Annotated in this window: 53 protein-coding genes and 1 pseudogene (2 of these 54 only partly in view); 16 read left to right on the plus strand and 38 right to left on the minus strand. The window is 66.7% G+C overall.

Annotation, left to right across the window (positions count from 1 at the left end; all coding sequences use genetic code 11):
- From KX816_03285 to KX816_03300, 4 genes are all read right to left on the minus strand, one after another.
- On the minus strand, positions 1-2,080 hold the 5' portion of the coding sequence (locus KX816_03285; protein ID QXQ07092.1) for an AAA family ATPase. The gene continues 1,931 nt to the left of window position 1, outside the view; the window shows 2,080 of its 4,011 coding nt (coding positions 1-2,080); it begins with the start codon at positions 2,078-2,080; the stop codon falls past the left edge of the window.
- 5 nt (positions 2,081-2,085) lie between these two features.
- The gene (locus tag KX816_03290; protein ID QXQ07093.1) at positions 2,086-4,233 is read right to left on the minus strand and encodes an NAD(P)-binding protein; all 2,148 of its coding nucleotides are present in this window, start codon (positions 4,231-4,233) and stop codon (positions 2,086-2,088) included.
- 134 nt (positions 4,234-4,367) lie between these two features.
- Positions 4,368-6,872 (minus strand): TonB-dependent receptor, encoded by a 2,505-nt coding sequence (locus KX816_03295; protein ID QXQ07094.1) that lies wholly within the window; start codon positions 6,870-6,872, stop codon positions 4,368-4,370.
- A 164-nt stretch (positions 6,873-7,036) separates the two neighbouring features.
- Positions 7,037-7,717: a TetR/AcrR family transcriptional regulator gene (locus KX816_03300; protein QXQ07095.1), complete on the minus strand. Its 681-nt coding sequence runs from the start codon at positions 7,715-7,717 to the stop codon at positions 7,037-7,039.
- 106 nt (positions 7,718-7,823) lie between these two features.
- Between KX816_03300 and KX816_03305 the strand changes: the two genes are divergently transcribed.
- Genes KX816_03305 through KX816_03315 form a run of 3 tightly spaced genes read left to right on the plus strand, consistent with a single transcriptional unit; the run spans position 7,824 to position 11,134 of the window.
- Positions 7,824-9,203: an aromatic ring-hydroxylating dioxygenase subunit alpha gene (locus KX816_03305; GenBank protein ID QXQ07096.1), complete on the plus strand. Its 1,380-nt coding sequence runs from the start codon at positions 7,824-7,826 to the stop codon at positions 9,201-9,203.
- Positions 9,200-9,739 carry a nuclear transport factor 2 family protein gene (locus KX816_03310; GenBank protein QXQ07097.1) on the plus strand — a complete coding sequence of 180 codons (540 nt, stop codon included), beginning with the start codon at positions 9,200-9,202 and terminating at the stop codon, positions 9,737-9,739. The genes KX816_03305 and KX816_03310 overlap by 4 nt, the downstream gene beginning before the upstream one ends.
- A 51-nt stretch (positions 9,740-9,790) precedes the next feature.
- Positions 9,791-11,134, plus strand: a complete 1,344-nt coding sequence (locus tag KX816_03315; protein ID QXQ07098.1) for an aromatic ring-hydroxylating dioxygenase subunit alpha — start codon at positions 9,791-9,793, stop codon at positions 11,132-11,134.
- A 42-nt stretch (positions 11,135-11,176) separates the two neighbouring features.
- Here the strand turns inward: KX816_03315 and KX816_03320 are convergent, their stop codons facing one another.
- The 10 genes and pseudogenes from KX816_03320 to KX816_03365 all read right to left on the minus strand — a co-directional run bounded on the left by KX816_03320 (position 11,177) and on the right by KX816_03365 (position 21,885).
- Positions 11,177-12,607 carry an MFS transporter gene (locus tag KX816_03320; GenBank protein QXQ07099.1) on the minus strand — a complete coding sequence of 477 codons (1,431 nt, stop codon included), beginning with the start codon at positions 12,605-12,607 and terminating at the stop codon, positions 11,177-11,179.
- Between the two features lie 70 nt (positions 12,608-12,677).
- A complete protein-coding gene (locus tag KX816_03325; GenBank protein QXQ07100.1) occupies positions 12,678-13,433 on the minus strand; it encodes an SDR family oxidoreductase in 756 nt (251 codons plus the stop codon).
- A gap of 44 nt (positions 13,434-13,477) precedes the next feature.
- Positions 13,478-13,978: a VOC family protein gene (locus KX816_03330; GenBank protein ID QXQ08376.1), complete on the minus strand. Its 501-nt coding sequence runs from the start codon at positions 13,976-13,978 to the stop codon at positions 13,478-13,480.
- A 47-nt stretch (positions 13,979-14,025) separates the two neighbouring features.
- On the minus strand, positions 14,026-14,823 hold the full coding sequence (locus KX816_03335) for an SDR family oxidoreductase (protein QXQ08377.1): 798 nt from the start codon (positions 14,821-14,823) through the stop codon (positions 14,026-14,028).
- 22 nt (positions 14,824-14,845) lie between these two features.
- Positions 14,846-16,342: pseudogene (locus KX816_03340) on the minus strand (AMP-binding protein).
- A gap of 48 nt (positions 16,343-16,390) precedes the next feature.
- Positions 16,391-17,815, minus strand: a complete 1,425-nt coding sequence (locus KX816_03345) for an MFS transporter (protein ID QXQ07101.1) — start codon at positions 17,813-17,815, stop codon at positions 16,391-16,393.
- Positions 17,816-17,936: 121 nt separating this feature from the next.
- A complete protein-coding gene (locus KX816_03350; protein QXQ07102.1) occupies positions 17,937-19,373 on the minus strand; it encodes an aromatic ring-hydroxylating dioxygenase subunit alpha in 1,437 nt (478 codons plus the stop codon).
- A 212-nt stretch (positions 19,374-19,585) separates the two neighbouring features.
- Complete coding sequence (locus tag KX816_03355) at positions 19,586-20,524, minus strand: NmrA family NAD(P)-binding protein (GenBank protein ID QXQ07103.1); 939 nt, start codon at positions 20,522-20,524, stop codon at positions 19,586-19,588.
- A 30-nt stretch (positions 20,525-20,554) separates the two neighbouring features.
- On the minus strand, positions 20,555-20,872 hold the full coding sequence (locus tag KX816_03360) for a hypothetical protein (protein QXQ07104.1): 318 nt from the start codon (positions 20,870-20,872) through the stop codon (positions 20,555-20,557).
- Complete coding sequence (locus KX816_03365; protein ID QXQ07105.1) at positions 20,869-21,885, minus strand: NADP-dependent oxidoreductase; 1,017 nt, start codon at positions 21,883-21,885, stop codon at positions 20,869-20,871. The genes KX816_03360 and KX816_03365 overlap by 4 nt, the downstream gene beginning before the upstream one ends.
- Before the next feature lie 190 nt (positions 21,886-22,075).
- On the opposite strand from KX816_03365, the gene KX816_03370 reads away from it, so the two are divergent.
- The 3 genes from KX816_03370 to KX816_03380 are packed head-to-tail and all read left to right on the plus strand — an operon-like array spanning position 22,076 to position 24,905.
- Positions 22,076-22,885 (plus strand): sugar phosphate isomerase/epimerase, encoded by an 810-nt coding sequence (locus KX816_03370; GenBank protein QXQ07106.1) that lies wholly within the window; start codon positions 22,076-22,078, stop codon positions 22,883-22,885.
- Positions 22,882-24,498: a GMC family oxidoreductase gene (locus KX816_03375; GenBank protein ID QXQ07107.1), complete on the plus strand. Its 1,617-nt coding sequence runs from the start codon at positions 22,882-22,884 to the stop codon at positions 24,496-24,498. The genes KX816_03370 and KX816_03375 overlap by 4 nt, the downstream gene beginning before the upstream one ends.
- The gene (locus KX816_03380; protein QXQ07108.1) at positions 24,495-24,905 is read left to right on the plus strand and encodes a hypothetical protein; all 411 of its coding nucleotides are present in this window, start codon (positions 24,495-24,497) and stop codon (positions 24,903-24,905) included. Before KX816_03375 ends, KX816_03380 begins: the two co-directional genes overlap by 4 nt.
- 4 nt (positions 24,906-24,909) lie before the next feature.
- Here the strand turns inward: KX816_03380 and KX816_03385 are convergent, their stop codons facing one another.
- A complete protein-coding gene (locus KX816_03385) occupies positions 24,910-25,317 on the minus strand; it encodes a nuclear transport factor 2 family protein (GenBank protein ID QXQ07109.1) in 408 nt (135 codons plus the stop codon).
- A complete protein-coding gene (locus KX816_03390; protein QXQ07110.1) occupies positions 25,314-25,670 on the minus strand; it encodes an antibiotic biosynthesis monooxygenase in 357 nt (118 codons plus the stop codon). Before KX816_03390 ends, KX816_03385 begins: the two co-directional genes overlap by 4 nt.
- A gap of 160 nt (positions 25,671-25,830) precedes the next feature.
- Between KX816_03390 and KX816_03395 the strand changes: the two genes are divergently transcribed.
- The gene (locus KX816_03395) at positions 25,831-26,544 is read left to right on the plus strand and encodes an SDR family oxidoreductase (protein ID QXQ07111.1); all 714 of its coding nucleotides are present in this window, start codon (positions 25,831-25,833) and stop codon (positions 26,542-26,544) included.
- A 9-nt stretch (positions 26,545-26,553) separates the two neighbouring features.
- On the opposite strand, the gene KX816_03400 is transcribed toward KX816_03395, so the two are convergent.
- Both KX816_03400 and KX816_03405 read right to left on the minus strand, forming a co-directional pair.
- The gene (locus tag KX816_03400; GenBank protein ID QXQ07112.1) at positions 26,554-27,831 is read right to left on the minus strand and encodes an aromatic ring-hydroxylating dioxygenase subunit alpha; all 1,278 of its coding nucleotides are present in this window, start codon (positions 27,829-27,831) and stop codon (positions 26,554-26,556) included.
- Between the two features lie 23 nt (positions 27,832-27,854).
- Positions 27,855-29,069: an aromatic ring-hydroxylating dioxygenase subunit alpha gene (locus tag KX816_03405; protein QXQ07113.1), complete on the minus strand. Its 1,215-nt coding sequence runs from the start codon at positions 29,067-29,069 to the stop codon at positions 27,855-27,857.
- A 316-nt stretch (positions 29,070-29,385) separates the two neighbouring features.
- Here KX816_03405 and KX816_03410 point away from each other — a divergent pair, with 316 nt between their 5' ends.
- Entirely contained in the window at positions 29,386-31,632 is a 2,247-nt protein-coding gene (locus KX816_03410; protein QXQ07114.1) for a TonB-dependent receptor, read from the plus strand.
- An 11-nt stretch (positions 31,633-31,643) separates the two neighbouring features.
- Entirely contained in the window at positions 31,644-32,183 is a 540-nt protein-coding gene (locus tag KX816_03415) for a VOC family protein (GenBank protein QXQ07115.1), read from the plus strand.
- Between the two features lie 12 nt (positions 32,184-32,195).
- On the opposite strand, the gene KX816_03420 is transcribed toward KX816_03415, so the two are convergent.
- Positions 32,196-33,326, minus strand: coding sequence for an acyl-CoA dehydrogenase family protein (locus tag KX816_03420; protein ID QXQ07116.1), 1,131 nt, complete (start codon positions 33,324-33,326; stop codon positions 32,196-32,198).
- Between the two features lie 75 nt (positions 33,327-33,401).
- Here KX816_03420 and KX816_03425 point away from each other — a divergent pair, with 75 nt between their 5' ends.
- Complete coding sequence (locus KX816_03425; GenBank protein ID QXQ07117.1) at positions 33,402-34,286, plus strand: TetR/AcrR family transcriptional regulator; 885 nt, start codon at positions 33,402-33,404, stop codon at positions 34,284-34,286.
- Positions 34,287-34,308: 22 nt separating this feature from the next.
- Here KX816_03425 and KX816_03430 read toward each other — a convergent pair whose 3' ends face one another.
- The 6 genes from KX816_03430 to KX816_03455 are packed head-to-tail and all read right to left on the minus strand — an operon-like array spanning position 34,309 to position 39,468.
- Positions 34,309-34,539: a lipoyl domain-containing protein gene (locus tag KX816_03430; protein ID QXQ07118.1), complete on the minus strand. Its 231-nt coding sequence runs from the start codon at positions 34,537-34,539 to the stop codon at positions 34,309-34,311.
- Complete coding sequence (locus tag KX816_03435) at positions 34,536-35,582, minus strand: alpha-ketoacid dehydrogenase subunit beta (GenBank protein QXQ07119.1); 1,047 nt, start codon at positions 35,580-35,582, stop codon at positions 34,536-34,538. Before KX816_03435 ends, KX816_03430 begins: the two co-directional genes overlap by 4 nt.
- A complete protein-coding gene (locus tag KX816_03440) occupies positions 35,579-36,601 on the minus strand; it encodes a thiamine pyrophosphate-dependent dehydrogenase E1 component subunit alpha (GenBank protein ID QXQ07120.1) in 1,023 nt (340 codons plus the stop codon). The genes KX816_03435 and KX816_03440 overlap by 4 nt, the downstream gene beginning before the upstream one ends.
- A gap of 45 nt (positions 36,602-36,646) precedes the next feature.
- Positions 36,647-37,789, minus strand: a complete 1,143-nt coding sequence (locus KX816_03445) for a thiolase family protein (protein QXQ07121.1) — start codon at positions 37,787-37,789, stop codon at positions 36,647-36,649.
- Complete coding sequence (locus KX816_03450) at positions 37,786-38,211, minus strand: OB-fold domain-containing protein (GenBank protein ID QXQ07122.1); 426 nt, start codon at positions 38,209-38,211, stop codon at positions 37,786-37,788. The genes KX816_03445 and KX816_03450 overlap by 4 nt, the downstream gene beginning before the upstream one ends.
- Before the next feature lie 48 nt (positions 38,212-38,259).
- Entirely contained in the window at positions 38,260-39,468 is a 1,209-nt protein-coding gene (locus KX816_03455) for an acyl-CoA dehydrogenase family protein (protein QXQ07123.1), read from the minus strand.
- An 82-nt stretch (positions 39,469-39,550) separates the two neighbouring features.
- On the opposite strand from KX816_03455, the gene KX816_03460 reads away from it, so the two are divergent.
- The 6 genes from KX816_03460 (at position 39,551) to KX816_03485 (ending at position 43,392) form a co-directional block, all read left to right on the plus strand.
- Positions 39,551-40,555, plus strand: coding sequence for an NADP-dependent oxidoreductase (locus KX816_03460; protein QXQ07124.1), 1,005 nt, complete (start codon positions 39,551-39,553; stop codon positions 40,553-40,555).
- Between the two features lie 19 nt (positions 40,556-40,574).
- Positions 40,575-40,886 carry a 2Fe-2S iron-sulfur cluster binding domain-containing protein gene (locus KX816_03465; protein QXQ07125.1) on the plus strand — a complete coding sequence of 104 codons (312 nt, stop codon included), beginning with the start codon at positions 40,575-40,577 and terminating at the stop codon, positions 40,884-40,886.
- Between the two features lie 111 nt (positions 40,887-40,997).
- Positions 40,998-41,519, plus strand: a complete 522-nt coding sequence (locus tag KX816_03470) for a nuclear transport factor 2 family protein (protein QXQ07126.1) — start codon at positions 40,998-41,000, stop codon at positions 41,517-41,519.
- Positions 41,516-42,025, plus strand: a complete 510-nt coding sequence (locus tag KX816_03475) for a nuclear transport factor 2 family protein (GenBank protein ID QXQ07127.1) — start codon at positions 41,516-41,518, stop codon at positions 42,023-42,025. Before KX816_03470 ends, KX816_03475 begins: the two co-directional genes overlap by 4 nt.
- 4 nt (positions 42,026-42,029) lie before the next feature.
- Positions 42,030-42,692, plus strand: a complete 663-nt coding sequence (locus KX816_03480; protein ID QXQ07128.1) for a hypothetical protein — start codon at positions 42,030-42,032, stop codon at positions 42,690-42,692.
- A gap of 88 nt (positions 42,693-42,780) precedes the next feature.
- Positions 42,781-43,392, plus strand: a complete 612-nt coding sequence (locus KX816_03485; GenBank protein QXQ07129.1) for a glutathione S-transferase N-terminal domain-containing protein — start codon at positions 42,781-42,783, stop codon at positions 43,390-43,392.
- A gap of 6 nt (positions 43,393-43,398) precedes the next feature.
- Here the strand turns inward: KX816_03485 and KX816_03490 are convergent, their stop codons facing one another.
- The 13 genes from KX816_03490 to KX816_03550 form a co-directional block, all read right to left on the minus strand.
- On the minus strand, positions 43,399-44,145 hold the full coding sequence (locus tag KX816_03490; protein ID QXQ08378.1) for a helix-turn-helix transcriptional regulator: 747 nt from the start codon (positions 44,143-44,145) through the stop codon (positions 43,399-43,401).
- Between the two features lie 178 nt (positions 44,146-44,323).
- Positions 44,324-45,064, minus strand: coding sequence for a ThuA domain-containing protein (locus KX816_03495; protein ID QXQ07130.1), 741 nt, complete (start codon positions 45,062-45,064; stop codon positions 44,324-44,326).
- Positions 45,061-45,822: a glucose 1-dehydrogenase gene (locus tag KX816_03500; protein QXQ07131.1), complete on the minus strand. Its 762-nt coding sequence runs from the start codon at positions 45,820-45,822 to the stop codon at positions 45,061-45,063. Before KX816_03500 ends, KX816_03495 begins: the two co-directional genes overlap by 4 nt.
- A gap of 2 nt (positions 45,823-45,824) precedes the next feature.
- Complete coding sequence (locus KX816_03505) at positions 45,825-47,066, minus strand: cytochrome P450 (protein ID QXQ08379.1); 1,242 nt, start codon at positions 47,064-47,066, stop codon at positions 45,825-45,827.
- Between the two features lie 84 nt (positions 47,067-47,150).
- Positions 47,151-47,849 carry an SDR family oxidoreductase gene (locus tag KX816_03510; protein QXQ07132.1) on the minus strand — a complete coding sequence of 233 codons (699 nt, stop codon included), beginning with the start codon at positions 47,847-47,849 and terminating at the stop codon, positions 47,151-47,153.
- On the minus strand, positions 47,846-48,862 hold the full coding sequence (locus KX816_03515; GenBank protein ID QXQ07133.1) for an NADP-dependent oxidoreductase: 1,017 nt from the start codon (positions 48,860-48,862) through the stop codon (positions 47,846-47,848). Before KX816_03515 ends, KX816_03510 begins: the two co-directional genes overlap by 4 nt.
- The gene (locus KX816_03520) at positions 48,859-49,617 is read right to left on the minus strand and encodes an SDR family oxidoreductase (protein ID QXQ07134.1); all 759 of its coding nucleotides are present in this window, start codon (positions 49,615-49,617) and stop codon (positions 48,859-48,861) included. The genes KX816_03515 and KX816_03520 overlap by 4 nt, the downstream gene beginning before the upstream one ends.
- Positions 49,617-50,345 (minus strand): SDR family oxidoreductase, encoded by a 729-nt coding sequence (locus KX816_03525; protein ID QXQ07135.1) that lies wholly within the window; start codon positions 50,343-50,345, stop codon positions 49,617-49,619. Before KX816_03525 ends, KX816_03520 begins: the two co-directional genes overlap by 1 nt.
- Before the next feature lie 198 nt (positions 50,346-50,543).
- Complete coding sequence (locus KX816_03530) at positions 50,544-52,862, minus strand: TonB-dependent receptor (protein QXQ07136.1); 2,319 nt, start codon at positions 52,860-52,862, stop codon at positions 50,544-50,546.
- Between the two features lie 294 nt (positions 52,863-53,156).
- The gene (locus tag KX816_03535; protein ID QXQ08380.1) at positions 53,157-54,077 is read right to left on the minus strand and encodes a rhodanese-related sulfurtransferase; all 921 of its coding nucleotides are present in this window, start codon (positions 54,075-54,077) and stop codon (positions 53,157-53,159) included.
- An 80-nt stretch (positions 54,078-54,157) separates the two neighbouring features.
- Complete coding sequence (locus KX816_03540; protein ID QXQ07137.1) at positions 54,158-55,081, minus strand: transglutaminase family protein; 924 nt, start codon at positions 55,079-55,081, stop codon at positions 54,158-54,160.
- Positions 55,078-57,612, minus strand: coding sequence for a circularly permuted type 2 ATP-grasp protein (locus KX816_03545; GenBank protein QXQ07138.1), 2,535 nt, complete (start codon positions 57,610-57,612; stop codon positions 55,078-55,080). Before KX816_03545 ends, KX816_03540 begins: the two co-directional genes overlap by 4 nt.
- Positions 57,602-57,671: the end of a transglutaminase family protein gene (locus KX816_03550; protein QXQ08381.1), read on the minus strand. It continues 3,191 nt past the right edge of the window; the window shows 70 of its 3,261 coding nt (coding positions 3,192-3,261); the start codon falls outside the window, past its right edge; the stop codon is at positions 57,602-57,604. Before KX816_03550 ends, KX816_03545 begins: the two co-directional genes overlap by 11 nt.

Below are 57,671 nucleotides of genomic sequence, written 5' to 3' on the forward strand. Positions count from 1 at the left end.
CGCCCGGCGTTGCCAGACCCGCACCGACCAGCTCGGGGGGCAGGGCGCTCAACAGCTCGCGCGAGAACAACGGATTGCCCCGGGCGCGGGCTTGGACCCAGTCGACCAGCGGGTGGAGGTCGTCGATCGGACCGAGTAGCCCGGCGGCAAGCTCGGCGGTCCCGCGCCGATCGAGCGAGTCGATGGTGTAGCGCGCGATGCTGGCGGGCCCGTCGGCGGCAGCGAGCAATTGTGGCGGCGTCTTGAGCGGGGTGCGCCCGACGAGCACGACCCGGACGTTCGGGTGGGCGTCGAGGACGTCGGCGGCAAGCTGCGCGGAGGCATCGTCGAGCCAGTGCGCGTCGTCGATGACGACCAGCCGTCCGCCCGGAGCCAGCAACTCCGCGAGGACCGCGCTCTGCAGGCGGCGGGCGAGGCGGGGCCGCCCCTCCGGGTCGCCGAGCAGACGCTCGTCCGCCTTGCGCGCCGCGTCATGGCCGAACAGCGGGTCGAGCAGCGGTGCCAGCCCGCGGTCCTCGCCGACGGTTTCAAGCACCGATGCCTGCGCCTCGCCGACGCTGACATTGTGGCGGCGGGCCCAGTCACGGAGCAGCGACGCTGCCGGGTTACGCCACGCGAACAGGGGAGTGTGGCCGCTCAGCGGCCCGGCGCGGCAGACCAGCAGGGCATCCCCACGCCGCGCCGCGATGGTCGAGGCGTGCGCCGCCAGCCGCGATTTGCCGACCCCGACCTCGCCCTCCAGCATCAGCAGCCGCGCGCCGGTCGGGGCGTCGAGGAAGGCCTCGATATAGGCAACGTCGCGCTCGCGACCGGCCAGCGGCGTCGTGTCGGACAGGGCCGCGATTTCATGGCGGCGGCGGATGTTGCCGACCCCGAAGATCGCGACGCTGGCGTCGAAGCCCTTGAGTGCGTGGCCCTCGGGCGCGAAGAACTCGAACTGGTCTCCGCCCAGCCGGCGCGTCGCGGTGTCGACCAGAATCTCGTCGCGGCAGGCCTGCATGCAACGCGCCGCGAGGTTGGCGGCACCGCCGTAGATCGTTGTGTAGACCTCCGGATGCGCCCCGCCGATGCCGGCGCGGACCTTGCCCGTGGCGACCCCGATGGCGACATCGACGCCGCGGTCGCCGAGGTGCCGGCGCAGCTCGATGGCGGTGATCAGCGCGCGCGGCGCGGCGTCGGCGATCGGGGTCGGCGGCAGGCCGAAGGCAACGACCGCGGCGATGCCTTTCTCGTCGGCGTGGACGCGGTCGAGCTGGCCGCCGTTGGCGATGGTCGCGGCCTGCACCAGCGCTACGCGGGTGTTGACGTGAGCGGGGGTAGCATCGGCAAGCTCCTCGGCGCGGAACAGGCGGACGAACAGGATCGACGCCGAGCGCAGTTCAGCCGCCCAGGCTGCGGCTCCGTTTTCGGCGACAATCGGCCTCGGGCCACTGAGGGCACGCGCTGTGATCCCCGTCCGCGCGCCAATCAATTCCCAGCTGCCGCCGCGAAGTTGCCGGCCCTCGAACAATCCCTCGAATTGCCCCCAGGCATCACGGTGCACAGCCACCGCCCCGACCGCGGCGTGGGTCGTCGTCACCGCGGCATCGAGCAGTGCCGGGCCCCAGACGAACGGGCTCCAGTCGTCCAGATACCCGCCGATCGGGGCAAGTGTCAGGGTGCCAGCGCCGATGCCGACGCGCGCCGACAGTCGGTCCTCGTGGCCGCCCGTGCGTCCGTCCTGCATCGCCTTCGCGATGTGCGCGGTCATCGCGAGCGCCGCGCGCCCGGCGCTTTCGGCTGCGGCTCCGTCCGCAAACTCGACTGGCCACAGCGCCTGCACCGAGTCCCCGACGACATCGAACACCGTGCCGCCCTCGGCCTCCACCAGCGTCGCGAAGGTTCCGAGCAGCCGGTCCATCAGCCCGGCCAGCCGGTCGGCGGCGCGCGGCCCGTGATCGGCCTCGAGCGCGACCGACAGCGCCGTCGAGCCCGAGACATCGACGACGAGCACGACCGCGTCGATGACCCGCGCCGCGCCGGGTGCGTCGCTGCCCGCGTCTTCGGAGGGATCGCTTGCCGAGGGGGACGCGCTCGGCACCGCGCTCAGCTCGCCAGCGGGACCAGTGTCCCCGCGACAGCCTGCGCGCAGCGGGCACCGCTGATCGCCGCACCCTCCGCGCAGCCGGAGTTGAGGCCGTTCAAGGTCCAGTCTCCCGCGAGAAACAGGTTGGCAAAGCCCGACTGGTTGGCGTCCATGCGGGTGAAGACGCTGTTTGCCGGCGACTGGACGTAGAGGTCCGACGGCGCGGTGTTGGCGCGGATGTACTGGCGCGTCAGCACGTCGCCGGGTGCGCCGGGCGCGGGGTCGTAGATCAGTTTCGGGTCGAGGCCGTAGTGGCTGGTCGGCGAAGTCGCGCGCGGCCAGAAGATCCGACTGCTGGTCGACAGCCAGGTGACGGCGGCGTCGTAAGCCTTCTGGTTGGCTGGCGCGCCGTCCTGCGGTCCTTGGATCTGCCCGCAGAAATAGGCGATGCTCAGCGGCCGCACCTCACCCTTCCAGGTCTCGCGCGACAGCAGGTGCGACATGTCCGACCACGCGCTGTACGGCTGGTCGGAGCCCGCCAGCGTGCGGTTCGAGCCCTTGCACCCCAGGTCGTCCATCGTCCGCGTCATCCACAGCTGCATCGCGCAGGTCCGGGTCAGCGTCAGTGCGCCGAACATCGGCCCCCAGTTGGACTGCGGCAGCCGCGCCGGGAAGCTGGCGCAAACCTGCTTCAGCCCGCCGACCGAGATGCCGAGCACGACGAGGTCGAAGTCGGTGCCGAGCACGAGTCGTGCCGGAACGTCACCGGCACCGGGCAGGCCCATGTGGTCGGCCTCGAAATCGCGGTGCGCGGCCCGAAGCGCCTCGCCGTCCTTCAACTGGGGCCACAGCGGTTCGGCAGGCCAGCCCTCGAGCGGCATGTCGACCGGCCAGCCCGGGATCGGTACCTCGATCAGCGGCTGGTAAGGCGTCGCCGGATCGGCCAGCGCCACCTGCCGGACATAGTCGATCGAGGCGATCTGCGCGGTGTGCGGATCAGGGTTGAGCGCGGTGATGCGGCTGAAGAACTCGAAACTCACGCCGCGTTTCTTCAGCGCGAGGTAAAGCGGCGCGATCACGACGTCGCCCATCGCGCCGCGCATCTTCCAGAAGAAGTGCCCCTTGTAGCCCAGCACCAGCAGCAGGAACGAGTGCAGCGCCGTGCCGGCGGCGAACGTGCGCTTACTGGTGTCGCCGCCGTCGCCGAAGCCGAACACGTAATCGTAGGACGACTGGATCGGCGCCCAGTCGATGAGCTGCTTGGCGCGGGTCTCGGGGTCGCCCCACTCCGGGAAGGCCTTCGCCACTGCCAATGCGTTCTGGTACAGCCAGTCACTGAACTCGTAGATGTCGATCGAGTTGTAGCCCTTGAGGATGACGTCATCGACGGCGACGCCGCGGATTATCGTCTGGACCAGGAACGCCGAAAGCAGGAAGCGCTCGACCGGCACCAGCGCGTTGGTCTTGGTGGTCATGTCGCGGATCGACTTGGCGTGCTCGTTGATCATCTTGATCATCTGGTGGAGGACGATCTCGGTGGTGACCTTGGCGACCTCGTCCTCGACCGCCTGCTCGACGCTCTCGACGGTGCCGGTCAGGAACGCCTTGAAGTGCTGGAACGCGGTGCCGAGTGGCGTCTCGGGCGGGGTCGCCGGGCCAATCGCGGAATGGTGCACGTTGTGCGAGCCGGGCGAATAGTGGATCAGCAGCGCGACGAGGCCGGTGATCATCTCCTCGACCGCAGGCTGCCTGAGGTCGTCGCCGGGAAGTTCGTTATTCGCCGGCATGTTGACGAACCATAGGTCGTTCGGATTGTTCGGGTCGGAATTGTCGACCAGCGTGACCTCGTCCTCGGGGGTGAACGCGTCCCAGACGCCCTGGTTGGGGTGGCCATCGGGGCGGTCGAGCGCATCGTAGGCGCGGCGCAGCAGGTCGAACGCCTGGTAGTAGAAGCCCCCGAAGATGTGCAGGCCGTGCTCGTAGATGCGGTGGCCATAGCCCTCGCGCATGTCGTGGCCGCTGGCGCACTTGCCGCCGAGCCGCCAGCCCTGCTGATAGACCGTGATCTCGTACCTGTCGGCCCAGCCCGGCTGTTCGGTGATGTAGAATGCGGCCGACAGCGCGCCCACGCCGCCGCCGAGCACGGCGATCTTCTGCTTCGTCCCCATGGTGCCCGCCTTGTTGGCCCGCGTTAATACGGAACCTTATCGACTTTTCAGTCGCAAAACGAGAACTGTTGCAGCGGGCAGTCGGGCGAGTTCCGACGGGCAGCCCGGGGCGCAGGCGCCCCGGGCTCGCGTTCTCAATACTTGACGGTCAGCTGCAGCTTCACCGTGCGGGGCAGCGTGCCGTAGCCGGTCTGGTCGGCGCCGATGCCGCTCGGGGTGCCGGTGCCGCTGCCGGTCAGCGGCGCGTCACCACCACCGGTGAAGTAAAAGTGGTCGGTCAGGTTCTTGGCGATCAGCGCAAGCTCCCAGCGGCCATCGTCGCGACCGACCCGGACGCTGGTGTCGAGCACCGCATAGCTGTGCACGCCGGTCGCCGGGTTGCCGAAGCTGGAGGCGGTGTAGTTGTCGCTGTAGCGCCCGTCGACGTTGATGCCGAACTTGAGCGTCGCCGACACCGGCCGCTCGTAGGAGAAGCCGAGCGTGCCGGTCCACTCCGGGGCAACCGCGGTCGGCTGGCCGCTGAGCGACTGGAACGGCGCGTTCGACGGCCCGACCAGGGTGCAGCCGGCGCTCGGCAGCTGGCCCGAATAGCAGGGCGCGAGGAAGTCCTTATAGCGGGCGCGGTTGTAGTTGACGGTGCCGTGGATCGACAGGCCCTCGATCGACTGCGGCGCGTATTCGGCCTCGATCTCGACACCCTTGGTCCGCGCGGTACCGGCGTTGTAGGTCTGATAGGCGAAGATCTGCGAGTTGAAATAGTCGACCTGCAGGTTGCTGTACTTGTAGGTGTAGATGCCGACGTTCAGGCGCAGCTGGTTGTCCAGCAGGGTCGTCTTGACGCCGCCCTCGAACCCGGCGCCCTTTTCAGGACGGAAGGTAAGGTCGCCGACCGGGTTCGGCGACTGCGCCGAGTTGATCGCGCTGTTGGAGAAGCCGCCCGACTTGTACGCCGTCTTGTACGCACCGTAGATAAGCACGTCGCGGACCGGCTTGTAGCTGATCGTCGCTTCGGGCGACCAGTTGTTGAAGACCTGCTTCGCCGCAAGGATGCCGCTCGGGGCACTCTCCGGGGTGAAGATCGAGGCGATCGCCGGGTTCACGTACGGCTGGAAGAAGGCGCTGTCCTTGGTCTCGTGGATATAGCGGACGCCGGCGGTGGCCTCGACCTTGGGCAGGATTTTCCACGACACCTGGCCGAACCCCGACAGGGTTTCACCATTGGTGTACGACTGCTTGGAGTAGGCGACGTAGCGGTTCGCCGGAGTGGCGGCCGAATTCTCGACGCCGGCGAACATCACCGCCTGGAAGAAGTCGCGGCGCGTGTTCTGGTAGTAACCGCCGACCATCAGGTTGATCGGTGAATCGAAGTCGGTCTGGGCGCGGAATTCCTCGCTGAAGGCGTGAAAGCTGGAGTTCTCCGTCGCCCACACTGCGCCCGACAGGAAGTCGCAGTCGCAGGCGAAACGGTTGTCGTTGTGGTTGTAGTTGGTGATCGACGTCAGAGTGACATTGTCGAGCTTGTAGTTGATCGTACCGGTGCCCTGGTACGACTTGTAGGTGTTGTACAGCGCGCCGTCCTTCTTGGCGTACGGATAGACGGCAGCGATGTCGACCGGCAAGTTGTTCTGGTGGATGACGAAATGGTTTTCGCAGGTGTAGTTCGGGGCGATCGCCGTCTTGCCGCCCGGGCAGTTGACGGCAACGTAGTTCCAGCCGTTGCCGTCGACGTGATTATAGTCGACTGACCCCTTCAGGGTGACGCTCAACCGGTCGGTCGGGTCCCACTTCAAGGTGACGCGGCCGATCAGTTCCTTCTCCTGCGGCTCGTCCTTGGTCGCGGGCAGGCCGGTGTGAGCGTTCAAGCTGCCGGTGGCGACGTCGAAGGTGCTGTACGGCGTGTCGATCGCCTCGTTCTTGTAGTAGCCGCCGAACATGTTGGAGGCGCGCACCGCAACGCGGATGCCGAGCGTGTCGGTCAGCGGGGTCGACACGATCGCCTCGCCGCTCAGTTGCTGGGAGCCGAACTCATAGCCGACGCGGCCGATGTATTCGGCCTTGTCGCCGGGGTCGGCGGTGGTCAGCGAAACGACGCCGGCGGTGGCGTTCTTGCCGAAGAACAACGCCTGCGGGCCCTTCAGGATTTCGACGCGCGCCAGGTCGAAGAAGCCTTCGTTGATGACGCGACCCTGGCCGTAATAGACGCCGTCGACGACGATCGCGACCGACTGCTCGACGCCGATCGAGGTTGCCGACGAGCCGATGCCGCGCAGCGTGAGCTGGGCGCCGGCACCGTTCGAGGCGCGTCCGACGGTGAACTGCGGAGTCGAAGCGGCGATCTTCTCGAGGCTGGTCAGGTCCTTCGCCTGGATCTGGGCGGCGCTGATCGCGGTGACGGAAACCGGAATGTCCTGCGCGCTCTCGACCTTGCGGCGTGCGGTGACGACGATGTCCTCGAGACCGCCGGCCTGCGCGGTGACGACCGAACTCCGGGCCGGGGCGGTCGGCGTGCCGGCTGGAACCGAGCCCGGATCGTTGGTCGCCGGCAGGGTCTGGGCCGCCACCGGGGCAACGGCGAGCGCGGTCGCGAAAAGCGCGACGCCGGTCATCAGCTGCGCACGACGTGAAAAACTCTGGCGCATGGCCAACTCCCCAAGGACTTTATTATGAACAGCGATGTAGGTGGAGCGGTCGGGTGCCGCTCTTGCTTGACGTACGGAACGCTATGAGATTCTGCGCACCCCAGCAAGATTGATTTTGATAGGGGTCGGGAACGAGGGAGCGGCCCTGCTCCTGGCGTAGGCGGTCAGGCTTGGCCCGTCACCAGGCGGCGCGCGGCCTCCGTCGACAGTCGCGCTGCGGCTCGTCGGGGCCGGACGACGCGCTCCCCGACGACAGCATCGCCGGGGGCTTGCCAGATCGCCAGCAGCGCGAGTTCGAGAGCGCGGCGGACGGCGACCCGGCGCTCCGTGGCGGGAGCGGGCAGGGGCTGCAGGAAGAGCCAGTCCTCGACCAGTTGCGCGAGATCGCGAGCCGCGGCGAAGTTCGGCTGCTGGGCGACACCCGGCAGGTCGAAGATGGTGTCGACCAGGCGCGCCTTCTCGATTTCGATCTCCTCGACCGACTGCGCGATGGCGTCGTGGAGTGCGGGGACAGTGCGCGCCGCCACGGTAAGCTCCATGCGGGCCGTGCGAAACCGGTCGAGCCGGGCATCGCCGATCAACGACACCGCGAAGATGATCGCGCTGGTTCCGGCCGGGCGATCGGCGATCGCATCGACATGGCTCTGCCACATCGCGCGGCCGATATAGCCCGCGAGCGCCAGTGTCAGCGCCTCCAGCGAGGCGAAATAATAGCGCAGGCAGCCGCGCGTCACGCCGGCTTTCTCGGTCACCCGGGTCAGTGTCAGGGCGTGGAAACCCGACTCGTTGAGGCAGTCGATGCCCGCCTCAAGGATCGCGCGGCGCGTCCTGTCGCGTTTCTTCACTGGACCCCTTCCACGAAATTGACACGGCAAGCAGAAAGCGGAATAGTCATCAGCGAATAAAAAGCTCAGGTCAACTATGGCCGGGCGATCGCCCGGGGAGTGACGGATGAAGGTGGAAGAATTTTCCGCGCTCGCACCTGGTGGTCATCGCTGCCCCGGACCGAGCACGCGCGACATCATCCTTTCCGATGGCTGGGCGGTGCCGCCGGCGCTGACTGCCGAGGCCTATGACTTCATGGGCGACGCCGACATTGCTTTCGACCGGTACACCTCGCCCGAGTTCTTCGAGCGCGAGATGCGCGACCTGTGGCCCAAGGTCTGGCAGTGGGCCTGCCGCGAGGAGCATCTGCCCGAGACCGGCGACTACATCACCTACGACGTCGGCCGCTACTCGATCCTGATCACCCGCGTCTCGCCGACCGAGATCAAGGCCTACCATAACGTCTGTCTCCACCGCGGCACCCAGCTCCGCCCGTCGGAGAGCAGCGGCACCGCCACCGACTTCCGTTGCCCGTTTCATGGCTGGAGCTGGAACCTCGACGGCTCGCTGAAGAACATCCCGTGCCGCTGGGACTTCCCCCACGTTACCGACGCCAACACCCGGCTCCCCGAGGTCAAGGTCGAGCTGTGGGGCGGCTTCGTATTCATCAACATGGACCCGGAGGCGGCACCGCTCAGCCGCCAGCTCGGCGCACTCGCCGACCATTTTACAGGACGCTGGGACCTGTCGAAGCGCCGCGTCGCGCTGCACCTGCAGAAGGAGCTGCCGACCAATTGGAAGGCCGCGACGGAGGCGTTCCTCGAGGCCTATCACGTCTACGAGACCCACTCGCAGGGCCTCGCGACCGCGGGCGATGCCAACGCCCAGTACGACGTCTTCGACGAGCACGTGACGCGCTTCGTGCACACCATCGGCTTCCCGAGCCCGCACTACACGACGCCGCAGACCCAGCAGCAAATCTTCGACAAGATGCGCGGCACCGGCGGCGCGGTCGTGCCGGAGGGACGCACCGCGCGCTCGGTCGCCGCGGCCCTCGCCCGCGACGAGATCGGTGCGCAGTCCGGGGTCGACCTGTCCGAATATTCCGACAGCGAGATGCTCGACTCGATCGAGTATCACTTCTTCCCGAACATGTGCCTGTTCCCGGGCGTGTCGCTGCCGATGATCTACCGCTTTCGGCCGATCGGCAACGACACCGGCCGCACCATGTTCGACCTTATGTTCCTGAAGCTGGTGCCCGAGGGTGCGCCCGAGGAATTCCCGCCCGACCCGATCCCGGTCACGGTCGAGCAGAGCTACGCCGACGCACCGGGCATGAACCCCGGCCTCGGCGCGGTCTATGACCAGGACACCGACAATCTGGCGATGCAGTACCGGGGCTTCCAGGCGTCCTTCAAGAAGGGCCAGACCCTGGGCAACTACCAGGAAGTCCGTGTCCGCCGATTCCACGCGACCCTCGACAAATATCTTGGAGCTGCCGCATGACGAGCCAAGCGAACCTCGATGCCTTCCTCGACAAGCAGGTGCTGACCGAGCTCGTCTACAAGCTGGCGCGCTCGATCGACCGCTGCGATGCGGTGCTGCTGAAGTCGCTGTTCCACCCCGACGCGACCGACGACCACGGCAGCTTCGTCGGCACCGCCGCGGACTTCATCCCCTGGGTGATGGACGTCCTCGCCACCATGCGCCGCACCCAGCACATCATCGGTAACGTGCTGATCGAGCTCGACGGCGACACCGCCTACGGAGAGTCTTACTTTGTCGCCCACCACGTCATAGACAAGGCTGGCAGCGACATCCTGATGATCGCCGCGGGCCGCTACCTCGACCGCTTCGAGCGTCGCGCCGGCGAGTGGAAGTTCGCGCATCGCCACGCGATCTACGACTGGAGCCGGACCGAGCCCGCCACCGACATCTGGGACCGCGACAACCCCGGCGCGACCGTCTTCGGCGCGCGCGGGCATGACGACGCCTCGTACGCCAACCGCCCCAACCCGACTCAGCTCGAACACGCCGCCTAGCCCCTTTCGACCGGCGTCGACGCGCCGGCCCCGCACCAGCAGGAGACAGCAATGGCCACTATCCTCGACCGCGACGACGCCGCCGAGCGCCCGCGCGCCGACATGTCGAAGTTCCCCGACCCGAACTTCCGCAACACCCCGATCAACCCCGACCGCTATTACTCGAAGGCCTTCGCCGACCAGGAGTGGGAGAAGATCTGGACCAAGACCTGGCAGATCGGCGGCGTCATCGCGCAGGTCGCCAAGAAGGGCGATTACCTGACCGCGGACCTCGGTCCCGAGACCATCGTCTGTATCCGCGGCGACGACGACAAGGTCCGCGCCTTCTACAACGTCTGCCAGCATCGCGGCATGCCCGTCGTCAGCGGCGAGCAGGGCAACGTCAAGCGCATGGTCTGCCCGTACCACGGCTGGGCCTACGACCTTCGCGGCACGCTCAAGACCGTCCCCGACGAGGCCGATTTCGTCCAGGGCAGCCCGTGCGGCAAGCTCAACATGGTCGAGATCAAGTGCGAGGTCTGGGCCGGCTTCGTGTGGTTCAACATGGACGACAACTGCCAGCCACTGCGCGACTTTCTCGGCCCGATCGTGCCGCAGATCGAATCCTATCCGATGGACCGGATGGTCCGCACGCACTGGGTGACGATCGAGGCGGACTTCAACTGGAAGCTTATCCAGGACAATTTCAACGAGAGCTACCACGTCCCGTTCGTGCATCCGCAGACCAAGTTCGTGATGGAATATTCGCATCACCACTGCCAGTTCGACCTGTATCCGGAAGGCCATGCCCGCATGTTCATGCCCGGTGCCGGGCCGACCAAGATGCTGCGCGGCGGCGAGAACGAGACGCTGTCGATGCTCGCCGAGGAGCTCAAGTTCTGGGGCCTCGACCCGGAGAAATATCGCGGCGGCCGCACCGGCGAAATCCGCCTCGACCTGCAGAAAGCGAAGCGCGCGCACGGCCAGGACAAGGGCTTCGACTTCACCACGTATCACGACGACCAGCTGACCGATCACTGGCACTACACGATCTTCCCGAACACCTCGTTCAGCCTCAAGCCCGACGGCAACATCTGGCTGCGCGGCCGGCCGCACGAGACCGATCCGGAAAAATGCTACTTCGACATGTGGTACATGACCCTCTTCCCCGAGGGCACCGACCGCTATTACTCGCAGAGCATGAGCGAGTGGGTCGATGTCGCCGTGCCCGCACCGCACGTCGTCGGCAAGGTCAACGAGGTCTCTATGGGGCCCGGCATCGACCAGGACGTGTCGATCTGGGGCCACCAGCAGCGCGGCCTGCACTCACGCGGCTACAAGCGCGATTATCTCGCGTGGCAGGAGCGGCGGGTGCGGTATTTCCACGAGAATATCGACAAGTGGGTGGCTGGCTGAGCCGGCGGTCGACCGTCATCCCCGCGAAGGCGGGGATGACGGTTACGCAATAGCGACCGCCCGCCGCCCCGGAATCCCCACCAGCGCAACGGCAACCGCAATCCCCAGCGCCGCCGCGAACGCCACGAACGCCACCCGGAAATCCGCCGCGCTAACGGTCGCCGTGTGGTTGTCGATCAGCGTCATGCCGATCGACGCCCCGAGTGCGACCCCGAGCTGCTGGCAAGTGAACAACAGTGCCGTGCCGACACCCTGCTCGGCGGGGCGGAGGCCGTCGGTCGCCGCGCCCATGATCACGATGAAGGCGGTGACGCTGCCGAGCGCGGAGATCGCCATGCCGGGCGCGATGCTGAACGCATAGGCCTCGCCGACCGTCGCCGCGAGGATCAGCAGCCCGGTGGCGTTGAGCAGCATCGCCCCGATCACCAACTGCCGGACCTGAAACCGCCCGAGCAGGCGCGGCGCGAGGTTGCCGGCGATCAGCACGGCCGCCGCGTAGGGCATGGTGCCGAGCCCCGACATCGCGGCGCTGTAACCGAGCACGCGCTGCATATAGACCTGTGACAGCACCAGCAGCCCGCCGACACCGAGCAGGACCAGCAGCGAAATCGCTGCGGCCGCCTTGAACGCCGGGCGCCCGAAAATGCCGGGCGGCACCAGTGGGGCGGCGACCCGCCGTTCGATCGCGGCGAAAATGCCGAGCATCGCGACCGCGCCGCCGATCAGCCCGATCGTGCGCGGCGCGCCTGGGCCGAACTCGCCGATCGCCGAAATGCCGGTCACCAGCAGCACGATGGCGAGTGTGATGGTCGCCGCGCCGCCGAAGTCGATCGGCTCCTTCACGGCGACCGCGCGCTTGGGCAGGTAGCGCAGCGTCAGCCACAGCGCGACCGCGATCAGCGGCAGGTTGATGAAGAACACGCCGCGCCAGCCGAGCGCCGAGACGATGCCGCCGCCAAGCAACAGCCCGAGGATCAGCGAGACGCCTTGCGTCATGCCGAACACCCCAAGCGCGCGGTGGCGGTCGGGGCCTTCGGGGATGAAGGCGGGGATGAGGGCGAAGGCTCCCGGCGAGATCAGGGCGACCGCCGCGCCCTGCAACGCCCGCGCTGCGAGCAACCAGTAGATGCTTGGGGCCAGCCCGGCGACGACGGAGCCGGCGGCGAACACCACCAGCCCGATTGTCAGCACGCTGCGATGCCCGATGCGGTCGATCATCCGCCCGCCGATCATCAGCAGGCTGGCGAGCGCCAGCGCACTCGCGACGACGACCCACGACAGCAATGCCGGCGGGGCAGCGAAGGCGCGCCCGATCGACGGCAGCGCGACGCTGACGATCGAGAAGTCGGTGGTGCAGACGACCTGGATCAGCGCCATCAGGGTGACGACGGGGGCGAAGGCGACGTGCGGGGCGGGGGCACTGACCCCGGCCGCCGTGGCGGGGGCAGGGGCGTCGGCTACGGACTCGCGCATCGTCTTCGCTCCTGCCGTTTCGGGAAGGGTCGGGACAGCGCCCGAAGGCGACCGTCCCGGCCGGTTTCGCCTAGAACTGCACGCGCTTGGTGTAGCCGCCGTCGATGATGACGTTGGTTCCGGTCGTGTAGGACGACGCCGGGCTCGACAGGAACACGACGGTGCGCGCGACTTCCTCGGCGTTGCCGAAGCGGCCCATTGCCATCTGTCCCTCGGTCATCTTGTAGAAGTCGGGCATGCCTTCCTTGATCTTCGACCAGTTGCCGCCCGGGAACACGATCGGCCCCGGCGACACGATGTTGACGCGGATGCCCTTGGGACCCCAAGCTTGGCTCAGCTGCTTGCCGTAGGTGATCAGCGCCGCCTTGAGCGCATTGAAGGCAGCGGGCTGGATGAAGGTCTCGACCGCGGCGGTGCTCGACATCAGGATCACCGAACCGGCCTCGGACTTCTCCAGCCATGGCAGCAACGCGGTGCAGCCGTCGACCGCGCCCATGATGTCGTAGCGGTAGGTCATGTCCCAGTCGCCGGTGCCGCCGGCGCCCGACGAACTGACGTTGTGAATGAAGATGTCGCAGCCACCGAGGTCGGTCGCGGCCTTTTCGAGCCACGCCGTGTAGCCCTCGTTGGCCATGTCGAAGACTTCGCCGATGACCTTGCCGCCGTGCTTCTCGAGCGACGCCTTGGTCTCGGCGACCTGCTCGGCGTTGCGCGAGAAGAACGCGACGTCCGCACCTTCACCGGCGAACAGCTCGAGCGCGGCACGGCCAAGGCCGCGGCTGCCTCCCGTGATGATGACTTTCTTGCCCTTGAGTCCCAGTTCCATGTCAGTCTCCCGCTAATTGATGGTGGTGTCGTGACGTTGGGAAGTCAGCCGCGACCGCGTATCGGGTCGCTGCCGTCCCAGTCCTGGTGCGCGGCTCGCATCATGGCGAAGCCGGCATGGCCCGCCGCGCCGATCTGCAGATACTCGATGACCGTGCCCGGTCCGCCGCCGGTGTCGACGTAGATCACCGCCCCCGCTCCGCCGGGCAGCTCGCCCTCCTGGACAACCGTCGCTCCGGCCAGGGCAACGCGGCGCCGCGTGTCGGCGATGTCGTCGACCAGGACGCACATGTGCTGTACGCCCTCGCGGCCCGCCGCGCGCCACTCGGTGTACATCGACGGAGCGTCGTTGTGCTGGCGGATCAGCTCGATCTGGATGTTGCCATAATAGCCGAGCGCCATCGAGAAATCGATGTCGCTGGGCTGGCCGTTGAAGCGGATGTTCTCGAGCTGGACGTGGTGCATCTCGAAGAACGGACCCGCCCCCAGCCCAAGCCAGTGGGCCAGCGCGGCGTCATAGTCCGCCGGGCAATAGGATAATTGCATCACCGGCCCGAGCTGTGCGAGGCTGTCGGCAGGAGCGGGCGCGCCGCTCACTGCGCGGCCATCGCCGCCATGACCGAGGCGGTGATCTCGCTCTTCCACGGGTTGCGGCGCAGCGTCAGGCCGCCGTTCACCTGGAGGTTCTGCCCGGTCATGAAGCACTCGTCCGACGACAGCCAGATCGCGGCGGCGGCGATGTCCTCCGAGGTGCCGATGCGGCCCAGCGGATAGGCCGGCAGGAACGCCTCGTGCAGCCCCGGGGTGGCCATGCCGGCGGCGGTCATCGGGGTGTCGGTCAGGCCCGGGGAAATCGAGTTGGCACGGATGCCGCGGTCGCCGAACTCGTTGGCGATGCAGCGCATGACATGGTCGGTCCCGGCTTTGGTGCCCATGTAGGCGGCATGGTCGTTGAGCATGATCGTCGCCGTCGCCGACGAGATCTGGATCAGCGAGCCGCCGTCCTTCATCGCGCCGATCATCGACTGGAAGAACAGGAAAGGGCCCTTGAACTGCAGGTCGCTGATCTGCTGGATTTCCTCGGCCGTGGTCTCGAGGAACGGCTTCAGCAAGCCCCAGCCGGTGGCATTGATGGCGATGTCGACACCGCCCATCTCCTTGGTCGCGAACGCGGCGAGCGCATCGGTCTGCGCCTTGTCGGTGATATCGCAGGTGGTCGCGAAGGCTTTGCCGGGGTGCTCGGCGACGAAGCTGTCAAGGAACTCACGCTTGCGGCCCGCGACGACGACCTTGGCGCCCTCGAGCGTCAGGTGGTGGGCGATGACCTGCCCCATATTGTGCTTGCCGGCGGCGCCGAGCACGACGGCACGCTTGCCTTCCAGTCTCATGATCTCTCTCCCAAGTAAGTCGTTGTCAGCCGCCGATGGTTCGATCGGACGGCCAGTAGGGCTTGCGCAGTTCGCGCTTGTTGACCTTGCCCATGGCGTTGCGCCCAACGTCGGGGACGATCTCATAGCTGCGCGGCGACTTGTAGCCGGCCATGCGCTCGCGGCAGTACCGCGCGATCGCCTCGATGTCGGGGGTGATGCCGGGAGCGGCGACGAGCAGCGCCTTGACCGCCTCGCCCATCTCCTTGTCGGGCACGCCGATCACCGCGACGTCCTCGATGGAAGGGTGCTCGATCAGGACCTGCTCGATCTCGGCCGGGTAGATGTTGACCCCGCCCGAGACGATCATGTCCGAGCTGCGATCGGTGATGTAGACATAGCCTTCGGGGTCGACGTAGCCGACCTCGCCGAGCGTGAAGACGCCGGGCTCGAGGTGGGCTTCGGCGGTCTTCACCGGGTCGTTGTGATAGACGATGCCGCGCCCGCTCGGGTCGCGGAAGTACAGCTGGCCGACTTCGCCGGTGCCGAGCCGCGAACCGTCCTCGGCGATGACGACCATCTCGAACGGCGGCACTGCCTTGCCCACCGAACCCGGCTTGCGCAGCCACTCCTCGGAGCCGATCATGTTGGTCGTGCCGGCCTCGGTGGCGCCGTAGGCCTCGACCAGCACCGGGCCCCACCACTCGATCATGGCGCGCTTGACGTCCATCGGGCAGGCCGCGCCGGTGTGCGAGACAAGGCGCAGGCTCGACACGTCGTAGCGCTTGCGGACGTCCTCGGGGAGCGCGAGCAGGCGCTGGAAATGAGTCGGTACCATGACCGAAGTCGCGGCACCCCAGCGCTCGATCGCGGCGAGGATCGCCTCCGCGTCGAACTTCGGGACGATGACCAGCGGCCGGCCGCCGGCAAGCTGCCGGACCGAGCCGAGCGGGCCGGTATGATAAAACGGCCCGACGAGGATGGCGGGACCGGCGACACTGGCGGTTACAGCGGTCCGCAGCGCGTCGAACAGTGCGGCGACGCTGGGCGTTCGCGGGAACATGTTGGGCGGGGTCTCGGCACCCTTGGGACGCCCGGTGGTGCCCGAGGTGTAGTGGAGGTGGGGCAGCGAAGGCATGTCGGTCGGCGGCTCGGCGGGGCTGGCGGCGGCAAGCCAGGCGTCCCAGGACTCGACGCCTTCGACACCGTCGCAGCGCCAGCCGACAACATGGTCGATGCCCGCCTGCCGGGCCGCCTTGACCCCGGCGACCGCGGTCTCGGGGCCGACGAAGACGATGCGAGCGCCGCTGTCCTTGAGGATATAGGCGACCTCGTCCGCGGTCAGGTGGAAGTTGACGGGTACACTCGAAACCCCGGCGTGGAGCGCGCACAGATACGCGAGGCCGGTCTCGACCGAATTGTTGGCGAACACGGCAGCGCGCGGCGGCGTGCCGAGAGACATCGCGAGCAGGGCGTTAGTGCCGCGGTTGACGATGCCGTCGAGCGTCGCCCAGTCGAGCTGGTGCTGGTCGTCGACCAGCGCGAACGCAGTCGGGTCGGTGTGCAGATGTTCAGCGGCAGCCAGTGACACTCAGTGGGCCCTCACGATTGGTTGGTCGTCGCGCCATTTCTCGGAATTGAGCAAAGCGGCGCGGAAATGGGGGAGGCTGCGCCACACAAAGAAGGCGCCCAGCGGATAGTTGACCACCGCCATCAGCGCGAGCGTCGAGCCGAGCGACTTGCCGTCGAAGACCTGGTCGCTGATCAGCCCACCGAGCAACGGCCCGAGCGAATAACTGAGGAAGTTCACGACCACGAGGTAGAGTGCGATGATCCTGCCGCGTAGTTCGTTCGGGACGATGAACTGGAGTGCTGCGGTGCCGAGGCCGGTCGGCCAGCCCATGAAGAACATCGCCACCGCGAACAGGCCCATCGCCGGCCAGAAGCCGCTGACCAGCGGCGCCGCGATGCCGACCGGGATCAGCAGCAGCGCCGCCGCCAGCACCAGGCGCAGCGTCGCGTCGGGACGACCGGCGCGCATCATCCGGCCGGACAGGATGCCTGAGATGATGCTGCCGATGGTGCCGAAGACAAGTGCGATGGTGCCGAAGGTGAGGCCGGTTTCGGCGCGCGTCGCGCCGTGCTCGCGGATGAAGAACTCGACGACCCAGTAGAACAATGCCCAGCCCTGCACCGCGAGTGCGGTGTAGGCGATGAAATGGTAGGTCAGGAAGCGCCCGCGCGAGCGGAGCAGGGCCATGATCGCCGCCCGGTCGATGGTCGCGGGAGCGCCAGCGGCTGCGGCCAGCGCCATTCCGCGCCGCGCTGGCTCGCGGATCGTCAGCGTCAGCAGCGCGAGCACGATTCCCGGCGTGCCGACGATGATGAACATTGCCTGCCATGAGCGCACCGTGCCGATGAGCGGCAGGTTGATGACGTCGAGCGCCTCGAGGTGCTGGACGACGCTGCCCCCAAGGATGTTCGCGAGCCCGACCCCGACGAACGGCGAGGCCGAGAAAATGCCGAGCGCCAGGGGCAGCTTGGCCCGGTCGAAATAGTCGGACATCAGCGAGATCGCGGCCGGCTGCAGCGTCGCCTCGCCAACGCCCACGCACATCCGCGCGAAGAACAACTGGCCGAAGCGGCTCGCCAATCCGCAGCCGATGGTCGCGAGGCTCCAGAAAAAGATGCCCCAGCCGATGATCCGGCGGCGCGAACTCTGGTCGGCCAGCCACGCCATCGGCAGCGTCAGGAAGGTGTAGAACAGCGTGAACGCAAGGCCGCCGAGTAGCCCCATCATGGTGTCGCTGACGCCGAGGTCGCGCTTCACCGGGCCAATCATCAGTGCGAGGATCTGGCGGTCGACGATCGACACCGTCGCAGCGACGGTCAGGAAGGCGACGACGTACCAGAGATAGGCATCACTGCTTTTCACGGCCGGAACCACCGGCGAGACGACGATACCGGGAGCCCCGGCGGCGACCGACCCGCGCTTGATGATCGTCTCCCCGCCCACGTGCTCAGGTTTTCCTATCCGGCGGTTGCATCGGTCCGCGCCGGGCCTGGCGAGCGCGGCGGAACCTGTCGTTGACGGAGAAGCGCGACCGATGCCGGGAAGGGCATCGGCCGCGCCGTCCTCAGTTGACCGCCGCCAGCCTTGCGGTGTTCGCGACGCTACGGGCGATGTAGCGGTCGATCATCTGGTGCATCAGGCGGATGCGCATCTCGGCGTAGCGACCGAAGTTGATGACGCCAATCGCCGACGCCTTCATGCCGGTCTGGACGTGCGGCAGGTTCGCCATGTCCTGCTCGAAGACCGCGGCGAGGCCCTGCGACATGCCGGCCTTGACACCCATCTCGAGGATGCTCTCGTCGAGTCCGATTTCGAACACCGGGGCCGGCTTGGGCCGCGCCTGGCCCTTGGGCACACGCTTGAGCAGGTAGATGTCCATGATCGAGGTGTCGTGGTCGGCACCATTCGGACGCCACCGATAGAACAGCTTGGGCATGTAGCCGGCCCAGAAGCTCATGTTCGGGAAGACGTTGTACAGCAGGGCGTCGACCATCTCGGCGTCGGAAGCGTCGGAATAGTCGTAGCCGTCCTCTGTACCGATCGTCTTGCGCGACATTTCGGCGACGAAGGCCCGCGCGGTGATGCCGTCGGGGATTGTCATGCCGTCCGCCGGGTCGCTTGCCGCAGAGCGCGTGCGCGAGCCGACGCCGAGCATGGCGTTCATGATCTCTTCCTCGGAATATTCGCGGGAGACCATCGGGCTCGGTACCATCTGCGCCGAGAACTGCCGGGTGACGTGGTCGGACAGCACGTCGTACTGGCTGTTCACGTCGGCGAGATAGGGCAGCAGCTGCGGGTGGGTGGTAATCGCGTGGTGGCTTTCCATGAAAGCCTCCGCCGCGGCCTTCCAGTTGCAGCCGACCGTCTTCTGGACGTGCATCGTGATGTAGCAGTCCTCGAGGTGGTAGCGCTCGAAATGCTCCTGGATCGGGTTCAGCGCCTCGGAAAGCGGTCCGGCGTTACGGTCGAGATTGATGAACACGAACCCGGCCCATGTGTCGACGAGAGCCTCGGGCAACGAGATGTCCTTGCCTTCCCACTGCGGGAAGTCCCAGGCGATCGGGTTGTCCTTGAAACTGCCGTCGGTATTCCAGGCGATGCCGTGATACGGGCAGCGGAACTCGTTCTTGCAGCCAGGCAGGGTTGCGAGCTTGCGGGCGCGGTGCAGGCACGAATTGTGGAAGGCGCGGATCGAGCCGTCGCGCTGGCGGGTGACGAGCAGCGACTTGCCCGCGATCTCATAGATGATCACGTCGCCGGGGTTGGGGATTTCCTCTTCGCGGCACGCCATCTGCCAGATGTGCGGCCACAGGTGCTGCTCCTCGATCCGCGCGAACGCCGGATTGATGTAGCGGTCGATGTCGACAGGAGCGGCGCCGATGTCGGGCACGGGGCCTTCGCGCAGATGCGCGGGCACTGGGCGCGTGTCACGCTCGAGGATGTCCTCGTAGGTGTCGGCCGGATGGCGGTCGGCACGAAATGTCTTGACGGCAATGTTCATCATCAACCTCCAGGGTCCCCCGGCATTGCGGCGGCGTGTTCGGCAACTGGATACCTTGACCGGCATCTCTCAGGCCGTCGCCGGCGGCTCGCACCGGCACCGCAGAATGAAACTAACACATCCTGCAACTTACGCGACGATAGTAGTATGTCGGACCCCGGACAACAGGATTCATCCGCTCCCGGATAATTTCCCGTGTCCGCACGGCGCGTTCAGCCGGCCGGCGGCCGCGGCGCGTTACTATTGCGCCAATCTTGCCGCTTTGCCCATGTCGCAACGGTCTCGAGCTCGATCGGAATGCGCTCGAGCATCGCCACGGTGTCGACCTCGAAGGGCCGCGTCGGGGCGGTGTTGTTGTACTCGTAGAATGCCCCGATCGAGGTCTCGATCGCGGCACGCTCTTCGGGGCCCATCTCGTCGCCATAGGCGTAGGCGAGGCGCTTGCCGAACTCCATCGGCGTACACGGGGTGTAGACGATCGTGCGACCGAGCGCCTCTGACAGCGCTGCGGCAACCTGCGGCGGCTTCAGCCGCTCGGGACCGCCGATGTTCATCCACGCGCCCTCCATGTCGGGCCGGTCGAGCGAGTGGATCATGATCTTGGCGACGTCGTCGAGGCTGATCCAGTTGGCTTCGAGATCGGGGCGATGGGCGTAGATGAACTTGCCCTCGTCGACGATCGACGGCCGTGCCCAGTTGGTCAGCATGTTGTCCATGAACAGCACCGAGCCGAAGACCGTGGCGCCGACGCCGGTCCGCCACAGTGCATTGATGCCGTCGGTGTTGCCGGCATAAGTGTAGGGATCGCCGGGGCGGTCGGGGATCCAGCTCGAGGTGTTCCAGACGACGCGCTTGACGCCCGCAGCCTTGGCGGCGCGGCCGACGCTGGCGACGAGCACCGCGCGGTCCTGGCGGGCGCGCAGCGGGTGCGTGTGGAAGACGGCCTCGGCACCCTGGAAGGCAGCCTCAAGCGAGGCTTCGTCGTACAGGTCGGCAGCGACGACCTCGACGTTCTCGGGCTTCTCGGCCCCGTAGAACGGGTCGGCACTTCGCGATAACGCCTTGACGTTGAAGCCCGCAGCGACGAGCTGGCGTACCTGCGCGCCGCCTTGGCGACCGCTGGCTCCGATGACAGCGACGGTTCTGGTCATGTCAGTCTCCCCAAGGTAACTTTTCCCGAGTCAGCGGCCCGCGGGTACCCACGGTGCCTCGACGCCGAAGACGACGGTCTCGCGTTCGATCGACTCGCCGAGCACCTTGCTGATGGCGGCGAAGCGCGGGTGCTTCTGCAGTGCGACGAGGCCGCGCTGGAAGTGGTTGAGATCGTCCAGCCGCCACAGGTCGATCGCGGTATGAAGCCGCCCGGACACCTGCATCACGGCGGTGATGAGGTGCCAGCCCTCGCCTTCGACGATGCTTACGACCTCATTCATGGTGGCGGTGAACACCGCCATGTCGGCGGCCTTCAACTCGAGGGTCGACTGCATGAAGACGCTCATGTCGGGGTTCCCTCGTGGAGGCGGAGGAGCTGCTTCCCGCGATTGCCGCCCTCGAACAGGCGCATCAGGGTGCGGGGCGCGTTTTCCAGCCCGACCTGGATGTCTTCGCGCGATTCGAGTCGGCCATCGGCGATCCACGCCTTGATGCGGGCGCGGGCCTGGTCATAGGAGGCCTCAAAGTCGTTGAGGATGAAGCCTTCCATTGTCGCGCGTTTGAACACGAGGTTGAAGTAGTTCGACGGACCGACTGGCATGCCGCCGGTCTTGGAGCGCGAGATGCCGCCGCAGATGACGACGCGCGCATTGAGCGCGATGCGGCCGAGTAGTGTGTCGAGCATGGTGCCGCCGACATTGTCCCACAGCACGTCGATGCCCTCGGGCACGAGGGCGCGGAGCTGGTCTCCGATCGGGCCGGCCTTGTAGTCGATGGCGGCGTCGAAGCCGAGTTCGTCGGTCAGCATCGCGCACTTCTCGGCACCGCCGGCGATGCCGACCACGCGACACCCGCCGATCTTGCCGATCTGCCCGACGATCGACCCGACCGCGCCCGCCGCGCCGGTCACCACCATCGTGTCGCCGGGGAACGGCTTGCCGATCCGCTGCAGGCCGAAGAATGCCGTCAATCCAGTCGTGCCGAGCACGCCGAGATGGGCCGAGAGCTGGCCGTCTCGGGTCAGCGTCGTGAGCTGGGTCGCGGCAACGGTCGCATAATCCTGCCAGCCGAGCTGGCCCATGACAGTCGTACCGACGGCAAGCGTACTGTTGCCCGCGTCGACGACGGTGCCGATCCCGGTGCCGCGCATGACATCGCCGATCTCGGTCGGGGCGACATAGCCGCCGATGTTCTCCATCCAGCCCTTGAGAGCCGGATCGAAGCCGAGCATCTCGACCTTGACCACGACCTGCCCCGGGCCGGGTGTATCGACGCGGCCCTCGCGCCAGCCGAAGTCGCTCTCGACGACATCGCGCCCAACCGGGCGCGCCGCGATTGTCCACTGGCGATTGATCGTCACTCGGGGGTTTGTCCTCTGTAGAGGACGGCGCATATCAACATCAATTCCATCCCCAAGCTCAACGCACGACAGGCATAGCCTAAAACTTGCAGCGCTGTGCAATAGTGTTTTTGACAGGGGGCGGACTGGTAAGCCTATCAATGTTCGTGCGCGCTTTACAATAGCTCCGACGCGCGGCAAGCGAGGCGCCGTGAGCTCGAACTACACCATTTCACTGGCGTCCGGGGTCCTGCCCGAGTTTCCGCCCGAAGCCACGGCGCGAGCCGCAGTCGCGGCGCGCTTCGACGCTGTCGGACTGTGGGTCGAACCCGCCACCTGGACCGCCGGTACGACGCAGGAAATCCGCCGCATCACCGGCGACGCGGGCCTGCCGGTGCTGGACGTCGAGGTCGTCTGGCTCAAGGCCGGGCCGCTCGACGAAGCGCACCTTCGGATCATCGACATCGGCCGCGAAGTCGGCGCACGGAACGTCCTGGTCGTCAGCTCCGACCCCGATGACGTCGGCACGGCAGCGAAGTTCGCGGCGCTGTGTGCCCATGCCGGCACCGACATCCGCATCGCGCTCGAGTTCGGTATCTTCACTGCGGTCCGCACGGTCGCGCAGGCCCAGGCCATACTTGCCCAGGTGGGGCATCCGGCGGCGGCGCTGCTGATCGATCCTATCCACCTGGCCCGGTCCGGCGGCACCCCCACAGACGTCGCCGCGGTCCCGCGCACGCTGCTGCCCTATGCCCAGTTCTGCGACGCCGGACCGCTGACCTACGACCTCGGCGACCCCGCTGCCGTTATCGCCGAAGCCGTCGATGGCAGGCTCCAGACCGGAGCGGGGGTGCTGCCGCTCGACGCGGTGCTCGACGCTCTGCCTGCGGGCCTTCCGCTCAGCATCGAGCTGCGGTCCAGGCCGCTGCGCGAGGCCTACCCCGATCCAGCGGAGCGTGCTGCGGCCGTCGCGCAGGCGACGCGGGCTTTCCTCGACCAGCATTCCGCGAGGGTCCAATGAGCCGCCAATCCTGCGACGTCCTGATCGTCGGGGCGGGCGCATCCGGCGCGCTCGCAGCCCGTTATTTCGCTGCGGCCGGTGTTTCGGTGACCTGTCTAGAGCAGGGCGACTGGGTCCAGCCCAACGACTATCCGGGGGCGAAGTCGGACTGGGAGCTGCAACGCCGCCAACGCTGGCATTTCAGCCCCAATGTCCGGCAGCGCGAGGCCGACTATCCCCTCGATGTCAGCGCCGCCGAGGTCTACCCGGTGATGTTCAACGGCGTCGGCGGCTCGACGATCCTGTGGGGTGCCCAGTGGCACCGCATGAAGCCGTCCGATTTCCGGGTCCGCACCCTCGACGGTGTCGCCGCCGACTGGCCGATCGAATACGCTGACCTCGCGCCGTTCTACGATCGTGTCGACCGCGATGTCGGCGTCTCGGGGCTCGCCGGTGACCCCGCCTATCCCGAGCAGCCGGCCTATCCGCTGCCGCCGCTGCCCGTCGGCATCGCCGGAATGCGCATGGCAGAGGCGATGAACACGCTCGGTTGGCACTGGTGGCCGGGCAGCAACGCGATCCCCTCGAAGACTTATGGCAACCTCAACCCATGCGCCCGCCTCGGCACCTGCGTCGGGGGCTGTTCGGAAGGCGCCAAGGCGTCGACCGACCTCGTTTACTGGCCCGGTGCGATCAAGGACGGGGCGCGGCTGATCACGGGAGCTCGGGTCAGCGAGATCCTGGTGAGCGACAACGGGCTCGCAACCGGCGCGGCCTACATCGACCGTGGCGGCGAGACCCACGTCGTCGACGCCGGCATCGTCATCCTGTGCGCGAACGGCGTCGGCACCGCACGGCTGCTGCTCAACTCGCAGTCGAAGCGCTTCGGCGCCGGACTCGCCAACCGCTCCGGCCTCGTCGGGCGCGGCCTCATGCTCCATCCGCTGTCGGCAGTGATCGGCGTGTTCCCCGAGTCGGTCGAGGGCTGGCTCGGTCCGGCGGGGCAGATGATCCAGAGCATGGAGTTCTACGAGACCGATGCGTCCCGAGGCTTCGTCCGCGGTGGCAAGTGGGCGCTGATGCCGACCGGCGGCCCGATGGCAGCCCATCCGGGGCTGGCAGGTGCGCCGTTCGAGGCCGGCTGGGGCGCAGCGGCGCACGGTGCGGTCGCGGCGACGCTCGGCAAGTCGGTGCTGTGGTCGATCATCAACGAGGACCTGCCCGACGACGACAACCGCATCGAACTCGACGGCGACATGACCGACTCCGACGGCATCCCGTCGGTCAAGGTCACCTACACGATGTCGCAGAATACCCGCGACCAGGCGGCCTTCCAGGTTGCGCGCGCGACCGAGTCGATGCTCGCGGCAGGAGCGGTCGCGACCATCCCGATCCCGGTGATCAAGGAGGCGGGCGGGCACCTCCTCGGCACCACCCGGATGGGCACCGATCCCGAGCAATCGGTCGTCGACCGCTGGGGCCGGGCGCATGACGTGCCGAACCTCTACATCTTCGACGGCGGCCCGTTCGTGACCTCGAGTGGGGTCAATCCGACTGCCACAATTCTGGCGAATGCGCTGCGCTGTACAGAGGCGGTGCTGGCGGCACGGCGAGACCAGCGGGTGGCGGCATGACCGACGCGGAGGTTGCTGCAGCCTTCGCGGTCCTCGCCGATCGGTTGATTCCGGCGGCGCTCGGCATGCCGGCGGCGAGCACTGCGGCAGACCTCGAAGTCGGACTTGCGAACGTCCTGAACAGCCGGCCGGACCTGCGCGCCGACATCATGCGCGGGCTCCGCGCCGTTCACGAGAGTAGTGCCGACGCCGCGGTCGAGACACTCCAGTCGAGCGACCGCGAGGCCTGGACTGCCCTGGGTCTCGCCGCGGCATCGATCTATTACAGCGCGCCGCCGGTCGAGGCGCTCCTCGGGTATCGCGGCCCCGAGCGGCGCACCTACGACGCCGACGCAACGCCGCCGTACATCGCCAACGGGATGCTCGACGTCGTCCGGCGGCGTGGGCCGATCTGGCGGAAAGCCTGAGCGGTCAGCGTGACTGGAGGACGGTGTACGAGCGCGCCATGAAGCGCCATTCGCCGTCGGCGTCGCGGCGCAGTTTGTCGTCGTAGCGACCCGAGACCAGCATTTCGGTACCGTCGAGCCGCTTGAGCATCTCGAGCATGTAGCTGCGCGATTCGGCGTGGTCGCCGTCGATCGCGACCGAGCCGTGGGCGACGTACATGCCGGCCGCGCCAAGGCCACCCATCAGCTTGAGCCAGAGTTCGCGGATCGCCGCCCGACCGCTGGCGGCGTTTTGTCCGACGACCCACTCGGCATCCTCCGCCCAGCACTCCGCCCAGTCGTCGGCATCGCGGCGGAACACGGCATCGTTGTAGCTTTCGATGCGCTCGCGGACGGCGATCCGGTCGGCCAGCGGCCCCTTGAAGCCCTTCACGACGCTGTCGCCGCGGTAAAGAAGTCGGCGCGCGGGTTGCCGCCTTCGTCGTAGACGCGCTCGGACACATCGAAGCGGTACTTCTTCACGTCCGAGGTGCGGAGCCCGTAGTTCGCGAGGTGGTCGCGCATGCCCCAGTAGCTCTTGTCATTGAAATGGCCTTCGAGCGCCTGCTGCGACGTCCACTCCTCGAATACATAGACGCGCCCCGGCACCAGCGGATCAAGCGTCCAGGCGTAATAGATGCAGCCATCCTCGCGGCACGACGCCTCGATGAACGCGCGGCCTTCGGTAATCGCGCGCTCGGCCTGCGCTGGATCGAAGTCGAGCGTACCGGCGATAATGATCGGCATTTTCACTCCCCAAACTCGGACCGGATTCTGCCCGGACGATATTCTATAGTGCTATGCAGATTTGCTTGCTACGACAAGAGGTAGAGCCAGAAACGGAAGCTACCTGTTCAAAAGAACAGCACGCAGCCGCAAGTTGCCGCCATTCTTGGGAGAGTTTCGAATGAGCAATCGCCTCGCCGGTCGCCATGCCGTCATAACCGGCGCTGGATCGGGGATCGGGCAGGCAACGGCGGCCCGTCTCCGCGCTGACGGTGCCAAGGTCTGGACCGTCGACCGCGCCGGCGATGTCGACCAGGTCATCGACGTCACGGCACCGGGCGCCTCAGAGGCGATCATCGCTGCGGCCAAGGCAGGGTTGGGGCGAGTCGATACCGTCATGCCGTTTGCGGGCATCGTCCGCCCGACCCCGCTCGACCAGCTCGAGGACGATAACTGGGACACGACCATCGCGGTCAACCTGACTGCGGTTCACCGCCTCGTCCGGGCTGCACGCACGGATCTGGAGGCGGCAGGAAACGGGCGCGTCGTGCTGGTGTCCTCGGTGATGGGCAGCTTCGGCAGCGCCGACCTCAGCGCCTATGCGGCGTCGAAGCATGGCGTCATCGGCCTGACACGCTCACTTGCCGCTTCGCTCGGCCCGTTCGGCTGCACCGTGAACGCCATCCAGCCGGGTGCCATCGAGACTCCGATGACGACTGCTCTGTTCGCTCCGGGTGAGCCGGGCGGCGACTATTGGCGAAAGAAGTCGGCGCTCGGTCACCTTGGCAAGCCTGAGGACATCGCCGACGTCGCCGCGTTCCTGGTGTCGGACGACGCGCGTTTCGTGAGCGGCCACGGTATTCTGGTGGACGGCGCCTCGACCAACACGCCGTAAGCGGTCGCCTCAGGCGGCGACTGCCAGCGCAAGCTCCGCCAGTCGTGGATCGTTCGGCATGATCCATTCGCTGCCGATGACCGGCGCAACCCGCAGTTCGGGCGGGACGCGTTCAGGGCCGATGATGGCATCGGCCGCCTGGTGCCAGTGATAAATGCGCGACTCCTGATAGCTTAGCGGTACGCCTTCGAAGCCATAGGACTCCTGCGACCTCTGGATCCACCGACCGAACTCGGTGTCCTCGCGGAGTACAGTGTTGAGGTAAGTGATCGTGGTGTCCCAATAGGCTGGGCGCTCGCCCTCGCCCCAGTCGGGACCGAACCACCAGACTTCGAGCTTGGATTTATTAAGGCCGTTGGGCCAGAAGTTGAGGACGAAATAGCCCGTCGGCCCGAGCGGTGAGACCCAGTTCGGAAACAGATTGTACGACTGGGTGCAGGTCCGGCCGATCTCGCCGACGCCGGCGATCTCGGGACGCGGCAGTCCCTCAACGGTTGCAGCACGATAGTTCTGCGGGGGCCTCTTGTCCTCCCACCCCGGCGCGATCATGCGGCCGTGACCGTGCGGGTACAGGCTGTTGACGTTGCGCCGGTGATCGAGGCCGACCGCGACCGTCGACGGGTGGATATTCGGCACATGGTAGACCTCCATGTTGGCCTCCATGGCGATCTTCCAGTTGCAGTCGAGGTCCCAGACATAATGGTCCACGAGGCGCGTCTGGTCGAAGCGGAACTCGTCAAACTCGCCGGCGATCGAACCGAGCCATTCGCTGAGCGACGGTGCTTCGTTCGAGAAATTGACGAAGATCAGCTTGCCGTAGCGCTCGCAGCGGACGCGGCGCAGCGGACGGCACGACAGATCGAGGTCGACGAAGTCCTCGGCGTCACGGATCGACTGGAGCTGGCCTTCGTCGTCATAGACCCAGCCGTGATATTTGCAGGTGAAGCGCGGGCGCCGGCCACTTTCCTCGGTCACCACCGGGGCGCCGCGGTGGCTGCAGGTGTTGTAGAAGGCATTGATTTCGCCCGACCGGGCATGCACCAGAAACAGGGGCTGGCCGACCATTTCCCATAGCTTGAACGAGCCGATTTTCGGCAGTTCGTCGGTGTGCCCCGCCAGCAGCCAGCTCTTGCGCCACACCGCATCCTTCTCGAGCGCGGCGAAGCGTGGGTCGGTGTAGCGGCCACCCGGAACATCGGGGAGTGCCGGAAAATCACGTGGCGGAGCGTGCCTTCCGGCCTCATACTCCATCAGCCGCCGCAGGTCGGTTACGGTCTGTGCGTCCATTTTGGCTCCATCGGCAGGAGTGGTTATTCCGCCGCCTGGAGCCGCTGTGGCGCGAACAGTTGATTGAGCTGACGATCGTCGGCGGCGATGATCCGGTCGACCCAGCCGTGGAAGGCCTGGGCGCCGCCCTCGTTGCGGCCAAACAGCACGTGCTCCATCATGCCAGCGTCGAGCGCACGCTGCTGGCGCAGGCCGGTGGCATAGTCCTCATCGCGGACGACGACTTCGAGCATGTCGAACTGGGCGTGCGCGGCGATAGCGGTCTCGGCGTCGGGCTCGTGCTCCATGAGGTAAATCTGACGGGTCCACGACTCGCCGACGACATCGCCGGGCATCAGCTGTGAGATCATGACGCCGCGGCCGCCGCCGTTGAAGCTTGCGATCGAGATGCACGGGAAGATCGTCCAGACGCCGTTGAGAACCTGGTCATCGCGCCATTCTGCTTCGGGCGTTCCACCGAGTTCGCGCGAGGCCCGGTCGGGCGCGAGCAGGCGCTGGTGCGGGCCCCAAGCGTGGAACAGCGCGCGATTGCCGAGCTCCATGCTCAGCGCCAGCGTGTTCTTGTGGAGCACCGGCAGGTGGTAGAAATCGAGATAGCCGTCGTACGCGATCTTCCAGTTCGGACCGCGCAGGCGGCGGCTGGCGAACAGGTGCCAGTCCTTGAGATTGAAAGCCTCAAGAAGCGAGTCGTAGCCTGCCAGGAAGCCGTCGATATCGATCGTCGACTTCGGATCGACACTGCCGAAGATCAGACCGGCACGCTCGGCGACCGGCAGCGCGGTCAGGCCGTAGCAGGACTTGTCGATCTGGCCGAAATCCTGCGGAGAGGCGATAGCCAGCAACTCGCCGGTCTGGGCGAAGGTCCAGCCGTGGTAAGGACAGGTAAAGCGGCGCGCGTTGCCGGTGTCCTCGGTCGCGACGTTCGTGCCGCGATGCGAGCAGCTGTTGATGAACGACCGCACGATGCCGTCCTGGCCACGTACCAACAGTACGGGAATCCCGGCGACTTCGAGGGTCTTGTAGTCGCCCGGCTTCGGCAACTCGGCGGTCGGCGCGAGCATCAGCGGCAAGCGCTTGAAGATACGGTCCACCTCGAGCTTGAAACGGTCCGGGCTGGTGTAGTTGCTCGCAGGCACCTTCAGCACCTCGTCGACCAGCTCCATCGTGCCGTTCGCGGCATGCTCGATGCCGTGGCGCACCATCGCCGCGATCTGGGGATTGGACATCGCATTGTGCATCGGACTCTCCTGACCCCGAGGGGTCGCAGCAGCGCAAAAGTGACCTGCTGTGTAAACTTCATTCCTATGATGGTCAACGAGCCCGTCGTGCGCGACTGTCCCATTTGCCCCGACTATCATTTGTGCTGGGGCATCGCGGTGTAACGCAATCTTGACAGGTCATGCAAAATACGTGACCCGAGTAACAACGCAGAAAATGCGACGCATAGAAATGCGAATAGGGGAGGCTACCATGAAGCTCACGCTCCGGACATCCGTGTCAATTGGTGCAACATCGCGCCATTTCAGAGTTCTCGGCAGGACAAGTGCCCTCGCCATGGCCGCCGGCCTCGGCCTGGGATCGGCGGCGCTGGCGCAGACCGTTCCGCCTGTCGCCGGCGAACAGCCTGCCGCGACGCCCACGACACAGCAGGCGGCGCTGGCCACGGCGCCCTCGGTTGCCCAGGACACCGTCGGCGACATCGTCGTCACGGCGCGCCAGCGCTCAGAAACCCTGTCGACCACGCCGGTCTCGGTGTCCGCGATCACGCCCGCAACACTTGAGGCGACGAACGCTCTGACCATCCAGGACATTGCCGGAATGGTGCCTAACGTGATCATCCAGCCGGTCGGCGCCGGCCCATCGGCCGCGGCGATCTCGATCCGCGGCATCTCGTTCGCCGACATCGAGAAGTCGTTCGATCCGGCCGTCGGCGTCCTCATCGACGGTGTCTTCATTGGCACCAATACCGGGCAGCTGCTCGATTTCTTCGATATCGCCAGCCTGGAAGTGTTGCGCGGTCCCCAAGGTACGCTGTTCGGCCGCAACACGATCGGCGGCGTCATCAACATCCGCCGCTCGCGTCCGACCGGCGAGCTCGGCGGCAAGGCCGAAGTCACCTTCGGCAGCTATGGACTGTTCGAGGCCAAGGGCGTCGTCAACGTCCCGATCATCAAGGACATCCTGGCCCTCAAGATGTTCGAATCGCACACGCACCTCGACGGCTACTATCGCAACGTCACCACCGGTAATCGGGAGCCCGACGGCACCTCCGACAATTACGGCTTTGCGTTGCAGCTGACGCCGACGCCCGACTTCAACGCGCTGCTCACCGTCGAGAAGCAAACTGCGACCGGGCGCACAATCAACCTGGCATCGAGTACGACAGGCGACTTCGTTTGTGTTGGTGCACCCGCCAACGAGTGCAACCTGGGCAGCGACTCGCTCTACAAGACCTTCGCTCAGTTCGATAACACTACCCATTACCGGTCTCCGGCAGTCACGCTGGAACTCAACTACGACCTGTCGGACGACTTCCACCTGGTCTCGATCAGCGCTTGGCGTAAAGACAACGAGCTCTTCCGTCAGGACTTCGATGGCACGTCGATTCCCTTTTACGAAACCGTTCGTGACCAGCAATATCGCCAGATCACGCAGGAGTTTCGACTGTCGGGCAAGATCACCGATAAGCTCGATTTCGTCTCCGGCCTCTATTACTTCGACAGCAAGTACGAGAATCACCAGACGACGTTCTTGGGTCCGCTACTTGGCGGCAACACCGTCAACCAGTTTGCGGCGCAGAGCTCAAAATCCTATGCCGCCTACGGTGACGTCAACTGGGCCTTCCTGCCGCGTTTCCGCCTGACCGTCGGCGGCCGCTACACCAAGGACAAGAAGACCTTCGACAACAACTTCCCTGGCGCGTTCGACGTCAGCGCGTCACAGAAGTGGTCGAAGTTCACGCCGAAGGCGTCGGTCGACTTCCGCCCGAACGACCATCTCATGGTCTATGCATCTTATGCGCGCGGCTATCGTGCCGGCGGCTTCAATGGCCGCGCGACGTCGATCGCAACCTCCCAGACGCCGTACGATCCGGAGACCGTCGACAGCTACGAAGGCGGGCTGAAGACGCAGTTGCTGGACCGGCGCGTGTCGCTGAACATCGCCGGCTTCTATTCAAAGTACGACAACAAGCAGGAGTCGATCATTCGGCGCACGCCGCCTGGTTCGCCGAACACCAACGAGACGATCGTCTCGAATGCGGCGTCGGCGATCATCAAGGGAGTCGAGGCCGACATCACCGCCAAGCCGCTCCATGGCCTCACGCTGACCGCGTCGGCGGGTTACCTGAAGTCGAATTACAAGGACTTCCTGACGCTCAACCCGCTGACACTGGCGCCAATCGACCTGTCGGGGCTCGACCTGACCTTCAATCCGACGCTGACCGCTTCGGCAGGGGCAACCTACGCGATTCCGACCTCGTTCGGCGACCTGACCATGTCGACCAACTTCCGGCATATCTCGCGCTATTTCACCGCGATCACGCCGGATCCGTCGAATGCGAACCCCAACGCGCCGACGCTCAACAGCCTCGCCAGCCGGACCAAGGCGCTCAACCAGCTTGACGCCAGCATCGCCATCGAGCCGGAGATCGCGGGCCTGAAGACCCGGGTCAACGTCTACGTCCGCAACCTCCTCGACGTCCGCGGCATCTCGTCGACGACGATCGTGCCGGGGTTGTTCAAGACTGCGGCAGCGCGCGAGCCACGGACGGCGGGCGTGTCGTTCGGCTTTTCGTTCTAACGGGCTGACGAGTGGGCCAGGCCGAGGTCACTGGCCCACTCGAGGTCGTCCAGAACTGCTACGTCGTTCGCGACCTCGACGCTGCCTGCGCCCGCCTGCACCGGCTCTACGGGATCGGGCCGTTCGTCGGGGGCGGCGAGGGCGAGCTGGCGGACCACTATTACCGCGGCGCGCACGCGCCGCCGATCCGCATCCGCGGGGTCTTCGTCCAGTCGGGCGACCTCAACCTCGAGCTGGTCCAGGTCCTGTCCGACGGCCCTGACGCCTTCACCGAGATGTTCCCGCGCGGCACCGAGGGGCTCCACCACGTCGCGATATTCTGCCCGGACTATGAACCGACGCGAGATAAATTCGTCGTCGAGGGCATGGCCGTCGCAAGCGAGTTCACCGTCTCGTTCGGAGCGACGATCTGCTACATCGATGCGCGTCCGACGCTCGGCCACATGATCGAGCTGTATCCGGAAAATGCGACGATCCGCGAGATGTATGCGGTCGCACGCCGGGCGCCGCTGACCTGGGATCGCCGTGAGTTGATCATTCCCTGGTCGTAGCGCGGCTTGCGACTACGCAGCGGGTTCGGAGCTCGCCTCGCCCATGCGCTTGAGGTGGGTCGCGGCAGATCCGAACTGGGTCTCGATGACGGTCGCACGCTTGAAATAATGCGAGATCGCGAGCTCGTCGGTGGTGCCGATGCCGCCGTGGATCTGCACTGCACCCTGGCCGACGAATTTCGTGGCCTCCGAGATGAATGCCTTGGCCGCCGACACCGCCTTGCGACGCTCGTGGTCGGGCGCGGACACGGTCAGCGTTGCCATGATGGTCAGCGAGCGCGACAGTTCGATCTGGGTGTTCATGTCGACCATCCGGTGCTGGAGCGCCTGGAAGCTGGCGATCGGCTTGCCGAACTGCTGGCGCTGGCTGGCGTAGGCGACGGTCATGTCGAGCGCGGTCTGCATCACGCCGACCGCCTCCGCGCAGACTGCCACGGTGGCCTCGTCGACGGCACGCTCGATTGTCGCGAGCGTATCATCGTTGAACTCGATCAGCCGGGCGGGCGTGTCGTGGAAGCTGACGTCGGAGGCGCTGCGTCCGTCGATCAGCGTATAGTCGCGCCGCTCGATATCAGGCGCGTCGGCGGCGACGAGCAACAGCGCGATGCCCTTCGGGTCGCGGCCCTCGCCGCTGGCGCGCGCGCTGACCAGAAAATGGGTCGCTCCTGCCGTTCCCGCGATGCCGGTCTTGGTCCCGGTAACGGTCCAGCCACCATCCTCCGTGGTGCACCGGGTCGTTACCAAGGCCAGGCTGAAGCGCCCCTTGTCTTCGTATAGTGCCGGCGCGATCCGCAGGCTGCCGTCGACGATCCCCGCAACCAGGTCGGCGACGCTATCACCAGCGCGGTTCAACAATGCCGACGCCAGCGTCACCCACTCGATATACGGTTCGAGCACCAGCGCTTCGCCGAGTTTCTCGCAAATGATCATCGTCTCGACCGGTCCGCCGCCGAAGCCGCCAAGCGTCTCGGGTATGGTCGCGCCGAGGAGTCCGAGCTGCTCGGCAAACCCACTCCAGATATCGGGTCGCCATGCACCGTTCTGGAGCACCGCACGACGCTGATCGAAGCTGTAGTGGCGCGCCAGATAGGCCCCGACGGAGTCGCGTAGCAGCTGCTGATCTTCGCGAAGGTCGAAGTCCAAAATCAGGCCCCAGATTTTGCGTGACGGTGTAGATTTATCAAAGCCAACTTCTCATCGGATTGCAACTGAACGAAGTTGTTAGTTGCCATCGCCGATGCCGGTTTTCCGGATAGCGCACGTACCGCCTTGGCCCATCGCGCGAAAAATGCCGCAGCGGTGCTACAGCGCCGGCAAACGCTGGACTATTTGCATGGATTCAGGAACATGGCCGACATGAACGCTCATACCACTCCCCCAACGCTGGATGCCCACCCCGAGAAACCGCTGCTGTATTCGAGCCCGCTGATCCTCGATCGCCGGCGCCGGCTGCTGAAGGAAGCGCGGCAGATGATCGCAGAGAGCGGCATTGAAAACTTCAGCGTTCGCGAGCTGTGCCTCCGCGCTGGGGTTGCACAGCGCACATTGTACAACGCCTTCAGCAACAAGGACCGCGTCATCGCCATTGCGATTCGCCAGGCGTTCGATGATTTCAACGCCAATGTCCGGCACAAGACCGATCGCAACACGCTCGAGGGCGTGCTTGACCGGACGATCGCGATCAATCGTCGCAACTTCCGGGTCCGGAACTACACCAAAGCGGTGTGCGCGATCTATTTCGGGCCGGCGACGCCGCGTGACGTGTGGGAGACGTTGCAGCAGATGTCGCTGACCCGCATCCACGAGTGGCTGTCGGTCCTGCGTGCCAACGACGAGCTCGAGGCCTGGGTAAACATTGACCATTTCGCGGATACCATGGCCAATGTTCAGTATTCGACCATTAACGATTGGTGCCTCGAGCGTCTCAGCGACGACGAGTATCTGCCGCACCTGACCGAAAGCATGCTGCTGCTGACGGTCGGCGCCGTGAAGGGGCAGGTCCGGATTGATGCCGAGCGCTTCCTTGCCGACCTGAAGCGCACCGGCAAGGTTCCGGTCTTCCCAAGTGCCTCATGGGCACCTTCGTCTGCGGCCGAGCTCTAGCGGCCGCCACGGCGGCGTAACGCTACTCGATCGTCCCGATCAACGTCCCGACGTCATAGGTCTCGTCCGGCGTGCCGAGGTGCCTGAGGGTGCCGGCGTCGGGGGACTCGACCTCGGTCGTGCTCTTGTCGGTCTCGAGCGCATAGATCGGCTGTCCCGCGGTGACCGTCGCACCGTCTGGCACCAGCCACTCTTGCAGCGTCGCTTCGGTCATCGTCATGCCGAGCTTGGGGATACGAAGTTCGGTGCTCATCGGGGCTTCTTCCAGTCGAGGGTCCGGCGGACCGCGGCGGTAATCTGGTCCTGGCTATGGATCCAGGCTTTCTCGAGGGCAGGCGAGAACGGCACTGGCGAATACGTGCCGCCGACGCGCTGCACCGGGGCGTGGAGCTGACCGAACAATTCCTCGTGGATGCGCGACGACATCTCGGCGCCGGTGCCGTACGCTTTGACCGCCTCGTGGACGATGACCGCGCGGCCGGTCTTGCCAACCGAAGCGAGCACCGTCGCCTCATCGAACGGTGCGATCGTGCGGAGGTCGACCACTTCGACCGAAACGCCCTCGGCGGCGAGCCTTTCGGCGACAGCAAGCGCATCGAGTACGGCCTTGCCATAGCTGATGATACTGACGTCGGTGCCCTCGCGGGTGATCGCAGCCTTGCCGAGTGGTACGCGGTAGCCGGGGGTAGGGGCGGGCCCCTGGATGCCGTAGCACAGGATGTTCTCGATCAGGATGACGGGGTCGTCGTCCTCGATCGCCGAGTGCAGCAGTCCGTAGGCATCCGCCGGGTTGGATGCCATCACGACCTTGAGGCCGGGCACGTGGGCGAACCACGCCTCGAGCATGTCCGAATGCTGGCCACCGAAACCGACGCCGACACCGGTCGTGGTGCGGATCACCAGCGGCACGTGGGTCTGGCCACCAGACATGAAGCGCAGTTTTGCAGCGTGGTTGACGATCTGGTCCATCGCCACGGTGACGAAATTCATCAGCATGATCTCGGCGACCGGTCGCATGCCGACGAGCGCTGCACCAACCGCGGCGCCGATGATCGCCTGCTCCGAGATCGGCGTCGCGCGGACGCGGTTGACGCCGTACTTGGTGCTCAGGCCCTTGGTGATCTTAAAGACGCCGCCGCCCTGCGCATCGCCGACGTCCTCGCCGAGCGCGATGACGTTTTCGTCGGCACCCATCGCCTCGTCGAGTGCCATGTGCAGGCCTTCGACGAAGCTGATCTTGGCGACCTTGGCCGGAGCCGGGGCGGGGGCCGTCATGGTCTGGTCCTGGGTACTCATGCGGCCAACTCCTGCTTCACGACATCGATGCGGAGTTCGCTTACATCGGGGAACGGGCTGGCGAGCGCGAATTCGACCGCCTCGTCGATCTCGGCCTCGACCTTGGCTTCGAGCGCGGCCAGTTCGGACTCGGTCACCTGCATCTCGAGCAGGCGGTTGCGGAACCGGGGTACCGGATCATTGGCAATGCCGGCCTCGGTAAGCTCCTTGGGCACGTAGCTGAAGTCGGCACCGAACAGGTGACCGAGCATGCGGAAGGTCATCGCTTCGATAAGCGTCGGACCTTCGCCGGCCCGCGCCCGGTCGACCGCGGCCTTGGCGGTCTCGTACATCGCGACCGGATCGTTGCCGTCGGTCTTGACGCCCTTCATGCCGTAGCTCGCGGCGCGGTCGACGATCGAGGGCACCGAGGTGTGCGCGGCGTAGGCCGTGTGCTCGCCGAACAGGTTGTTCTGGCACAGGAAGATCACCGGCAACTTCCACAGCTGCGCCATGTTCATGGCCTCGTGGAAGGCGCCGATATTGGTTGCCCCGTCACCGAAGCTGACCACCGTGACCTTGCCGTCACCACGATTCTGCGAGGCGAGCGCGAGCCCGTTGGCGATCGGCAGTCCCGATCCAACGACCCCGGTGGTGACCATGACACCGGTTTCGGGATGGGTGATATGCATCGGACCGCCCTTGCCCTTGCACGTGCCCGTCGAGCGCCCGGCGCACTCGGCCCACAGCAGCTTGGACGGGATGCCCTTGGCGAGCTGGTCGTGAACGCCGCGGTAGGTGGTGACGAGGTAGTCGTCCGGCTTCAGCGCGGTCATCATCGCGGCCGACAGCACTTCCTGCCCGCGAACCGGGTAATAGACGATCTGCAGCTTGCCGGTCATCAGCAGCTGGCGGAAGCGCTCATCGGTCCGGTTAATCAACACCGTACGGCGGTAGATTTCCAGCAGCGTCGCACGGTCGGGCGACGTCGGACTGGTTTGCGACGTCGCACGGTCCGCGACCGCGACAGCTTCGGGCATCGTTGCTTCTCCGGATTTCAACGTTCGATATTTCGGGTTCGAATTCTAGCGCTCGAGGACGACGCAGCCTGATATGCCGGGAGCGCCGTAGACCTGGCTGTAGGCGAGCGCCGCATCGGCGACCTGCCGCCCGTGAGCGCGGCCACGAAGCTGCTCGACGTTCTCGTAGATCTGGCGAAGGCCGGACGCGCCGATCGGCTCGCCGCACGCCAGGCAGCCACCGTCGGTGTTGATCGGCAGCTTGCCGCCGATACGGGTGTCGCCGCGCGCGATCATGTCGCCCTGCTCACCGTCGGCGCAGAAGCCATTTTCTGCCATGTGCATGATCTCGGCACCGCTCTCGGTGTCCTGGAGCTGGGCGACATCGATGTCGCTGGGGCCGACGCCCGCCATTTCCCAGGCGGCCGCGGACGCGAGCTGCGTCGCTGACTTGCCGCGCTCGATCTCGAGCGCAGGTGCGAACACCTCGAACGAGCCGGCCGGGCGGGTACGGATCGCGGCACCGCGCACGCGGGGGCCGCTCAGGCCGAGTTCGCGCATCTTGCGGTCCGACGCGAGGATCAGCGCCACGCCGCCCTCGGCAGGCGAGCAGAACATGAACTTGGTCAGCGGGTCGGAAACCATCTGGGCATTCATGATGGTGTCGAGGCTGACCGGGCTCTTGCGCCAGCTGTGTGGCGTCACGGCGCCGTTCTCGAAGGCCTTCTCGGCGACCTGCCCGAGCGTCTCGGCCTTGATGCCGTTGAGCGCCATGTAGCGATTGATCTTGTTGGCGAAGAACTGCGTCGTCAGCATCATGCCGGTCTCGCCGTACCAGCGCGGCAGGCCCGACGCTTCCGGGTCGGCGTTGAAGGCGCCGCGGGGATGCTTGTCGAAACCGACGACGATGCCGATGTCGAACTCGCCCGATTTTATCGCTGCATAGCCGGACAGGATCGACGAGCCGCCGGTGGCGCAGCCGTTGTTGACGTTGATGAACTGCATGCCTGTCAGGCCGAGGCGCGGAAGCACCGCGTCGGCAGCTCCGGCCGCCGAGGAGCCACCGTAACCAAACTCCATCTGCGACCAGTCGAGGCCGGCGTCGTCGAGCGCCTGCCGGATCGCGAACACGCCCTGGTCGAGTCCGGTGCTGCCTTCGGTACGCCCGAACGGGTGGATTCCGGCACCGACAATATGAACCGCGGTCATGCGCTGTGTCCCTCTGCATCGGGGGTGAAGGCGTAGGTCAGTACCGCTTCGCCGTCGGCGTTTTCGCGGTAGGCCTCGGTAGTGATCCGCATCGGCTGGCCGATCTTGAGGGCGGCAAAGTCGTCGGCGACGATGCGTCCCTCAACGATCAGTTCGTTGGCAAGCTCGACGTAACCGACCCCGTAGGGCTTGAAATCCATCTCGCCGCCGTTGCCGTTGAACGGCGACTTGGGGCGGAACCGCTGGACCGTCCACGACCACAATTTTCCGCGCGGCGAAAGCTCGATCAGTTCGAACTCATCCGCTTCGGGCCCGGTCGGATAGGGAAAGCGGAGCTTGCCGTCGGTGCGGCGACGCCCGGCGAGAAGGCGCGTTGCGTTGCCCTCACCGGTGAATAGGTTCGTTGCTACTTGGACCGCCATCTTGACCTCACCCCCACGACAATAACACGCCGTGCACTTTTCAAGTGTCTAGAGGCCCAGGCCGACCTTCGCAATGACATTGCGCTGGATTTCGCTCGATCCGCCAAAGATCGTTGCAGCGCGCGAGTTCAAATAGCGCGCCGTCGGCGTCAACGCATAGTCGGGGCCGATGCCGGCTTCGTTGGCGAACATGCCAAGCGCGTGGCGCTGGTCGACCGCGGCGCGCGGACCGAGTGCCTCGACAGTCAATTCGGCAAGCTGCTGGGTCGCTTCGCTGACGATCAGCTTGAGCATCGAGGCGGTGGCGTTGCCCGCGGTCTGCCCGGTACGGCGGCCGGCGACCTGGCGGCGTTCGGTCCAGTCGATCGCCATGACCTGCGTTTCGAGCCTCATGATTCGCGATCGGAACGACTCGTCTTCCCACAATGGTGCGCCGTCGTCGCCGAGTTCCGCGTGGGCGACCTTGTACAGCTTGCGGAGTTGGGCGTTGAGCCGGCCCGCGGCCGAGCCGCCGCCGCGCTCGAACTCGAGCAGGTACTTGGCGACCGTCCAGCCGTCGTTCTCGGCGCCGACAAGGTTCGCTGCCGGAATCCGCACGTCGTCGAAGAAGCACTGGTTCACCTCGTGCTCGCCCGACATCGAGCGGATCGGTGTTACCGTCAGCCCCGGCGCATCCATCGGCGTCAGCAGGAACGAGATGCCGGCCTGCGGCTTCCCGGTCTGCGACGTGCGCGCCAGCAGGAACATCCAGTTCGCTTCGTGGGCGTGGGTCGTCCATAATTTCGTGCCGTTGACGACGTAGTCGTCGCCGTCGCGAACGGCCCGGGTCTTCAACGAGGCAAGGTCGGACCCCGAGCCCGGCTCCGAATAGCCCTGGCACCAGTAGTGTTCGCCCGACAGGATCTTCGGGAGGAAATAATCCCTCTGCGCCTGCGTGCCATAGCCCATCAGCACCGGCGCGCAGAGCGACAGGCCCATGCCGGGCAGCGACGGTGCACCGGCCAGCCCGAGCTCGCGGTCGAAGATGTAGCGCTGCATCGCGGTCCAGCCCGGGCCGCCGTACTCCTCTGGCCACGACGGCGCGATCCAGCCTTTTTCATAGAGGATAGTGTGCCATTGGCGGGCCAGCGTACCCTCGGCGAAGACGCCAGCCTGCCGCGCCGAAGCGGCGCGCAACTCGGGCGTAAACTTCTCCGCCAGGAAGCTGCGGACCTCGTCCTGGAAGACGCGGTCAACGTCCGAGAGTTCGACGTCCATACCAATCTCCAACGCGCTTGCGCCAACTGGGGAGATCGTACACAGCATTTTGCATTGCGCAGCAACTTCTTTTGGAGCCGAAATGCACTGGCGTATTGCCGCACGACCCAACGGTCGCGAACTTCGCATCGATGACTTCACGCGTCACGAGGATAATGCTCCCGAGGCGCTTAAGCCGGGTGAGGTCCGCGTCCGCACGCTGATGCTGTCGTGTGATCCGGCCCAGAAGGGTTGGATGGAAAACGCAGGGGGCTATGCGGCACCGACGGCCGTTGGAGACGTCATGCCCTCGTCGGGCGTCGCGCAGGTGATGGAGTCAACGGTCTCCGATTTCAGCACAGGCGACTTCGTCTCCGGTCCGATCGGTTGGCGGACCGAGGCAGCGCTCGAGGCGCGGCTGCTGACCAGGCTGCCGAACGATCCGGAGAAACTGCCGCTCTATGTCGGCGTGCTCGGCAACACCGGTCTCACCGCATATTTTGGCATGAGCAAGATCGCCCACCCGTTCCCCGGTGACACGCTTGTCGTGACCGGCGCGGGCGGCGGCGTCGGCTCGGTGGCGGGACAGATCGGGCGCATCGCAGGGTGCCGCGTCGTCGGCATTGCCGGTGGGCCCGAGAAGTGCCGCTGGCTGACCGAGGAGCTCGGCTTCGATGCCGCCATCGACTACAAGGCCGGCGGCCTCAAGGATCAGATCCGCGAGCATATTCCCGACGGCATCGACATCCTCTGGGACAATGTCGGCGGCGAGCAGCTCGACATCCTGCTCGGCCGGATCGCGCTCAACGCTCGCGTCGTCATCTGCGGCGGCATCGCGCGGTACGAGCAGGCCGGCAAGCCGCCGGGGCCGTCGAACTACTTCAACCTGGTGTTCAAGCGCGCGACCATGACCGGCCTACTGCTCACCGACCACGTCGCGGAGTTTCCTAAGGCGCGCGCCCGTCTGTCGGCCTGGGTCGATAGCGGCGCGCTGAAGACCCGCGAGGACTACGCCGATGGACTCGAGAACGCCCCCGCGACATTGCTGCGACTGTTCCGGGGCGACAACATCGGCAAGCTACTGCTGAGGGTAGCCGAACCGGTCTAGTGGTGCCAAACCGCCGGCGATGATCACGCTGCACTTTGTCGAAAACGACGGCACCACCCACGATGTTCTGGCGCGCACCGGCGGCAGCCTGATGGAGGTCGCGGTGCGCAACGGCATGCCGGGCATCCTCGCGGAATGCGGCGGCTCCTGCGCCTGCGCGACCTGCCACGTCGTCATTCCCGACGAGTGGCGCGAGCGCGTCGGCCCCGCCAACGGCATGGAGGAGCAATTGCTCGAACTCGTCGACGAACAGCCGGGCTCGCGCCTGTCGTGCCAGGTCAAGCTGCGCCAGGAGCTCGACGGACTGGTCATCCGGCTCCCGGACAGCTGAGGGCGTCGCCACGGGGGCCTGACAATAAGGTCAGGTGCGCCCGCCGGTGCCGCCGTCACCATGCAGCGATGATCGACACCGAACGAAGCCCGCGGGCACGGCGATGAAGCGATGAGCGCTCGCACCCTCGATGAAGTCCTCGCGTGGCACGAGATCTATGGGCTGCTGTGTGACTATATGCGGGCGCAGGACCGCCTCGAGCCGGCACTGCACCGCTCGGTCTTTCATGATGACGCGACTACCGACTACGGCAGCTTCAAGGGCAGCGCGGACGAATTCGTCGCCTTTGCCCAGGGTGTGCTGACCCCGCACCGCTCCAACCACCACATGATCGGGCAGGTCGACATCGACTTTGAGGGCGATACGGCGTTCGGCGAGGTCTATTTCCAGGCTTTTCACCGGGTTGTCGGCGACGACGGTGCCGAGCAGGACCTGTGGGTCTCGGGACGCTACGTCGACCGCTATGAACGCCGCGCCGGAGCGTGGAAGATCGCCCACCGCAGCGAGCTTGTCGACTGGCTGCGCAGCGAACCCGCCGGCGACGCGGCGCTGATGGCGCAGACCGGCTGGCCGCTTGGCCAGCGTGCGCCGCACGACCTCAGCTGTGACCGGGAAGGGCTGCGACGCCGATGAACTCAGGAACCAAGGACACTACCGCCGACCGGCTGGCGATCATGGACGTGCTGTGCCGCTACGCCCGCGGCATCGACCGCTGCGATCTCGACACCTTGCTCGGCGTCTGGTGGCCCGGTGCCACCGCCGATTTCGGGCACGGCATCGGCGATGCGGCGGAATGGTCGACGGCAACCGTCGCGGCGCTCAGGGCGATGCTGCGGACCCAGCACATGCTCGGCAACATGATCATCGACATCGCCGGTGACCGCGCCGACTCGGAGACGTACTGCCGCGCCTATCACGAGGCCGAGACCTTCGACGGGCCGGTCGAGATCGTTGTCGGTGGCCGCTACCTCGACGTGCTCGAAAAGCGGGGTGGCGCGTGGCGGATCCTGACCCGGCGCTATGTCATGGACTGGAATACCAATACCCCGTCGACGGCGCGCTGGGACGACGGGCTGTATGCGACGCTGACCCGTCGCGGCGGTCGCTTCCCCGACGACCCGCTCTACAACGGCGCTTGAGGCAATGCCTAAGATCATCGGTTTCCTGCGTCGTCGGCCGGACCTCGACTACGCTGCCTTCAGCCGGCATTGGCAGACCGTCCACCGCGCCCATGCCGAGAAATTGCGGCGCTGGCTGACCGGCTACGCCCAGGCGCACTATCGGCCAGGACCGTTGGCGGATGTGCAGCGCCCGGCCGACGGTTCACCCATGCTGTGGGTCGAGTCGCTGGCCGACATGGCGGAACTGGCGGGCAGCCCCGAGTGCCGCGACGGCGCGACGCTGGACGAACCGCTGTTCATGGAGGGTCGCTCATCGGGCCTCGTCGTCGAGGAGGTCGTGCTGATCCCCCGACCAGAGTTCTCGCCCCGTGCCGTCAAGCTGATGCTGTTCGCGCACCCCATATCGGGAACTGCGCGCGCTATGCTCGAGAATGCGGACGGGTGGCTGTGCCCGACCGCCAACGCCAGCGGTCGGATCGTCAATCATGCGGTGTCGGGCCAGGCGATCGACCCGAGCTTCGGCTTCGGTGCCGTCGAGGAGATCTGGTGGCCCGATGCTGCGGCGTTCGAGGCGGACTGGGCCAGGGCGCGTGCGCCGGCGGCGGTCGCGTGGCTCGAACCCGCGGGCTTCAAGGCGGCGTTCGTCGACGAGATCGAGGTGTTCACGCCGCCGACCGCCGCTTGAGACATCGGAGGCCTTGTCACTTTAGCGCATGGCGTCGAGACGGTGCGCGCCACATGCTCGGACTATCCACGAAGCGAGTGCTACCCTGATGAAGATCTACACCTCGATCGGCCCGAACCCCGGCGTCGTGACGCTGTTTCTCGCCGAGAAAGGGGTTTCCCTGCCGACCGAGACCCTCGACATCATCAAGGGTGAGAACCGGCAGCCGGACTATCTCGCCAAGAATCCAACCGGGGGTACGCCCCTGCTCGAGCTCGACGACGGCAGCTTCCTGTCCGAGAGCATTGCGATCTGCGAGTTCATCGAGGAATTGCATCCAAGCCCGCCCCTGATCGGGAGCACGGCGGTCGAGCGCGCCGAAACCCGGATGTGGGTCCGCCGTATCGATCTCGGCTACGTCCAGCCCCTGGTTGCGGGGTTTCGCGGTGCCGAGGGATTGCCGATGTTCGAAAGCCGGATGCGCTGCGTCACCGATGGGGCGGCGCAACTCAAGGCGTGTGCGGCCGATGGGCTCGCCTCGATCGATAGCCAGCTGGCGGGCCGAGATTTCGTCTGCGGCGACCGGCTGACGCTGGCTGACCTGCTGCTGCTGGCGTTCACCGACTTTGGCGCCGCGGTCGGCCAGGCACCTGACCCGGCGTTGGCGAACGTCGCGGCGTGGCACGCCCGGATGAAGGCGCGGACACTAGTCGCCGCCTAACCGGGTCTAGGACGCCGCCCCGAGATAGCCGAGCTGGCCCGCCTTGAAGACGGTCTGGCTGCGGTTGACGGCGTTCAGTTTTTCGCCCGCCCGGTGGACGTGATAGCGCACGGTGGCGTGGCTGCGCGACAGGATCAGGCTGATTTCCTTGTCGGTCTTGCCGATCGCCGCCCAGCGCAGGCACTCGACCTCGCGTTTCGACAATTTGCAGTCCGACGGCATGCGTTGCTGGGTCCGCATCGCGCTGACGTAGCCACTGATGAAGCGCCGTGACAGCGCCCCGAGCAACTCGCCGTGGACCGCGAAGTCCTCGCTTAGATCGAGGCGGGTATCATCGGATGGTGGAAAGCTGACAGCGGCGATCTGGCCAAAGGGCAGGTGAACCGGCACGACGATCGCCGCAGCGCACAGTGAGCGCTTCTTGAAATCGGCGAGGTTCATCTCGTCGAGGTAGCGGTTGCGCCAATGCGTGTGGAAGCCGTCCTCGTTGACCCAGAACGGCTCGCTCTCGTAGCGGCAGGCGCGGGGCAGGGGCGAGCTCAGCGCCAGCCTGGTGTCCTCCCACCAGCGCTCGCCATCGGCCATCCAGCCGAACACCTCGCCGTTGATGATGCCGCCATCGGCGTCGACCATCTGATCCTTCGACGCGATGTCGCTGCACGCGGCGATTCGCAGTCCGCGCGCGGTGGCGACTTCGCACAACGCCACGGCGGCATCATGTATGTCGTCGATCGAACGGATAGTGACGCGCATGGCAAGGTTCGCCATTTCGTCGGCAACGATTATCCCGGCAACGCCCTCTTGGACGGCCGAGTCGTTTGCAGCCAAGCGTGTAGCCACGGCAATCTCCCCGGCCCCCGGATAGCAGGACCAAGGCCGGAACGGAAGCGTCACCGCCTCCACTCGCCGCGAAAGGGTGCCGCGCGAGCCGTTATCGGTTCATCGCCCAGCGCAGTCCTCGCCTGAGGAGTTCGTAATAGACCGGGTAGTTCCAAGCGCACCGTTCGGGGTGGGCATAAAATGGCACCATCGGCAGGTCGTGGTGGCCGCGGCAGTGACCGAGGGTGTTGTAGAGGATCTGGCCCTTGCCGATGTCGCGCAGATAGAGGATCGGGACCACCGCATCCTGCCAGTTGGCATCGACGAAACCAGTCGCCTCGCCGGTGAAGGTCGTCCGCATCAATGTCCGGATCGGGGCGAGCGTTTTCGACAGGTAAAGCTCGTCGATGACCTCGAAGTCGGCAATGCCGCGGCTCAGTTCGTGGTCCGAGTCGCAGACCTCGACGGTGAATGGCCCGATCGGCGGGTGCGCCTTGAACTGGGTACCGAGCAATTCCATCACGTCGGGCCGCAGCTCGGGGGTGGCGACGCCGCCGTCGGTGAACTCGAGGATCGAGTTCGTGCCGTGGAGCGCCAACCAGCGGCCGCCACGCTCGAGCCAGGCCTTGATCGCCACCAGCTCGGCGGCGCTCGGCATCAGGTCGCACGTGTAGGTGATCAGCAGCGAACAGGCTTCCAGGCGCGCGATGTCACTGTAATCGTTGGAGACACTGGTCCGGATTTCGGGGTGCTCGTAGATCAGCTTGAGCAACTCGAGCCGCGCGAAGTCGATGTCGTGGTATTTGCCGGCGGCAACGAAGTGCGCGTCGATCCGGGTCAGGGCGGCGCTCATGAGCGGATCGCCGCGCCGCCGTCGACGGTTATGTCGGCGCCAGTGGTGAAGCTCGATTCGTCGGACGAAAGGTAGACGATGGCGTTGGCGACCTCGATCGCCTCGCCGACTCGCCCGAGCGGATGGTGCGCCGCGAACGCCGCTTCGACTTCGTCCAGGGTGCCGGGGCTATTGGCGAGGTAGCGCTCGAACATCGGGGTGCGGATCGCGCCGGGGTGGACCGCGTTGGCGCGAATGCCCCGGTCGGCGACCTCGAGCGCGATGCACTTGGTCAGGGTCGTGACGGCGGCCTTCGAGGCGCAATAGGCGGCGTAGGTCGCGCCCGGTCGCAGCGCCAGCATCGAGCCGGTGTTGACGATTGCCGCCGGACCACCATTTGCCGCCAGTGCCGGGATCGCTGCACGGCAGCCGTAAAAAGTACCGTTCAGGTTGATATCGATGGTCCGTCGCCAGCTATCGAGCCCGACCTCCACGACCGTTCCCGGTTCCGAGATGCCGGCAATGTTGCACAGGTTGGTCAATTTCCCGAAGCGCGCGACCGTCGCCGCGACCGCCGCCTCCCAATCCGCCAGCACCGTGACGTCGAGCTTCACCGCGGCGGCGGCGCTGCCCAGTTCGGTGGCCAGCGCCTGCGCCTTGTCGAGCTGGATGTCGCCGAGCATCACCGACGCGCCCTCGGCAACGAAGCGCCGCGCCGTCTCGGCCCCGATGCCCTCCGCGCCGCCCGATATCAAGGCGACCTTGCCGCGCAATCGCATGTTCAGTGCTCCAGCTTCGTGTTCGCCGCCGTGAAGCGGATCGGCAGTGCGCTGAGCCCTCTCAGCAGCATGTTCGGATGGCAGACCAATGCTGCTTCGTCGGTGATCTCGATGTCGGTCAGTCGCGCCAGCAGCTCGCCGAACGCCACCGCCATTTCCTTCCGCGACAGCATGTTGCCGACGCACATGTGGATGCCGCGCCCGAAGGCGACGTGGGTGCGGGCGTTCTTGCGCTCGACATCGAAGGCGTCGGGATCGGCGAAGCGCGCCGGGTCGCGGTTGGCGGCGGCGAAGCGCAGCAGCAGCATCGAGCCCGCCTTGACCGGCACGCCCGCCAGCTCGGTGTCGCGCTTGACCACCCGCCACAGGCCGGCGGTCGGGCTCTCGAGGCGCAGCACCTCTTCGACGAGGTTGGGTAGCAGCGCCGGGTTGGCGCGGACCTTGTCGGCCTGCCCGGGGTGGCGGATCAGGTGGACCAGCCCGCCCGCCAGCGCCGAGGTCGTGGTCTCGTTGCCCGCGACCATCAATTGCTGGAGGATCGACATCAGCTCGGCATCGTCGAGCGGTGTCTGGCCGTCGATACGCGCGTTGACGAGGTCCGACAGCAGGTCGTCCTGCGGGCGTTCGCGCCGCTCGTCGATCTTGCGCTTCATTGCATGCTGGAATTCGATCACCTCGGCGGCGCATTCGAGTTCGCGCGGCTTGGCGATCTGGCCGCCGAGCCGGTCGGCAAAGGCATCGGACCAGCGCTTGACGGTGGCGAAGTCGGTGCTGTCGATGCCGATCTGCTCGGTGATGAGCTGCACCGGCAAGGGGATCGCGAACTCACGCACGAACTCGCAGTGCCCGGCGTCGACGAACCCGTCGATCAGGCCGCCGACAAGGCGACGCATATGCGCCTCGAGTGCATCGACGCGCTGCATCGAGAAGGCGAGGTTGACCAGCTTCCGGAAGCGCGTGTGGTCGGGCGGGTCGGCCGTCAGGAGCGTGTTACGCTGCGGCCAGCCGGTGTCGAGGATGGCGACGACCTCGGGATCGGCCGATCGCATTCCGGCCAGCACGGCGGCGAAGTCGTTGGAGAAGTCCTCGATCCTCCCCACCGCCTCCGTCAGCGCCGCATAGCCCAGGACGATGGTGATGCCGGTGCCGGGGACCGGGTGAACCGGGCCGCGCGCCAGCCCAAGCTGGTAGACCGCGAACGGGTCGGACAGCGTCTCGGCACCGAGGAAGTCGATCGCGGGCAGGGCGGCGTTCAAGGCGGCGTGTCTCCTCGCGAACGGGGTATGCCCATCGCCCCGGGCGGGCGATGCGCCAAAATGCTAGGGCGATCAGCCGTGGCTCATGACGCCGCCGTCGACGGTGATGCCCTGGCCGGTGATGAAGCGGGCGTCGTCCGAAACCAGGAAGGCGAAGACGTCGGCGATGTCTTCGGGCAAGCCGAGCCGGCCGAGCGGCGAGCGCTCGGTGTAATAAGCGACCGCTGCCGGGTCCTCGAGCAGCGCCGCGGTCATGCCGGTGACGATGCAGCCCGGCTGGATGCAGTTCACGGTGATGCCCATCGGCCCGAAGTCGTTGGCGAGCGCGCGGGTCAAGCCGAGGACGGCGTGCTTCGAGGCCGAATAGGCCGCGAGCGTGGCGTTGCCGTAGCTCGACATCAGCGAGCCGGTGTTGACGATGCGACCGGCCTTCGATCTGGCCAGCAGCGGCACCAGCGCCCGCGACAGGCGGAACGGCGCGGTGACGTTGATCTCGAGCGCGCGCCGCCAGTCGGCATCGGCGAGTTCAGCCGCGGGTCCGACCGGGCAGACCCCGGCGTTGTTGATCAGGATATCGAGGCGGCCCTCGCAGGCGGCTACGATCGCGGCGATGCCGTCGTCGGTGGAGACGTCGGCGATCAACCCGTCGCCGGTCAGGTCGACCGCGATGACCTCGGCTCCATCGACGCGCAGCCGCGCCACGGTTGCCGCCCCGATGCCCGAGGCGGCTCCGGTGACGACGGCGCGACGCCCCGCCAGACGGCCGCTCACCGCGCGATCTTCAGGATCATCTTGCCGTCGTTGGTGCCCTCGAACAGCCGCATGAAGGCGGGCAGGGCGTTGTCGATGCCCTCGTCGATGTGCTCGTCGAAGACCAGGCTGCCGTCCTTGAGCCACGCGTCCATCGCCGCCGCGCCTTCGGCGAAGCGCGGCAGGAAATCGCGGACCAGCAACCCGCGGATCGAGGCCGAGTGGACAATGAGCTGCCAGATGTTGCGCGCGCCGACGGGGGCACCGGCATTGTACTCGCTGATCAGACCGCACAGCCCGATGCGCGCGCCGTGGCGCAGGTTCATCAGCCCGGCATCAAGGCAGACGCCGCCGACGTTCTCGAAGATGATGTCGAGGCCATCCGGCGCAGCCTCGCGGATCGCGGCGGCAAGCGCGTCGACGTCCTTGCCGCGATAGTCGACGGCGGCATCGTAGCCGTAGCGCGTGGTCAACCGCTCGCACTTCTCGGGACCGCCGGCGATGCCGATGACCCGGCAGCCGCTCAGCCGCGCGATCTGCCCGACCAGCGAGCCGACCGCGCCGGCGGCGCCGGTAACAAGCACGGTGTCGCCGGGCTTGGGCTCGCAGACTTCGAGGAAGCCGAAATAGGCGGTCAGCCCGACCGCGCCGAACAGCGACAGATAGTTGGTGACCTGCGGCACCGCGGTCGCGTCGATCGGCTGGGTGAAGCCGCCGTCCTGCGCGAGCGAGAACTCCTCGCTGGCGTTCAGGCCCATCACCCAGTCACCGACGGGGAAGCGCGGGTTGCGGCTCTGCTCGACGACGCCGATGGTCGAGGCGCGGACCGGATCGCCGAGCGGTACCGGCGGCATGTACGACGGCGCATCGTCGAGCCAGCCGCGCATCGCCGGATCGAGCGAGGCATAGTGATTGCGGATCAGGAATTCGCCGTCGCCCAGCTCGGGCAGTGGCTGCGTCACCAGGCTGAAGTCGTCGGCGACCGGTACGCCGCGGGGTCGCCGCACCAGCAGGAAACGTCGGTTCGTCATCAATCTGCTCCTCGGCCGCCATCGACCACCATGGCCGTGCCGGTCACCATTCTCGAAGCCGCGCCGGCAAGATACGCGGCTGCATTGGCAATGTCCTCGGCCTCGCCGACCCGCTGCAGCGCGTTGCCGTCCATGACGAAGGCGCGCACAGCGTCGCTGTCGCCGTAGCTGCCAGTGATCATCTCGGTCCAGATCACGCCCGGGTTCAGCGAGTTGACCCGGACCGCCGGCGCGAACGCCGCGCCCTCCAGCGCCGCAACCCGCGACAGGTGCGTGACTGCGGCCTTGGCGGCGCAATAAGCCGCGCAGTCGTCGAGCGCGATCAGCCCGGCGAGCGACGAGACGTTGACGATGCTCCCGGCGCTGCGCGTGTCGCGCATCGCCCGCAGCGCGTATTTGGTGCCGAGCAGGACGCTCTCGACATCGAGTGTCCAGAGCGCGCGAAACTCGGCGAGCGTCGTGTCGGGCAGGGACTTCGAGAAAAAGCCGCCGGCGCTGTTGACCAGGACATCGAAGCGGCCGTGATCGGCCTCGATGCGGCGCGCGAGTTCGGCCCAGTCGGCCTCGGCGGTGACGTCGAAGGCATGGAAGCGCCCGGTGCTGCCGGTCGCCTCGATGTCGGCAACGACGGCAGCGCCGCGCACGGGATCGCGGCCGCAGGCGATGACATGGAAGCCGTCGCGCGCCAGTCGGACCGCGGTGGCACGGCCGATACCCGACGTCGCGCCGGTAACGACGGCAATGGGCGGCTCGGTCATCACGTCAGGCTCCAGCCGCCGTCGACGGTAGTGACCGAGGCGGTCATGAAGCTCGAATCCTCGGACAGCAGGTAGACGATGGTCTCGGCGATCTCGTCGGCCTCGGAAGGGCGGCGTAGTGGTACACCAGTCCAGCTTGCCTGGCTGTCGACCGAGCCGGCGGGCATCACGGCGCGCAGCATCGGGGTTGCGACGGGGCCCGGGGCGACGACGTTGACGCGGATGAAGTCGCCCTTCCGCCCCAGCTCGACGCCGATGGCGCGCGCCATGTTCGACAGCCCGGCCTTGGTCGCGGCGTAGGCGGCGACGTTGGGCGCTGCCTGTGCCGCCATCACCGAGGCGACGACGACGATGCTGCCCAGCGCCGGCGACGACTGGACGCGAAGCTGGGCGACGATTTTCTGGATGCCGATGAAGGCACCCTCGACATGGACGCGGGAGCTGCGCCGGAAGTCCTCGAGGTCGAGGTCGACGAGCGCCCCGGAGCTGGCAATCCCGGCATTCGAGACGAGGCCGTCGATGCGGCCATGCTCAGCCAATGTCGCGGCGATCGCCACGTCCCAGTCGGCAGGCTCGGTGACGTCGAGCTTGACGTCGGTGCCCGCGAGGTCGGTGGCGACCGCGACGCCGCCGCGCGCCTCGATCAGTCGTACGGTGGCCGCGCCGATGCCGCTCGCGGCGCCGGTGACGATGAAGACCTTGCCGTGGAGATTGCCGGCGTGGTTCACGCGGCGCTCGCGCGCGACGTCGGTTTGGGCAGGACGTCGGTCAGGTGAGCCTCCCCTCGTTGTGCCGCGTTGGCGCAGCTTCGCAACGAACTCACGCTAGACCCGCAGTGCGCCACCGCGACTGTCAATTTTGCCAATCACGACACGTGGCCGCTCCCCACCGGCCGATGGCAGGGGGAGCGGCCATTCGGGGCGGGCTCAGCGCAGCTTGATGCCGGCCGAGACGCCGATGATGCGGGGGTCGTTGAACACCGCGGCGTTGTAGTTCTCGATGACCCCCTTGAGGTTCTTCTCGTTGGTGACGTTCCGGGCGAATACCGCCAGCTCGTACTTGTCGGTGGAGAAACCGACCTTCACGCCGCCCTCGAAATTGTTCTTCGAGTAGAACTCCTTGGTCCGGTACAGGACGAAGTTGGTGTAGCCCTGCAGGTTCCAGTCGGTTGCGGCGAACAGCTCGCCCTTGCCGACCGGGATGCCGTACCGCGCGGTGACGTTGAAGTTGTACTTCGGCGCGTTCGGCAGCGGGTTGCCGTTGATCTGCGCGAAGTAGGTCGTGCCGGTGCCGGTGCCGCGGGTGAACAGCGGGTCGAGCACGGTGCAGGTCAGCACGCCGTTCAGGCTGCAGGCCTGGGCGAAGACGTTCTTGTCCTCGATCTTGCTGTGCAGGTAGCTCGCGCCGCCGGTCAGCAGCAGGCCACGCAGCGGCCGCCACTCGACGTCGGCCTCGGCACCGTACGCCTTGGCCTTGTCGGCGTTGAACAGCACGCCGTTGCCGTTGGAATCGTTGCCGTTCAGCTGGATGTTCTTGACCGTGTAGGTGAAGCCCGTCGCGTTGAAGCGCAGCGTGTTGTTGAACAGGCTCGACTTGAAACCCGCCTCGTAGCTGGTGTTGGTCTCGGAATCGGCGGTGGTGAAGTCGGCGTTGAACACCGCCGACCGGCCCTGGATGGTCGGGCCGCGGAAGCCGCGGGCGGCGCGGGCGTACAGGCTGAGGTCCGGGGTCGCCTGCCACAGGATGCTGCCGTCCCAGCTCGGCTTGCTGTCGGATAGGCGTACGTTGGTGCGGCCCTTGTAGGTGACGGCGTTGAGCGCGGTGTTGGCGGTCTTGAGCAACTGCGTGCGCTTGGTGTCCTTGGTCTCGCGGCCGCCGACGGTGATCGTGACGTTGGGCACGACTTCATAGCTGACCTGCCCGAAGCCAGCGTAGCTGTCGTTGCGGTTCCTCAGCACGACGAAGTTGTTCGGGTTGGCACCAGCCACGCCGGGCAGCAGGAAATAGCCGCGCTGGTCGAACTCGGTGATGTCGCGCTGGTCGAACCACATCGCGCCGACCTGCCACTTGAACTTGGTGTCGCCGTTGCTGGACAGGCGGATTTCCTGGGTCAGCTGGTCGAGATCGCGGAGCCGGCCCTGCGACTGGCCAAAGCCGTTGGGCTGGCCGTTGAACGGGAAGTTCGCCGCCGCGCCGCCGTCGGTATCGCCGCGCGAATAGCCGTGCGAATTTTCGTAGGCGCTGATCGAGGTCAGGGTCGCAGCACCGAGGTCGATGCCGATACGCATCGAGGTGCCATAGGTCGTGTACTTCTGGTGGTTGTTGTTCGCCTCGTCGAAGGCGACCTGGTCGCGCGGCGTCGCCGATGCGTCGTTCGAGCCCTTCGCCAGCGCGCCGCGGTAGAACAAGGTCGAGGTGCCGTCGTACCAGCGCGCATGCGCCGACAGCAGCATGGTGACCCGGTCGTCGGGCGTCATCAGGACCTGGGCGCGAACGTCGCGCTCGTCATAGCCGCCCATGACGTTCTTCTTCGGCGTCACGGTACCGTCGGCGCTCGCGCCGGCGTAGGTGTTGTCGACCCAGTCGTCGCGGTGCTGGTACAGGCCCGACAGGCGGAACGACAGCTTGTCGGCGATGATCGGCCCGCCGACGCCGCCGTCGAAGGTCACGGTGTTGTAGCTGCCGTAGGAGGCATCGGCGCGCGCGGTGAAGTCGTTCGACGGCTTGACGGTGTCGAACTTGATGATGCCGGCGGTGGTATTGCGCCCGAACAGCGAGCCCTGCGGACCGCGCAGCACTTCGATCTGCGCGACGTCATAGACCGGGTTGGACTTCAGGACGACGTGCTCGAGGACGACGTCGTCCTGGATGATCGACACCGGCTGCGACGCGCCGAGGTAGAAGTCGACGTTGCCGAGGCCGCGGATATAAAAGCGCGGGAAAATCCGCCCGGTGGTGCTCTCGATATACAGGCTGGGGACGCGGCCCGACAGCGACAGCAAGGTGTCCTCGCCGCCCGAACCGTAGGTGCGGGCCTGGTCACCGCTGACCACGGCGACCGACAGCGGCACCTTCTGCAGGTTCTCGGAGCGGCGCTCGGCTGTGACGACGATTTCGCCGAGGTCGTCGGCGGCAGTGGCAGCGGCTGCGGTCTGGGCGGCAGCGTCCTGCGCATGGCCGGGAGCCGTCAGGACGAACGCGGCAGTCAGCAGCAGTGCCGAACGCGAAGCAACAAATTTGATCATTTAAGCGTGGAATCCTTGTGGAACCCGGGTCGCCTATGGGCGGATCGTGACGTTTTCGCGGCAAATCCTTGCGATCCGTCCAGATTGTTGCGGTGCAGCGAAATTCGTCCGGAGCCGTTGCAACTTTGCACCACCGGCCATCGTCCCGCATCGGACGGCCTGATCGCAGTCGTTCAGCGGATCGAGGACCGGCGGTTGGACGACGTCGCGGGCCGATCGGCGTCCGCGAGCCGGCGGGTGAAGGACGCGATCGTCAGCCTCAGCCCATCAGCTAGGTCGACCCCGGGCGCCCCGCTAAGCCGCTGCCGGGCGAACCGGCAGCACGGCCCCGACATGCGCTTCGCCGCGTGCTGCCGCGAGCCCGGTCTGGCGGTGGCGTTCGGCATAGCCAGCGCGCTGGCTGTCGTCGCGCGCGCCGTGGCAGGCGGCGCAGCTGACCCCCTCGACGTACAGTCCGGAAGCGCGGTCGGCGGCGCTCAGCGGGGCGCGGCAGGCTCGGCACAGCGCATGGCTGCCGGGGCTGAGGCCGTGGCCGACCGCAACGCGCTCGTCGAAGACGAAGCACTCGCCCTGCCACAGGCTGTCCGCCACGGGGACCGTCTCGAGGTAGTTCAGGATGCCGCCGCGCAGGTGGTGAACATCCGCGACACCCTCGGCGATCAGGAAGGCGGTGGCCTTTTCACAGCGGATGCCGCCGGTGCAGAACATCGCCACCCTCGGTGCCGTGCCGCCCGCGAACAGCGTGTCGCGGTGCTCCCGGAACCACGTCGGAAAATCGCGGAATGAGCGGGTTGCGGGGTCGATTGCCCCGGCAAAGCTGCCGATCCGGACCTCGTAGTCGTTGCGCGTGTCGATAACGATCGTGCCGGGCTCGGAGATCAGGGCATTCCAGTCCTCCGGCGCGACGTAATGGCCGGCCGCCAGCGGGTCGAGGCCGGGCTGGCCCATGGTGACGATCTCGGTCTTCAGCCGGACCTTCATGCGGTGGAACGGCATCGTCGCCGCGCTCGACCGCCGGGCCCCGAGACCGGCACAGCCCCGCAGCGCCCGGATCTGCGACAGCACGCGTTCGACCCCGATCGCCGTTCCCGCGATCGTCCCGTTGATGCCTTCCGGCGCCAGCAGCAGCGTGCCCTTGACGCGCTGCTCGGTGCAGAACCGTGCGAGCGGCGCCACCAGCGCGGCGCAATCCGGCAGCGCGGTGAAGCAATACAGCGCCGCGATGTGAAAGGCTGGCGCGTCAGGTTCGTTCACGACGGCAATTCCACTGGTGGCCACCCGACCGGGCGGCACCCTTAGTGAACCGCCGGCGTCATGGCCAGACCGCCCTGCGCCACCATCTCGCCATCCGGCACGACGTCGACCTCGACCTTGATGATCTGCTCGCCGGGACTGAGGATGATGCCATCGATCGGCGCGACGTCGGAATAGTCGCGGCCGGTGGCGAGGACGATGTGGCTTTCGCGGGCGAGCACGGCGTTGGTCGGGTCGAAACCGATCCAGCCGCTGGCCGCGCCGCACCACACCGAAACCCAGGCGTGGGTCGCGTCCGCGCCCGCCAGCCGGGGCTGTCCGGGCGGCGGGTTGGTGCGGAGGTAGCCGCTGACGTACGCGGCGGGCAACCCGAGGCCGTGCAGGCCGGAGATCATGATGTGCGCGAAGTCCTGGCAGACGCCGCTGCGCGCCTCGAACGCCTCCGCCGCCGGGGTCGAGACCGTCGTCGTCTCGGGGTCGTACCGGAAGTCGGCGTACATCCGCGACATCAGGTCGGTTGTCGCCGCGATAATCGGACGACCCGCGGCAAAGCTGCTGCGGGCGTAGTCGGTGATCGCCGGGACCACCGGCGTGCGGCGCGTCGGATACAGGAAGGCCGCAGGCCCGTCGGCACCGATGTCGCGGGTGCCGAAGGCCTCGACGCGGACCGCCTCCCAGGCGACGCTTTCGAACAATTGCTGGTCGACCTGCGGCTCGACCTCGACGCGGGAGTTCGCCTCGATCACCAGCTCGGTGTGGGTCTGGTCGATGACGATGGTGTGAGTACTTTCGCCGAACGGGCCGCGCCCGACCATAGTGCTCACCGGCTCCGGGGTGATCCGCAGGGCACTGGCGAGCAGGGTCTGGGTCCGCGACGTCGCCGGCGTCAGGCGCAGCACGCAACGCGCGAAGCCGACCGGCTTTTCATACGTGTAGGTCGTCCGATGGCCGATCGTGTAGATCATCCCATGCCGGCAAGTTTGATCGTCGGGACGGCCTTGGCACCCTGCAGGAAATAACGGTCGGCGACCGCCCCCGACAGCCGCATCAGGGTCTGCTCGAAGCGTTCGATCGTCGGGATATCGAGGGTCGCGGCCTCGCTGACCTCGACCTCCGTGCTCAACGGCAGCAGGATGCGCTCGGGCTCCTCCAGGATGCCGTCGTCGAGCAGCGCCGGCAACGCCTTCAGATGCTCCTTGACGGTGAGCACCTGGAACGCCAGCGACCGCGTGTTGAAGCAGTCGAGCACCACCATGTCGCGCACCGGGATCAGCGCCAGCCCGACCAGGTAGCGCGCCCGGTAGGTGATCTGGCTGTCGACGAGGTCGAGCAGCAGGTCGAGGTCGTCGGTGGTGGAGGCGTCGTGGGCGAAGGTCCGCGCCATCCGGCACGCGTTGATGCCGCGCTCGATGCGGCGGCCCATGTCGAGGAAGCGCCAGCCGGCGATGCGGATCATGTTCTCCTGCGCCAGCCCCGACAGCGCCGCGAGGATCTGCAGCGCCCGCTCGATCTGCTGGAGTGCTTCGGCCTCCGAATGCGGCGTGCGGTCGGTGTCGACAAGTTCGGTCTCGAGGTTGAGCAGCAGCGCCCAGAAGTCGGCCGACAGCCGCTCGCGCATGCTGGCCGCGGTGCGGCGCGCGGCGCGGACGAGGTAGACCACCGAGCCGTAGGCCTCCTGGTCGCGCAGGGTGTCGCGCGCCGCCTCCAGCGAACCGCGCCCGAGCGCGGTCTCGTCGAGCGCACCCCAGTCGATGAGGAGCTGCTGCAGCCCGGCCAGCGTCTCACCGCTGCTGTGGATCGCGGACTCCGACACCATCAGGCTGGTGCACAGGCTGCGCGCCAGGCGCAGCGTCGCCTCGGCGCGTTCGATGTAGCGGCCGAGCCAGAACAGATTGTCGGCGGCGCGGCTGGGCAGGTGGCCGAGGATGCGGCGGACGGTGACGTCGTCCGTGCTGGCGAGCAGCGTCGTGCGCTCGACCGGTTGGTCGTCGATCACCCAGACGTCGGCGGTGTGCGCGCCGTCGCCCATCGAGATGGCGCGGGCATCGGTGCGCTCCGACGTGCGGCAAAAGCCGCCGGGCATGATCTTGAAGCCGTCGGGGGTCCATGCCGCATAGACGCGGAGCACGAATGGTGCGGCCTCGAGCCGATTGCCCCTGAGCACCGGCATCGTCGACAGGCGGACGATCTCCTGTCCGACGAAATCGCCGGGACGGTCCTGGAGGCGCGCGAGCAGGTCGGCGCGGTCGGCGGCCGGCAGGTCGGCGATGACCCGCGCCCTCGACTGCTCGCGGTTGCCGCCGAAGACGTTGAAGGCGGGGCCGACCACCAGGTCGTCGAAGCTCTGCTCGACGCGCTCCTGCTGCTGCGGCTGCCCGCACCACCAGGTCGCGATGTTGGGCAGCTTGAGTTCCTCGCCAAGCATCTGCCGGCAAAGTTTCGGCAGGAAGCCGAGCAGCGCCTTCGACTCCATCACCCCGGTGCCGGGCATGTTGACCATCGCGACGCCACCCGAGCGGATCGCCTCGAGGATGCCGGGCGTGCCGAGCCGAGAGCCGCCGTTCAGCTCGAGCGGATCGAGATAGTCGGCATCGACCCGGCGCAGGATGACGTCGGCGCGCTTCAGCCCGGCGATGGTGCGGACGTAGACCTTGCCGTCGCGCGCGATCAGGTCGGCACCCTCGACGAGCAGAAACCCGAGGTAGCGCGCCAGGTGCGCCTGCTCGAAATAGGTCTCGCTGAACGGGCCGGGCGTCAGCAGGCAGATGCGCGGGTCGCTGCGACTGGCGCTGGCGGCGAGGCCCTTGCGCATGCCGTCGAAGAACGGCGCCAGCCGCTGCACGTTCATCGAGTTGTAGACGCCGGGGTAGGCTCGCGACAGGACCAGGCGGTTCTCCAGCGCATAGCCCGCCCCGGAAGGTGCCTGCGTCCGGTCGTCGAGCACCCACCAGCGCCCGTCCGGCCCACGCCCAAGGTCGGCGGCGTAGATCGGCATGTGTCGCCCGCCGGGTGGCTTGACCCCGCGCATCGCCCGCACGAAATCGAGGCTGCCGGTCAGCGCGGCGGCGGGCAGCGCGCCGCTCTCGACCAGCTTGCCCTCGCCGTAGATGTCCTGCAGGACCCCCTCGATCAAGTTCGCGCGCTGCTCGACGCCGGCGGCGATCTGCGCCCATTCGCGGTGGCCGAGGATCAATGGCAGCGGGTTGAGCGGCCAGCTGCGCTCGGTTTCCTCGCCGTAGATGCGGTACGAGACGCCGGTATCGCGGATGTGCCGGGTGGCGAGGTCGAAGCGGCTTTTCGACTCGTCCTCCGGGTATTCCGCGAACCCGGCGAGGAACTTGAGCCAGTCCGGGCGCGGGCGGCGCATGACGTCGAACAGCTCGTCCGGCACCCCGATCAGGGTCCGGTAGTTGCGCAGCCACGTCGACAGGCGGTGCGCGGCGGCGGGGTCGAGATCGTCTGCCGACCGCGCCGCGACGGACCCGTCAGCGACCACGCGGACGTCGCAGATCGAGGGTCAGCGGGAACTCCGCGGTGCGTTCCGGCAGCGGCGGC

The sequence above is a fragment of the Sphingosinicellaceae bacterium genome, assembly GCA_019285715.1.
Lineage (GTDB): Bacteria > Pseudomonadota > Alphaproteobacteria > Sphingomonadales > Sphingomonadaceae > Glacieibacterium.

Bases quoted from the DNA above. Each gene is read 5' to 3' on its own strand.
- KX816_03290 (QXQ07093.1), bottom strand. From the start codon at position 4,233: ATGGGGACGAAGCAGAAGATCGCCGTGCTCGGCGGCGGCGTGGGCGCG.
- KX816_03295 (QXQ07094.1), bottom strand. From the start codon at position 6,872: ATGCGCCAGAGTTTTTCACGTCGTGCGCAGCTGATGACCGGCGTCGCG.
- KX816_03305 (QXQ07096.1), top strand. From the start codon at position 7,824: ATGAAGGTGGAAGAATTTTCCGCGCTCGCACCTGGTGGTCATCGCTGC.
- KX816_03310 (QXQ07097.1), top strand. From the start codon at position 9,200: ATGACGAGCCAAGCGAACCTCGATGCCTTCCTCGACAAGCAGGTGCTG.
- KX816_03315 (QXQ07098.1), top strand. From the start codon at position 9,791: ATGGCCACTATCCTCGACCGCGACGACGCCGCCGAGCGCCCGCGCGCC.
- KX816_03320 (QXQ07099.1), bottom strand. From the start codon at position 12,607: ATGCGCGAGTCCGTAGCCGACGCCCCTGCCCCCGCCACGGCGGCCGGG.
- KX816_03325 (QXQ07100.1), bottom strand. From the start codon at position 13,433: ATGGAACTGGGACTCAAGGGCAAGAAAGTCATCATCACGGGAGGCAGC.
- KX816_03330 (QXQ08376.1), bottom strand. From the start codon at position 13,978: ATGCAATTATCCTATTGCCCGGCGGACTATGACGCCGCGCTGGCCCAC.
- KX816_03350 (QXQ07102.1), bottom strand. From the start codon at position 19,373: ATGAACATTGCCGTCAAGACATTTCGTGCCGACCGCCATCCGGCCGAC.
- KX816_03355 (QXQ07103.1), bottom strand. From the start codon at position 20,524: ATGACCAGAACCGTCGCTGTCATCGGAGCCAGCGGTCGCCAAGGCGGC.
- KX816_03360 (QXQ07104.1), bottom strand. From the start codon at position 20,872: ATGAGCGTCTTCATGCAGTCGACCCTCGAGTTGAAGGCCGCCGACATG.
- KX816_03375 (QXQ07107.1), top strand. From the start codon at position 22,882: ATGAGCCGCCAATCCTGCGACGTCCTGATCGTCGGGGCGGGCGCATCC.
- KX816_03380 (QXQ07108.1), top strand. From the start codon at position 24,495: ATGACCGACGCGGAGGTTGCTGCAGCCTTCGCGGTCCTCGCCGATCGG.
- KX816_03390 (QXQ07110.1), bottom strand. From the start codon at position 25,670: ATGCCGATCATTATCGCCGGTACGCTCGACTTCGATCCAGCGCAGGCC.
- KX816_03395 (QXQ07111.1), top strand. From the start codon at position 25,831: ATGAGCAATCGCCTCGCCGGTCGCCATGCCGTCATAACCGGCGCTGGA.
- KX816_03400 (QXQ07112.1), bottom strand. From the start codon at position 27,831: ATGGACGCACAGACCGTAACCGACCTGCGGCGGCTGATGGAGTATGAG.
- KX816_03405 (QXQ07113.1), bottom strand. From the start codon at position 29,069: ATGCACAATGCGATGTCCAATCCCCAGATCGCGGCGATGGTGCGCCAC.
- KX816_03410 (QXQ07114.1), top strand. From the start codon at position 29,386: ATGGCCGCCGGCCTCGGCCTGGGATCGGCGGCGCTGGCGCAGACCGTT.
- KX816_03430 (QXQ07118.1), bottom strand. From the start codon at position 34,539: ATGAGCACCGAACTTCGTATCCCCAAGCTCGGCATGACGATGACCGAA.
- KX816_03435 (QXQ07119.1), bottom strand. From the start codon at position 35,582: ATGAGTACCCAGGACCAGACCATGACGGCCCCCGCCCCGGCTCCGGCC.
- KX816_03440 (QXQ07120.1), bottom strand. From the start codon at position 36,601: ATGCCCGAAGCTGTCGCGGTCGCGGACCGTGCGACGTCGCAAACCAGT.
- KX816_03445 (QXQ07121.1), bottom strand. From the start codon at position 37,789: ATGACCGCGGTTCATATTGTCGGTGCCGGAATCCACCCGTTCGGGCGT.
- KX816_03450 (QXQ07122.1), bottom strand. From the start codon at position 38,211: ATGGCGGTCCAAGTAGCAACGAACCTATTCACCGGTGAGGGCAACGCA.
- KX816_03455 (QXQ07123.1), bottom strand. From the start codon at position 39,468: ATGGACGTCGAACTCTCGGACGTTGACCGCGTCTTCCAGGACGAGGTC.
- KX816_03460 (QXQ07124.1), top strand. From the start codon at position 39,551: ATGCACTGGCGTATTGCCGCACGACCCAACGGTCGCGAACTTCGCATC.
- KX816_03465 (QXQ07125.1), top strand. From the start codon at position 40,575: ATGATCACGCTGCACTTTGTCGAAAACGACGGCACCACCCACGATGTT.
- KX816_03470 (QXQ07126.1), top strand. From the start codon at position 40,998: ATGAGCGCTCGCACCCTCGATGAAGTCCTCGCGTGGCACGAGATCTAT.
- KX816_03475 (QXQ07127.1), top strand. From the start codon at position 41,516: ATGAACTCAGGAACCAAGGACACTACCGCCGACCGGCTGGCGATCATG.
- KX816_03480 (QXQ07128.1), top strand. From the start codon at position 42,030: ATGCCTAAGATCATCGGTTTCCTGCGTCGTCGGCCGGACCTCGACTAC.
- KX816_03485 (QXQ07129.1), top strand. From the start codon at position 42,781: ATGAAGATCTACACCTCGATCGGCCCGAACCCCGGCGTCGTGACGCTG.
- KX816_03490 (QXQ08378.1), bottom strand. From the start codon at position 44,145: ATGCGCGTCACTATCCGTTCGATCGACGACATACATGATGCCGCCGTG.
- KX816_03495 (QXQ07130.1), bottom strand. From the start codon at position 45,064: ATGAGCGCCGCCCTGACCCGGATCGACGCGCACTTCGTTGCCGCCGGC.
- KX816_03500 (QXQ07131.1), bottom strand. From the start codon at position 45,822: ATGCGATTGCGCGGCAAGGTCGCCTTGATATCGGGCGGCGCGGAGGGC.
- KX816_03520 (QXQ07134.1), bottom strand. From the start codon at position 49,617: ATGACCGAGCCGCCCATTGCCGTCGTTACCGGCGCGACGTCGGGTATC.
- KX816_03530 (QXQ07136.1), bottom strand. From the start codon at position 52,862: ATGATCAAATTTGTTGCTTCGCGTTCGGCACTGCTGCTGACTGCCGCG.
- KX816_03540 (QXQ07137.1), bottom strand. From the start codon at position 55,081: ATGATCTACACGATCGGCCATCGGACGACCTACACGTATGAAAAGCCG.